At 70.7% G+C, this 55,624-nt stretch carries 51 protein-coding genes and 1 pseudogene; 23 read left to right on the forward strand and 29 right to left on the reverse strand.

Annotated features, from left to right (window positions below; genetic code table 11):
• Positions 1-141: 141 nt before the first annotated feature.
• From pqqB to pqqA, 5 genes are all read right to left on the reverse strand, one after another.
• Positions 142-1,011, reverse strand: coding sequence for a pyrroloquinoline quinone biosynthesis protein PqqB (gene pqqB / locus ACFSVL_RS24270; RefSeq protein ID WP_378307833.1), 870 nt, complete (start codon positions 1,009-1,011; stop codon positions 142-144).
• Complete coding sequence (pqqE, locus tag ACFSVL_RS24275) at positions 1,008-2,081, reverse strand: pyrroloquinoline quinone biosynthesis protein PqqE (protein ID WP_378307834.1); 1,074 nt, start codon at positions 2,079-2,081, stop codon at positions 1,008-1,010. The genes pqqB and pqqE overlap by 4 nt, the downstream gene beginning before the upstream one ends.
• Positions 2,072-2,344, reverse strand: a complete 273-nt coding sequence (gene pqqD / locus ACFSVL_RS24280; RefSeq protein ID WP_378307835.1) for a pyrroloquinoline quinone biosynthesis peptide chaperone PqqD — start codon at positions 2,342-2,344, stop codon at positions 2,072-2,074. The genes pqqE and pqqD overlap by 10 nt, the downstream gene beginning before the upstream one ends.
• Before the next feature lie 4 nt (positions 2,345-2,348).
• Complete coding sequence (gene pqqC, locus ACFSVL_RS24285) at positions 2,349-3,029, reverse strand: pyrroloquinoline-quinone synthase PqqC (protein ID WP_378307836.1); 681 nt, start codon at positions 3,027-3,029, stop codon at positions 2,349-2,351.
• Between the two features lie 101 nt (positions 3,030-3,130).
• Entirely contained in the window at positions 3,131-3,226 is a 96-nt protein-coding gene (gene pqqA, locus ACFSVL_RS24290) for a pyrroloquinoline quinone precursor peptide PqqA (protein WP_378307837.1), read from the reverse strand.
• A gap of 315 nt (positions 3,227-3,541) precedes the next feature.
• Between pqqA and ACFSVL_RS24295 the strand changes: the two genes are divergently transcribed.
• From ACFSVL_RS24295 to ACFSVL_RS24315, 5 genes are all read left to right on the forward strand, one after another.
• On the forward strand, positions 3,542-6,292 hold the full coding sequence (locus tag ACFSVL_RS24295; protein WP_378307838.1) for a glycoside hydrolase family 2 protein: 2,751 nt from the start codon (positions 3,542-3,544) through the stop codon (positions 6,290-6,292).
• A 519-nt stretch (positions 6,293-6,811) separates the two neighbouring features.
• Complete coding sequence (locus ACFSVL_RS24300) at positions 6,812-7,666, forward strand: IclR family transcriptional regulator (RefSeq protein WP_378307839.1); 855 nt, start codon at positions 6,812-6,814, stop codon at positions 7,664-7,666.
• 94 nt (positions 7,667-7,760) lie between these two features.
• On the forward strand, positions 7,761-9,377 hold the full coding sequence (locus tag ACFSVL_RS24305; protein WP_378307840.1) for a thiamine pyrophosphate-dependent enzyme: 1,617 nt from the start codon (positions 7,761-7,763) through the stop codon (positions 9,375-9,377).
• Positions 9,374-10,834, forward strand: coding sequence for an aldehyde dehydrogenase family protein (locus tag ACFSVL_RS24310; protein WP_378307841.1), 1,461 nt, complete (start codon positions 9,374-9,376; stop codon positions 10,832-10,834). The genes ACFSVL_RS24305 and ACFSVL_RS24310 overlap by 4 nt, the downstream gene beginning before the upstream one ends.
• Before the next feature lie 57 nt (positions 10,835-10,891).
• Positions 10,892-12,145, forward strand: a complete 1,254-nt coding sequence (locus ACFSVL_RS24315) for an MFS transporter (RefSeq protein ID WP_378307842.1) — start codon at positions 10,892-10,894, stop codon at positions 12,143-12,145.
• 15 nt (positions 12,146-12,160) lie between these two features.
• On the opposite strand, the gene ACFSVL_RS24320 is transcribed toward ACFSVL_RS24315, so the two are convergent.
• The 4 genes from ACFSVL_RS24320 to mgtA form a co-directional block, all read right to left on the reverse strand.
• Positions 12,161-13,435, reverse strand: coding sequence for an ABC transporter ATP-binding protein (locus ACFSVL_RS24320; protein WP_378307843.1), 1,275 nt, complete (start codon positions 13,433-13,435; stop codon positions 12,161-12,163).
• 11 nt (positions 13,436-13,446) lie between these two features.
• Positions 13,447-15,180 carry an ABC transporter permease gene (locus tag ACFSVL_RS24325; RefSeq protein ID WP_378307844.1) on the reverse strand — a complete coding sequence of 578 codons (1,734 nt, stop codon included), beginning with the start codon at positions 15,178-15,180 and terminating at the stop codon, positions 13,447-13,449.
• 3 nt (positions 15,181-15,183) lie between these two features.
• Entirely contained in the window at positions 15,184-15,903 is a 720-nt protein-coding gene (locus tag ACFSVL_RS24330; protein ID WP_378307845.1) for an MgtC/SapB family protein, read from the reverse strand.
• A gap of 68 nt (positions 15,904-15,971) precedes the next feature.
• A complete protein-coding gene (mgtA, locus tag ACFSVL_RS24335; protein ID WP_378307846.1) occupies positions 15,972-18,539 on the reverse strand; it encodes a magnesium-translocating P-type ATPase in 2,568 nt (855 codons plus the stop codon).
• A 248-nt stretch (positions 18,540-18,787) separates the two neighbouring features.
• Between mgtA and ACFSVL_RS24340 the strand changes: the two genes are divergently transcribed.
• From ACFSVL_RS24340 to ACFSVL_RS24355, 4 genes are all read left to right on the forward strand, one after another.
• On the forward strand, positions 18,788-19,147 hold the full coding sequence (locus ACFSVL_RS24340; protein ID WP_378307847.1) for an ArsR/SmtB family transcription factor: 360 nt from the start codon (positions 18,788-18,790) through the stop codon (positions 19,145-19,147).
• Between the two features lie 80 nt (positions 19,148-19,227).
• Positions 19,228-19,950, forward strand: coding sequence for a mycothiol-dependent nitroreductase Rv2466c family protein (locus ACFSVL_RS24345; protein ID WP_378307848.1), 723 nt, complete (start codon positions 19,228-19,230; stop codon positions 19,948-19,950).
• A 17-nt stretch (positions 19,951-19,967) separates the two neighbouring features.
• Positions 19,968-20,153: a hypothetical protein gene (locus tag ACFSVL_RS24350; protein WP_378307849.1), complete on the forward strand. Its 186-nt coding sequence runs from the start codon at positions 19,968-19,970 to the stop codon at positions 20,151-20,153.
• Between the two features lie 245 nt (positions 20,154-20,398).
• Positions 20,399-21,214 carry an alpha/beta hydrolase gene (locus ACFSVL_RS24355; protein ID WP_378307850.1) on the forward strand — a complete coding sequence of 272 codons (816 nt, stop codon included), beginning with the start codon at positions 20,399-20,401 and terminating at the stop codon, positions 21,212-21,214.
• A 3-nt stretch (positions 21,215-21,217) separates the two neighbouring features.
• Here ACFSVL_RS24355 and ACFSVL_RS24360 read toward each other — a convergent pair whose 3' ends face one another.
• Positions 21,218-22,603: a helix-turn-helix domain-containing protein gene (locus tag ACFSVL_RS24360; protein ID WP_378307851.1), complete on the reverse strand. Its 1,386-nt coding sequence runs from the start codon at positions 22,601-22,603 to the stop codon at positions 21,218-21,220.
• A gap of 184 nt (positions 22,604-22,787) precedes the next feature.
• On the opposite strand from ACFSVL_RS24360, the gene ACFSVL_RS24365 reads away from it, so the two are divergent.
• Entirely contained in the window at positions 22,788-23,186 is a 399-nt protein-coding gene (locus tag ACFSVL_RS24365; protein ID WP_378307852.1) for a hypothetical protein, read from the forward strand.
• 102 nt (positions 23,187-23,288) lie between these two features.
• Here the strand turns inward: ACFSVL_RS24365 and ACFSVL_RS24370 are convergent, their stop codons facing one another.
• The gene (locus tag ACFSVL_RS24370; RefSeq protein WP_378307853.1) at positions 23,289-24,146 is read right to left on the reverse strand and encodes a sigma-70 family RNA polymerase sigma factor; all 858 of its coding nucleotides are present in this window, start codon (positions 24,144-24,146) and stop codon (positions 23,289-23,291) included.
• Positions 24,147-24,218: 72 nt separating this feature from the next.
• Between ACFSVL_RS24370 and ACFSVL_RS24375 the strand changes: the two genes are divergently transcribed.
• Positions 24,219-24,905: an FMN-dependent NADH-azoreductase gene (locus ACFSVL_RS24375; RefSeq protein ID WP_378307854.1), complete on the forward strand. Its 687-nt coding sequence runs from the start codon at positions 24,219-24,221 to the stop codon at positions 24,903-24,905.
• Here the strand turns inward: ACFSVL_RS24375 and ACFSVL_RS24380 are convergent.
• Positions 24,895-27,531, reverse strand: a complete 2,637-nt coding sequence (locus ACFSVL_RS24380; RefSeq protein ID WP_378307855.1) for a glycoside hydrolase family 3 protein — start codon at positions 27,529-27,531, stop codon at positions 24,895-24,897. The two genes, ACFSVL_RS24375 and ACFSVL_RS24380, sit on opposite strands and share 11 nt — an antisense overlap.
• Before the next feature lie 189 nt (positions 27,532-27,720).
• Here ACFSVL_RS24380 and ACFSVL_RS24385 point away from each other — a divergent pair, with 189 nt between their 5' ends.
• The 3 genes from ACFSVL_RS24385 (at position 27,721) to ACFSVL_RS24395 (ending at position 29,576) form a co-directional block, all read left to right on the forward strand.
• Positions 27,721-28,464: a dienelactone hydrolase family protein gene (locus ACFSVL_RS24385; protein WP_378307856.1), complete on the forward strand. Its 744-nt coding sequence runs from the start codon at positions 27,721-27,723 to the stop codon at positions 28,462-28,464.
• Positions 28,465-28,563: 99 nt separating this feature from the next.
• Complete coding sequence (locus tag ACFSVL_RS24390) at positions 28,564-28,920, forward strand: hypothetical protein (RefSeq protein ID WP_378307857.1); 357 nt, start codon at positions 28,564-28,566, stop codon at positions 28,918-28,920.
• Between the two features lie 11 nt (positions 28,921-28,931).
• Complete coding sequence (locus ACFSVL_RS24395; protein WP_378307858.1) at positions 28,932-29,576, forward strand: phosphate signaling complex PhoU family protein; 645 nt, start codon at positions 28,932-28,934, stop codon at positions 29,574-29,576.
• Here the strand turns inward: ACFSVL_RS24395 and ACFSVL_RS24400 are convergent.
• The 3 genes from ACFSVL_RS24400 to ACFSVL_RS24410 all read right to left on the reverse strand — a co-directional run bounded on the left by ACFSVL_RS24400 (position 29,488) and on the right by ACFSVL_RS24410 (position 31,802).
• On the reverse strand, positions 29,488-30,708 hold the full coding sequence (locus tag ACFSVL_RS24400; protein WP_378307859.1) for a phosphatase PAP2 family protein: 1,221 nt from the start codon (positions 30,706-30,708) through the stop codon (positions 29,488-29,490). The genes ACFSVL_RS24395 and ACFSVL_RS24400 overlap by 89 nt on opposite strands.
• Positions 30,709-30,992: 284 nt before the next feature.
• On the reverse strand, positions 30,993-31,379 hold the full coding sequence (locus ACFSVL_RS24405) for a hypothetical protein (RefSeq protein WP_378307860.1): 387 nt from the start codon (positions 31,377-31,379) through the stop codon (positions 30,993-30,995).
• Positions 31,380-31,430: 51 nt separating this feature from the next.
• Positions 31,431-31,802 carry a winged helix-turn-helix transcriptional regulator gene (locus tag ACFSVL_RS24410; RefSeq protein ID WP_378307861.1) on the reverse strand — a complete coding sequence of 124 codons (372 nt, stop codon included), beginning with the start codon at positions 31,800-31,802 and terminating at the stop codon, positions 31,431-31,433.
• Positions 31,803-31,898: 96 nt separating this feature from the next.
• Here ACFSVL_RS24410 and ACFSVL_RS24415 point away from each other — a divergent pair, with 96 nt between their 5' ends.
• On the forward strand, positions 31,899-32,717 hold the full coding sequence (locus ACFSVL_RS24415; RefSeq protein ID WP_378307862.1) for an alpha/beta fold hydrolase: 819 nt from the start codon (positions 31,899-31,901) through the stop codon (positions 32,715-32,717).
• Complete coding sequence (locus ACFSVL_RS24420) at positions 32,708-33,832, forward strand: hypothetical protein (protein ID WP_378307863.1); 1,125 nt, start codon at positions 32,708-32,710, stop codon at positions 33,830-33,832. Before ACFSVL_RS24415 ends, ACFSVL_RS24420 begins: the two co-directional genes overlap by 10 nt.
• Here ACFSVL_RS24420 and ACFSVL_RS24425 read toward each other — a convergent pair.
• On the reverse strand, positions 33,757-34,755 hold the full coding sequence (locus ACFSVL_RS24425; protein WP_378307864.1) for a DMT family transporter: 999 nt from the start codon (positions 34,753-34,755) through the stop codon (positions 33,757-33,759). The genes ACFSVL_RS24420 and ACFSVL_RS24425 overlap by 76 nt on opposite strands.
• Positions 34,756-34,847: 92 nt before the next feature.
• Between ACFSVL_RS24425 and ACFSVL_RS24430 the strand changes: the two genes are divergently transcribed.
• Both ACFSVL_RS24430 and ACFSVL_RS24435 read left to right on the forward strand, forming a co-directional pair.
• Positions 34,848-35,738 carry a LysR substrate-binding domain-containing protein gene (locus ACFSVL_RS24430; RefSeq protein ID WP_378308019.1) on the forward strand — a complete coding sequence of 297 codons (891 nt, stop codon included), beginning with the start codon at positions 34,848-34,850 and terminating at the stop codon, positions 35,736-35,738.
• Between the two features lie 110 nt (positions 35,739-35,848).
• A complete protein-coding gene (locus ACFSVL_RS24435) occupies positions 35,849-37,168 on the forward strand; it encodes an FAD-binding oxidoreductase (protein WP_378307865.1) in 1,320 nt (439 codons plus the stop codon).
• 32 nt (positions 37,169-37,200) lie between these two features.
• Here the strand turns inward: ACFSVL_RS24435 and ACFSVL_RS24440 are convergent, their stop codons facing one another.
• Complete coding sequence (locus ACFSVL_RS24440; protein WP_378307866.1) at positions 37,201-37,443, reverse strand: hypothetical protein; 243 nt, start codon at positions 37,441-37,443, stop codon at positions 37,201-37,203.
• Positions 37,444-37,637: 194 nt separating this feature from the next.
• Between ACFSVL_RS24440 and ACFSVL_RS24445 the strand changes: the two genes are divergently transcribed.
• The 4 genes from ACFSVL_RS24445 to ACFSVL_RS24460 all read left to right on the forward strand — a co-directional run bounded on the left by ACFSVL_RS24445 (position 37,638) and on the right by ACFSVL_RS24460 (position 40,842).
• A complete protein-coding gene (locus tag ACFSVL_RS24445) occupies positions 37,638-38,624 on the forward strand; it encodes a zinc-binding dehydrogenase (protein WP_378307867.1) in 987 nt (328 codons plus the stop codon).
• A 73-nt stretch (positions 38,625-38,697) separates the two neighbouring features.
• Positions 38,698-39,105, forward strand: coding sequence for a RidA family protein (locus tag ACFSVL_RS24450; protein ID WP_378307868.1), 408 nt, complete (start codon positions 38,698-38,700; stop codon positions 39,103-39,105).
• A 40-nt stretch (positions 39,106-39,145) separates the two neighbouring features.
• Positions 39,146-39,991, forward strand: coding sequence for an MBL fold metallo-hydrolase (locus ACFSVL_RS24455; protein ID WP_378307869.1), 846 nt, complete (start codon positions 39,146-39,148; stop codon positions 39,989-39,991).
• A gap of 323 nt (positions 39,992-40,314) precedes the next feature.
• Positions 40,315-40,842: a pyridoxamine 5'-phosphate oxidase family protein gene (locus ACFSVL_RS24460; RefSeq protein ID WP_378307870.1), complete on the forward strand. Its 528-nt coding sequence runs from the start codon at positions 40,315-40,317 to the stop codon at positions 40,840-40,842.
• A 280-nt stretch (positions 40,843-41,122) separates the two neighbouring features.
• On the opposite strand, the gene ACFSVL_RS24465 is transcribed toward ACFSVL_RS24460, so the two are convergent.
• Positions 41,123-41,413, reverse strand: coding sequence for an antibiotic biosynthesis monooxygenase (locus tag ACFSVL_RS24465; RefSeq protein WP_378307871.1), 291 nt, complete (start codon positions 41,411-41,413; stop codon positions 41,123-41,125).
• Positions 41,414-41,451: 38 nt separating this feature from the next.
• Positions 41,452-41,961, reverse strand: a complete 510-nt coding sequence (locus tag ACFSVL_RS24470) for a MarR family winged helix-turn-helix transcriptional regulator (protein WP_378307872.1) — start codon at positions 41,959-41,961, stop codon at positions 41,452-41,454.
• A 55-nt stretch (positions 41,962-42,016) separates the two neighbouring features.
• Here ACFSVL_RS24470 and ACFSVL_RS24475 point away from each other — a divergent pair, with 55 nt between their 5' ends.
• Complete coding sequence (locus ACFSVL_RS24475; RefSeq protein WP_378307873.1) at positions 42,017-43,954, forward strand: MFS transporter; 1,938 nt, start codon at positions 42,017-42,019, stop codon at positions 43,952-43,954.
• Here the strand turns inward: ACFSVL_RS24475 and ACFSVL_RS24480 are convergent.
• The 10 genes and pseudogenes from ACFSVL_RS24480 to ACFSVL_RS24525 form a co-directional block, all read right to left on the reverse strand.
• Positions 43,951-44,775 carry an HpcH/HpaI aldolase/citrate lyase family protein gene (locus ACFSVL_RS24480; protein WP_378307874.1) on the reverse strand — a complete coding sequence of 275 codons (825 nt, stop codon included), beginning with the start codon at positions 44,773-44,775 and terminating at the stop codon, positions 43,951-43,953. The genes ACFSVL_RS24475 and ACFSVL_RS24480 overlap by 4 nt on opposite strands.
• A complete protein-coding gene (locus tag ACFSVL_RS24485) occupies positions 44,772-45,980 on the reverse strand; it encodes a CaiB/BaiF CoA transferase family protein (protein ID WP_378307875.1) in 1,209 nt (402 codons plus the stop codon). The genes ACFSVL_RS24480 and ACFSVL_RS24485 overlap by 4 nt, the downstream gene beginning before the upstream one ends.
• Complete coding sequence (locus tag ACFSVL_RS24490) at positions 45,977-47,953, reverse strand: SUMF1/EgtB/PvdO family nonheme iron enzyme (RefSeq protein ID WP_378307876.1); 1,977 nt, start codon at positions 47,951-47,953, stop codon at positions 45,977-45,979. Before ACFSVL_RS24490 ends, ACFSVL_RS24485 begins: the two co-directional genes overlap by 4 nt.
• A pseudogene (locus ACFSVL_RS24495) lies at positions 47,950-48,841 on the reverse strand (ribokinase). Before ACFSVL_RS24495 ends, ACFSVL_RS24490 begins: the two are co-directional and overlap by 4 nt.
• Positions 48,838-50,157, reverse strand: coding sequence for an ADP-ribosylglycohydrolase family protein (locus ACFSVL_RS24500; RefSeq protein ID WP_378307877.1), 1,320 nt, complete (start codon positions 50,155-50,157; stop codon positions 48,838-48,840). The pseudogene ACFSVL_RS24495 and the gene ACFSVL_RS24500 overlap by 4 nt, the downstream one beginning before the upstream one ends.
• On the reverse strand, positions 50,154-51,314 hold the full coding sequence (locus ACFSVL_RS24505) for an ADP-ribosylglycohydrolase family protein (protein WP_378307878.1): 1,161 nt from the start codon (positions 51,312-51,314) through the stop codon (positions 50,154-50,156). The genes ACFSVL_RS24500 and ACFSVL_RS24505 overlap by 4 nt, the downstream gene beginning before the upstream one ends.
• Positions 51,315-51,408: 94 nt before the next feature.
• The gene (locus ACFSVL_RS24510; protein WP_378307879.1) at positions 51,409-52,686 is read right to left on the reverse strand and encodes an ABC transporter substrate-binding protein; all 1,278 of its coding nucleotides are present in this window, start codon (positions 52,684-52,686) and stop codon (positions 51,409-51,411) included.
• Positions 52,687-52,724: 38 nt separating this feature from the next.
• Positions 52,725-53,552 (reverse strand): carbohydrate ABC transporter permease, encoded by an 828-nt coding sequence (locus ACFSVL_RS24515; RefSeq protein ID WP_378307880.1) that lies wholly within the window; start codon positions 53,550-53,552, stop codon positions 52,725-52,727.
• A gap of 3 nt (positions 53,553-53,555) precedes the next feature.
• Entirely contained in the window at positions 53,556-54,509 is a 954-nt protein-coding gene (locus tag ACFSVL_RS24520; protein ID WP_378307881.1) for a carbohydrate ABC transporter permease, read from the reverse strand.
• A complete protein-coding gene (locus tag ACFSVL_RS24525; protein WP_378307882.1) occupies positions 54,506-55,531 on the reverse strand; it encodes a LacI family DNA-binding transcriptional regulator in 1,026 nt (341 codons plus the stop codon). The genes ACFSVL_RS24520 and ACFSVL_RS24525 overlap by 4 nt, the downstream gene beginning before the upstream one ends.
• Positions 55,532-55,624: the final 93 nt, after the last annotated feature.

Raw genomic sequence — 55,624 nt, forward strand, 5'->3', positions numbered from 1 at the left:
GGGACCGGTGTCGGTGAGGGAGCGGCGAGGGTGGTCGTGTCGTGCCTGTGGGACCGGTGTCGGTGAAGGGGCGGCGAGGGTGGTCCCGCCGCGCCTGCGGAACCAGCGTCGGCGAGGTAGGTACGCGACTGAGCACGTCGTTCAGAGCGTGAACTCGGTGCCGTCCGGCGGCAGTTCCGCGCCCGCGTCCAGCACCAGGGCGTGCTCGTTGCTGGTCGGCGCGACGACCGGGTTGGTGTTGTTCAGGTGGGTGTACGCCCACCGCGTGCCACCCGGCCGGTGAGTGATCGTCGCCAGGGTGGTCGTGATCGGCAGGTGGCCCATCGCGTGCTGGGCGGCTGGGTTGGCGTTCTCGGTGGCGTGGGTGAACTCCGTGCCGCTGTGGAAGGTGCCGTCGAGGAGGACGAGGGTCGCGCCTTCGGTGAACGCGTCGAAGCCGGGCGGCCACGTGCGCAGGCACGGCGCGTACACGAGGATGCCGCCGGTGGACGGGTCGTGGATGCGGTACGCCACGACCCAGGGGCCGGGATGGGCGGAGCCTCGGGCGTATTTCGGTTGTTTGTCGCTGATGGGAAGGGAGGTGATGCGTAAACCGTCGAGGGTGGTTTCCGTGGTGGGGAGCCAGGTCCAGTCGTGGTAGCCGCCGATGATCGGGCGGGCCGGGAAGTGGTCGGTCAGCGCGTGCAGGGCGGCGGCGGGTGCGTGGACGGTCAGGTCGGCCGCCTCGCGGAGCATGAGCAGGCCGAGGGTGTGGTCGAGTTCCGCGTCGGTCAGGAGGATGCTGCGCAGGGGCGTCTCGCGTGGGCCGGGGCCTGCCCGTAACGCTGGGGTCGCCAGGATTTGGGCGCGGATGTCGGGCGAGGCGTTGAGCAGGTGCCAGGTGCGGCCGTCGGCGCTGAAGGCGACGCTGTCCTGCGTGCGCGGCGGAGCGGTCGACGTGCACTGGGCGCAGGCGCAATTCCACTGCGGAAAACCGCCGCCGGCCGCGGTGCCCAGGAGGATGACCTTCATCGGGCTGGACCGCGCATGACCAAGTCCGGAGTGGACGGTGCGGCGAGGATCAGGTCGACCGTGCCGCGGTGCGGGGAGCGGGAGCACACCGGGTCGGCGTTGGCCGCGTCGCCGGTCAGCTGGAACGCCTGGCAGCGGCAGCCGCCGAAGTCGGTGGTGCGGCGGTCGCAGGTGCGGCACGGTTCGCTCATCCAGTCTTCGCCGCGGTAGGCGTTGAAGGACTCCGAGCGGTACCAGATGTCGGCCAGTGCGGTGTCGCGGACGTTGTCGAGGGTGAGCGTGGTGATCGCGGTCGCGGCGGGGCAGGGCAGCACGGTGCCGTCGGGAGCGATGGTGAGCTGGCGCGCGCCCCAGCCGTGCATGCACGGTTTGGGGAACGGCTCGTAGTAGTCGGCGACGACGTAGATGATCTCCATCGTGCCGCGGAGGCGTTCGACGGCCGCGCGCACCACGGGTTCCGCGGCGGCGAGCTGCGCGCGGGTGGGCATCAGGGCGTCGCGGTTGCGCAGGGCCCAGCCGTAGTACTGGGTGTTGGCCAGCTCAAGGCGGTCCGCGCCCATCGACTCGGCGAGGTCGATGATCGCGGCCAGTTCGTCGTGGTTTTGCCGGTGCAGCACCACATTCACGGTCAGCGGCAGGCCGGCGGCCTTCACCAGTTCGGCGGCGGCCAGCTTTCGGTCGAAGGCTTTCGCGCCGGCGAGCAGGTTCGCGCGGTCCGGGGTGGCGGCCTGTGCGGAGAGCTGGACGTGGGCGAGGCCTCGGGCTGCGAGGTCGGTCAAGCGCTGCTCGGTCAGGCCTAGGCCGGAGGTGACGAGGTTGACGTAGCAGCCGAGGTCGCTCGCATGCGTGACCAGTTCCGGAAGATCCGGGCGCGCCAGCGGTTCCCCGCCGGAGAGGTGGACCTGCAGCACGCCAAGGTCGCGGGCCTGCGACAGCGCGTCCGTCCACTCCACAGTGGACAGTTCCGCGGACCTGGTCACGAGTTCCAAGGGATTCGAGCAGTACGCGCAGTGCAGGGGACACCGGTGCGTCAGCTCGGCGAGCAGCCCCAGGGGTGCGGTCACGTCCATTCGATCACCCGCCGTTGCCCGAACCGGGCCAGCACGGCCAGGACGTCGTCCTCCCGCACGCCCCGGTACCGGTGGCTCAAGCTCGTGATGATGCCGGAGACCGGCGTAGCGCCGTCGCACAGTTCCAGGACCGCGGTGGCGGTGGGGTTCGGCACCAGCACGCCTTCCGGGAACAACAGCACGTGCACTCCGCGTACGTGATCGAACGTCAGTCGCACGCCGACGCGCAGCTTCGGCACCGACGCGGCGGTGATGGTGTCCATCAGCTCACTCCCCGGCGGCGGCGCGTTCGATGGCGTCGAGCATCGACCACAGGACGTCGCACTTGAACGACAACGCGGCCACCGCTTTCTCTTGCTGCGCACGGGTGACGCAGTACCGCACGACAATGTCCAAAGTGTCCTTGCCCTCGCCGGAGACCTTGTCGATGCGGTTCGTGAAATACGCCAGGTCGTCGCGGGAGATCCACGAGTAGTTCGCCAGCACGTCGGCCACGCGCTGCTGCATCAGGTGCCCGGCGAACATCTCGGTCAGCCCGGAGGCGACGCCTTCGACCCAGGGTTTGGTGCGCGCGAACGTGACGTAGGCGTCGACGGCAAACCGGACGCCCGGGGCGACATGCCGTTCGTCGAGGACCTCGGCGCGATCGAGGCCGACAGCCGCGCACAGCCGCAGCCAGCGTTCGGCTCCGCCTTCTCCTTCGGCGGCTCCGTCGTGGTAGACGATCCGGTCGAGCCAGGCCCGCCGGATTTCCGGAATCGGGCAGTTGCTGATGATCGCCGCGTCTTTGCGCGGCAGCACGCATTGGTAGTACCAGCGATTGGCCGCCCACAGTTTCAGCTCGCGCTGGGTCAGTTCGCCGGCGTGCATCCGCCGGTGGAACGGGTGGCTGCCCCAGTAGCGGCGGTCGAGGCCGCGCAGGGCTCCGGTGAACTCCGCCGGACTCATCGGGTGCACTGTGGACATTCGCGTACTCCGGGATTCTCGCTGAGCGGAACGGTTTTCCGGGACGGACGGGACCGCGGCGGACCGGCCCCGTCCCGGCGGGGTCAGTCCTCCATGCGGGCCGCGTAGGCGGTGACCTCCATCGGCGTTTCGTACTCGACGAAGTCGGGCGCGGTCCACATCTCGACGGGTTCGTGCATGAGGAAACTCGCTTTCCTTCGGGTGGTGCACCGGTGCGCGGGGCGGGAGCCCCGCCTCGAACGCCGTCACCCTAAAAGCGCAAGGCAGCCGGTCGCCAGGGGCGCGGACCGATTTCCCGCCGAATTCGTAAAGGTTCCTTCCGATGGCGCAGCGGCGACTACTCTGGGGTGTCCGGCGCCGCTTGTCCGCCCGACAGGAATCCGGCGGGCGCGGGGGAAACCTCCTGATGCCGCTTGACATCGAGGCCGCGGACGGCCGAATAATGGAGTTCGCGCAGGGTTGACAACGATGTCAGACAAGGCTTGGGGAGCGACGTGGCCGAGGTGAATCGCAGGCGTTTCCTGTCCGGCGGGATTGCTGTCGCGGGCGGTGGGGTGCTCGGTGCGTGGGGACTGTCCGGCACCGCGGGGGCGGAAACCCGTCCGGTCCGCGCGGGCGGCGGCGAGATTTCCCGCGGCTGGACCTTCGTCGCGGCGGACGGCGCCGAGATGTCCGGGAAGACGCTGGCCAGTGCGGAGGAGGTCGCCGGCCTGAAGCCGGCGGTCGTTCCGGGGACGCCGCTCACCAGCATGATCGCCAACGGCGAGTACCCCGATCCGCTGTACGGCCACATCGTGACCGACACCGTTCCGGACACGCTCAAGGACACCGGTTACTGGTACCGCGTCGCGTTCCGCGTGCCGAAGCTGGTTCCGGGCCAGCGGTTCTGGCTGCAGTTCGACGGGATCAACTACCTCGGGACGGTCTGGCTCAACGGCGTCGAGGTGGGGACTGTCGAAGGCGCGTTCAAGCGGGCGGTCTTCGAGGTCACGGACATCGTCGCGAAGGCGGACGGGGTGGCGTGGCTCGCGGTGCTGGTCGGGAAGCTCGATTACACCGATCCGCCCGCGTTGCCGAGTTACGCCAGCGGGGTGACGCGGGGCGGGCGCAACGGCGGTCCGACCGGGATCACGTTGAAGAACGGGCCGACGTTCTTTTGCACCGCTGGGTGGGACTGGCTGCCGACGATTCCGGATCGGGACCTCGGCATCTGGCAGCCGGTCACCTGGCGTACCACTGGGCCGGTCCGGGTGGCCGATGTGCACGTCACTTCGACGCTGTCGCCGGACTTGCGGACGGCGGATGTCGTGGTCGAGCTTGCCCTGGACAGTGCGGCGGGGAAGTCCGTGGTGGTGAAGGGGTCGCTCGACGGGCGGGAGTTCCGGCGGGCGGTCTCTGTGCCTGCCGGTGCTTCGTCGGTGAAGCTGACCTCGAAGGAGATCGGCTGTTTGCGGTTGGAGCGGCCGAAGTTGTGGTGGCCCAACGGTTATGGGGAGCCCTATCGGTACGGGTTGACTGTCGGGGTCGAGTCCGGTGGGCAGGTGCACGACGAGCGGACGGTGGAGTTCGGGGTTCGGCGGATCGAGTACACGCGGCCGATCCAGTCGCCTTCCGGGGAGATGAGCGACTGCCTGGCGATCACGGTGAACAATCAGCCGATCCTGGTGATGGGCGGCAACTGGGGGCTGGACGAGGCGCTCAAGCGGATTCCCCGGGAGCGGTTGCGTGCGCAGGTGCGGTTGCATCGGGACGCCAACCTGAACTTGATCCGGAATTGGAATGGGCAGAGCAGTACCGAGGACTTCTTCGCTGCTTGCGACGAGTACGGGATTCTGGTTTGGCAGGACTTCTTCTGTTCTACGGAGGGTCCGGCGGCGGAGAACGTGGATCGGGATCTTGCCAATATCCGGGATTGCATTGTGCGGTTTCGCAATCATCCGTCGATCTTGCTGTGGTGCGGCGGGAATGAGGGACCGCCGCCGCAGCCGCTGGTGGACGGGCTGGACGCGCTGGTGGCGGAGCTGGATCCGCAGCGGGTGGTGCTGACGAGTTCCGCGGGGGATACCGGGGCTGATCCGGTGGACGGGTATCGGTCCGGCGGGCCGTACCATTGGGTGCCGCCTGCCCGGCATTTCGAGCTGAGCGACGGGACGCAGTGGCCGCCGTTTCACAATGAGGTCGGGTCTTATTCAATTCCGACGCTGGAGTTCATCCGGAAGATGCTGCCGGAGGCTTCGTGGGAGCGGCCGGATGATTTCTGGGCTGATCGGGATGTCAATGGTAACGGCGGGAACGGGGGCGGGGCGGGGTATCTGCGGTTGACTGCTGAGCGGTATGGGGAGATTCGGAACCTGCCGGACTTCGCGCGTAAGTCGCAGTTGATGAATTATGAGTGCATTAGGGCTATTTATGAGGCTCCGGTGGCGTTTATGGGGAGTGTGCGGCCTTATCCGCGCACTGGGGTGATTATGTGGATGACCAATCCTGCGCAGCCTAGCTTTGTGTGGCAGATGTATAGTCATGATCTTGAGGCGCATTCGTCGTTTTATGCGGTTCAGCATGCTTGTCGGCGGGTCAATGTGATTCTCGACGGGCGGAGTTTGGATGTCGTGGTGGCTAATCATACTGCGGCGGCGGTGCGTGGGTGGGTTGATGTTGGGGTTTATGGGTTGGATGGGGCGGAGATTGCCCGGGAGTCGCTGCCGGTGGGTGGGGTGGCGGGGGCTGATCGTTCGGTGGTGGGGAGTGTTGCTTCGCTGGTGAAGGGGGCTTCGGGGGAGGTTGTTTTTGTGCGGTTGGTGTTTCGGGGTTCCGGTGGGGTGGTTCGGAACTTTTACTGGGTGGAGAATCCTGCTCGGGCGGCGGGGTTTTCTGGGTTGGATGAGATGGCTCCGGCTGCGGTTTCGGTGGAGGCGCGGGTTGAGGGGCAGGAGGTGGTGGTTGAGGTTCGGAATGTGGGGCGGGTGGTGGCGTTGATGGTGCATTTGCAGGTTTATGACACTCGGACTGGGGAGCGGGTTTTGCCTGCTGCGTTTAGTGATAATTACTTGAGTTTGGTGGGTGGGGAATCTTCTGTTGTTCGGGTTCCGGTGGAGCGGGATGTGGTTCGGCGGGGGGTTGGGGTTCGGGTTGATGGGTGGAAGATTGATCAAGGGGCTTCTCGGGTGCGGGGGCGTGGGGTGGCGGTGACGTTTAATCAAGGGGCGTTGGATGTTTCGCCCCGGGTTAATACGTTCGGGCGGTGAGGCCTGGTTGCGTGGGGCACCCCGAAGCCTGATTGTGCTGACGCTCGGCGGGTGCTTGTCAAGGCGGGAAAGATGCCTTGACAAGCACCCGCCGAGCGCAGGGAGGCTTCGTATCGGGGTGCGGGGGTGGGGCTGGGTGCCTCGCTGGGTGAGTGCATCGGTGGCGGTTGGGGGTGGGGCTTGCGCCCCAATGTGGCATTGGGTGCGTCAGATGCACCCAATGTGGCGTTGGTTGCGTGGGATGCACCCAACGCCGCATTGGGGCGCTTCGGGTGGCGGTGGCTGAGGTCTGTGAAGGGCACCTTGAGGGAATCTGGGTCCGTGAAGGGGCCCCTCACGGACCGGCCGGGGGCGGTGGTGGGTCGTGAGGGGAACCCTGGGGGAATCAGGGTCTGTGAAGGTGGCCCTCACGGATCGCCGGGGCGGGCGTGCGGGCAGCGGCGGGCGGCGGGAGGGCGGCGAGGGGAGCGCGGAGCGGGCGGTCGAGGCGGGTGCCGCGGGCGAGGCCGGGTGTCCCGTGTGGACAGTGGGGGCCGCGGCGGGTTGCCGTGTTCGCGGGACTGGCGGATGATGGGCGGCCAGTCCCCGTCCCGTTCCACCGCAGCCCCGGAGGCATCGATCGCCGGCAACGCCGCCGAACCCGGGCGCACGGTTCTCAGCCGCGCGTTCGCGGTGCTGGATTCGTTCTTGTCCGGCCGACCCGAGCAGACTCATGGCGAGATTACCCGGGCGACCGGGCTCGCGCCCGCCACTGTGCATCGGCTGCTGGCCGAGCTGACCGGCTGGGGTGCGCTCGAGCGCACGGGGCGCGGGCGCTACCGGATCGGGCTGCGGTTGTGGCAGCTCGGGGCGCAGGCGCCGGGCGGGCGGGAGTTGCGGGACGTCGCGCTTCCCTTCCTCCAGGATCTCCTCCAGGTGACGCATGAGGTCGTCCACCTGGTGGTGCTCGACGGGGACCGCGCGTTGTACCTGGAGAAGCTGGAAGCGCATCCGGATGTCGTGGTGACCTCGCGGGTCGGGCTGCGGCTTCCGTTGCACGCGGCGGGGCCCGGCAAGGTGCTGCTCGCGCATGCGCCCGCGGAGTGCCTGGACGGCATTCTCGCCAGAGGGCTGGAGCGGCGGGCCAGCGGGACGATCACCGACCCGGCGCGGTTGCGGCAGGTGCTGGCGGAGGTCCGGTTGCAGGGGTTCTGCATCTCCCGCAACGAGATGACCGAGGGCGCGTCGTCCGTGGCGGCTCCGGTGCGCGGGCCGGGCGATCGGGTCGTGGCGGCGATTTCCGTGGTGGTGCCCAGTTGCACGCCGAATTTGTCGCCGCTGGTGCCGGTGGTGCGGATGGCCGCGCTCGGGGTCACGCGCGCGTTGCAGGGCTGAAGAACTCTTCCGCTGAGTGGAAGAGGGGCTGGGCGGCCGGGGGCTGGACCGGGACACTCCGGACCCACCCGCTCGCACTGCCCGAGGAGAATCCGTGAGCCCTGCCCCGACCGTCCGCGACGCCGCGTTCGACGTGCTCCGCCGGTTCGGCGCCACGACGGTGTTCGCCAATCCAGGGTCGACCGAGATCGCGCTGCTCACCGACCTGCCGGACGATCTCGAGTTCGTGCTGGCGCTGCACGAGGGGTCGGTGGTCGGCATGGCGACCGGGTGGGCGCTCGCGAACGACCGGCCCGCGGTCGCGATCCTGCACACGACCGCCGGGCTGGGGAACGCGGTCGGGGCGCTGGCGACGGCGCGGGTGAACCGGGCGCCGCTGGTGGTGCTCGTCGGGCAGCAGGACCGCCGTCATCTCGCGCTGGAGCCGTTCCTGACCGGCAACCGGCTCGACGACCTTGCCCGGCCCGCGCCGGTGTGGATCGCGGAACCGCCGCGCCCGCAGGACGTTCCGGGCGCGCTGGCCCGGGCCTGGCACGAGGCGCGCGAGCATCGCGGGCCGGCGCTGGTGATCGTGCCGATGGACGACTGGGCGGAGCCCGCGGGCGTGGACGAGCCCTTGCCCGCGCCTGCCAAGCTGGTCCGGGCGACTGCCGCGGAGCCCGCGGTGCTGGCCGAGCTGGCGGAATTCCTTGGTACCGCGAGCAATCCGGTGCTCGTGGCGGGTGCGGGGGCGGACGACGCCGAATCGTGGCGGGGGCTGACCGCGCTCGCCGGGAAGCTCGCGTGCCCGGTGTGGCAGGAGGCGTTCGGGGCCCGTGCGGGATTCCCGCAGGATCACCCGCAGTTCGCCGGACATCTGCCTGCGGGGCGCGAAGAACTGCGGAAAGCGTTGTCTGGCCACGACGCGGTGCTCTCGGTCGGCGCGCCGGTCTTCCGGCAGTACCCCCGGGAACCGGGCCAGTTCACCGAGCCGGGCACGCGGATCGCGGTGGTCACCGACGATCCGAACGAGGCGCACCGCAGTCCAGTCGATCTCGCGGTGCTCGCGCGGCCGTCGGCGGTGTGCGGTCCGCTGGCCGAGCTGATTCCGGCGCGGGAGGCGGGCTCGGAGCGGATCGGCCGGACGGTCGAACTGCCGGGGGCGCCGGAGCCTGGCGCGCCGCTCGCGCCGGAGTACGTGTTCGGGCTGCTCGCGCGTCAGTTGCCGAAGGACGCGGTGGTGGTCGAGGAATCGCCGTCGAGCCGTCCGTTGCTGCACGCCCTTGTTCCGGCACGGGAGCCGCTCGGGTTCCTCAGCGCGGCCATGGGCGGTCTGGGATTCGGCGTGCCCGCGGCGATCGGGCTGCGGATGGGCGGGCTGAAGCGGCCGGTGGTGGCGGTGATCGGGGACGGCTCGTCGCTGTACTCGATCCAGGCGTTGTGGAGCGCCGCGCACTACGGCGTCGGCGTGCTCGTGATCGTGCTGGCCAACGGCGGTTACGCGATCATGGACAAGCTCGCCGCCCGGCACGGCGAACGGACGGCCGCGGGCGGGAAAGCGCCGTGGCCCGGCTTTGACGAGGTCAGCGTGAGCGGGCTCGCGAAATCGCTTGGCTGCCCGGCGCGGCGGGCGGAAACCTACGAAGAACTGGAGTCGGTGTTGAACGAGGTGCTGCCGACGTTGGCCGCGCGCACGGAGCCGTTGGTGCTGGAAGTGGCGGTGACGGCATGACCTTGCTCGGCACCGCATGGCAGGGCCGGATCTTCTCCGGCGGCTGGATCGCCGGCTCCGGCGGGGAATACGACGCGGTCGAGCCCGCCACCGGGAACGCGCTGGTCAAGGTCGGCGCGGCGGCTCCGGCGGATGTGGCCAAGGCCGCGGCCGCGGCGCGGGAAGCGCAGCGGGAGTGGGCCGCGCGGCCCTACGACCAGCGGGCGCGGGTGTTGCGCCGGGCAGCGCGGCTTTTCGAGGACCACGGCGACGAGATCGACGAATGGCTCGTGCGGGAATCCGGTGCCACACGGGCGTTCGCGCAGTTCCAGACCCGCGCGGTCGCGGCGGAGGAATGCCACGAAGCCGCCGCGCTCGCCGCGCATCCGTACGGGGAACTGTTGCGTTCCAGCCAGCCTCGGCTGTCGATGGCGCGCCGGGTTCCGGCGGGCGTGGTCGGCGTGATTTCGCCGTTCAACGCGCCGGTGATCCTGTCCATCCGCGCGATCGCGCCCGCCTTGGCGCTCGGCAACGCGGTGCTGGCGAAGCCGGACCCGCGCACCGCGGTGTGCGGCGGGGTCGTGCTGGCCCGGATCTTCGAGGAAGCCGGGCTGCCGGACGGTCTGTTCCACCTCCTTCCCGGCGGCGCGGACGTCGGGGCGGCGCTGGTGGAAGACCCGCTGGTGCGCGTCATCGCGTTCACCGGTTCGACGAACGCGGGCCGCCGGATCGCCGCGGCGGCGGGGGAGCGGCTCAAGCGCGTGCACCTCGAACTCGGCGGCAATTCGGCGCTGGTCGTGCTCGCGGACGCGGACGTCGAGCAGGCCGCGTCGGTCGGCGCGTTCGGGTCGTTCAACCACTCCGGGCAGATCTGCATGGCGACCGGACGGCACCTGGTCGCCGCCGAAATCGCCGACGACTACGCGGCCGCGCTGGCCGAGCACGCGGCCAAGCTGACTGTCGGCAACCCGGCGGACGGCGACGTCGCGCTCGGCCCGCTGATCGACGCGGGACAGCGCGACCGCGTCCATTCGGTGGTCACCGGCAGCGCCGAGGCCGGTGCGAAGATCGCGACCGGCGGCACTTACGAGGACCTGTTCTACCGCCCGACCGTGCTCACCGACGTCCCGCTCACCGCGCCCGCCTACGCCCAGGAGGTGTTCGGCCCGGTCGCGCCGGTCGTGCCGTTCTCCACAATGGACGAAGCAGTGCGCCTGGCCGGCGGTACCGAATACGGGCTTTCGCTGGGCATCCTGACCCGGGACGCCGCGCGGGGGCTCGCGCTCGCCGAGCGGATCCCGTCCGGTCTGGTGCACGTCAACGACCAGACGGTGAACGACGAAGCCCTCGCGCCGTTCGGCGGGGTGGGGGATTCGGGAACCGGCTCCCGGCACGGCGGCGCGCAGGCCAACCTGGAGGCGTTCACCGAAACGCAGTGGGTCACCGTGCGCGGCGACCTCCCGCAGTACCCGTTCTAGGCAGTACCCGCAGTACCCCGCAGTACCCAGGTCCCCTCCGACGACGCAGGTGATGACATGACGGTCTCGACCGATCCCCGGGCCCGGCACGCCCGCTGGGTGGCCCCGCTGTGCTGGACGGCGGTGGCCATCGAAGGGTTCGACCTGGTGGTGCTGGGCGTCGTGCTGCCCGCGCTGCTCAAGGACGCCTCGTGGGGGCTCGACCCCAACACGGCGTCGCTGATCTCCGCGGTCGGGCTGCTCGGCGTGGCCGTCGGCGCGTTCTCGACCGGCCCGCTCAGCGACCTGTTCGGCCGCCGCAAGATGATGCTGCTGACCGTGATCAGCTTCTCGATCTGCACGCTGCTCTGCGCGTTCGCGACCGGGCCGTGGCTGTTCGGCATCCTGCGGTTCCTGGCCGGCCTCGGCCTCGGTGGCGTGCTGCCGACCGCGCTGGCGCTGATCACCGAGTACGCGCGGGTGGGCCGGGGCGGCAGCGCGACCACCGTGCTGATGACCGGCTACCACGTCGGCGCGGTGCTCACCGCGCTGCTGGGAATCCTGGTGCTGCAACGGTTCGGCTGGCAGTGGATGTTCGTGATCGGGGCCGTGCCCGCGCTGGTCCTCGTGCCGCTGATGGCGAAGTTCCTGCCCGAGTCGAAGGTGCTGGAGCGGGTGAAGGAAGCCCGGCCGAACCGCAATCCGCTCGGCGTCCTGTTCCGGCACGGCTACGCCCGCGCGACGATCGCGTTCTGGGTGACGTCGTTCATGGGGCTGCTGCTGGTGTACGGCCTGAACACCTGGCTGCCGCAGATCATGCGCGCGGCGGGCTACGAACTCGGCGCGGCGCTGGCGCTGCTGCTGGTGCTGAACGTCGGCGCGGTCATCGGCCTGCTGATCGGCGGCCGGGTGGCGGACCGGATCGGCCACCGCCGGTCGACCATCGTGTGGTTCGCCGCGTCGGCGGTGTTCCTGGCGCTGCTGAGCATCAAGCTGCCCGGCGCGAGCGTGTACGTCGGAGTGCTGCTGGCGGGAGTCTTCACCTTCAGTTCGCAGGTGCTGGTCTACGTGTACGTCGCCCGCGTGTACCCCGCCGACGCGCGCGGCACCGGGCTCGGCGCGGCGAGCGGGATCGGCCGGTTCGGCGCGATCTCCGGCCCGCTGGTGACCGGGCTGCTGCTGTCGGCGGGGCTGGCGTATCCGTGGGGCTTCTACCTGTTCGCGGCGGTGGCGGTGATCGGGGCGCTGGCGATCGCGGTGGTGAACCGGGAACCGGCAGCGGATGCTCCGGCGGCGGCCCCCAAGGACGTCGTGAGTGGGGATGCCGGTTAGAACCGGCATCCCCGCTCACGAGGCGAGGGTGATCCGGTCGCTGTCGGTGTCGTAGTCGAAGAGTTCCGCGTAGCGGCCCCAGTCGATCGCCGTGTCCAGCTGCTGCCGGGCGTCGGCGGCGGAGAAGCCGCGGCGGAGGAGGTCGAGGAAGAACTCCGCGCGCAGCGTGCCGTCCGAGCTGGCGGCGAGCGCGTTGACGATCGTGCGCACCAGCGGTGCCCGGTCGCGGACCTGGCCGGCGAAGATCTTCTTGCTGGTCTGGATGTCCGCGGTGGTGAAGGACGTGCCGACCGGGGTCAGGTGCAGGTCGCCGCCCGCCACGAAGAGGAGGTCGAGCAGGGCGGCGGCGTCCACGAGCGGCAGCAGGTCGTCGACCTCGAAGGTGAGTTCGGCGGCGAGGTCCGGCAGATCGGCGTGCCCGCCGCGGGCGTGCACCAGTTCCACGAGACCGGCGAGCCCGCCGACCGACGCCTGCGGCAGCGGCCGTGCGGTGGGCGTGGCCTGCGCGGGTTCGACGGCCGCCGGGTCGCGTCCGGTCAGCAGGTCGTAGAGCCGCTCGACCAGCGCGGCGAACGCGGGGGACTTGCGGTCGCGCGGGCGGGCGAGGTCGATTTCGACCTCCGCGCGCAGGTTCCCGGGGTTGGCGCCGAGGACGAGCACGCGGTCGGCGAGCAGGACCGCTTCCTCGATGTTGTGCGTCACGATGCAGACCGCCTTGGTGGGGAAGTCGTCGCGCTGCCACAGGCTCATCAGTTCGGTGCGCAGGTTTTCCGCGGTCAGCACGTCGAGCGCGGAGAAAGGCTCGTCCATCAGCAGCACGTCCGGTTCTAGCACGAGCGCGCGGGCGAAGCCGACGCGCTGGCGCATGCCGCCGGAAAGCTCCTTGGGATAGGCGGATTCGAAGCCGTCGAGGCCGATCAGGTCGATCGCCCGCAACGCGCTCTCCCGGCGGGCTTTCGGCGGGATCCCGCGCGCGGCGAGGCCGAGTTCGACGTTGTCCTGCACGGTCAGCCACGGCATCAGCGCGAAGGTCTGGAACACCATCGCGGTGCCCGGATTGGCTCCGTCGAGTTCTTCGCCGCGGTAGCGCACGGTGCCGCGGGTCGGGCCGATCAGGCCGGCGATCGTGCGCAGCAGCGTCGACTTCCCGGAGCCGGAACGGCCCAGCAGCGCGACGATCTCGCCCGCGCGCAGGTCGAGCGTGATGTCGTCGAGGACGCGCAGTTCGTCGCCCGCCGAACCGGGGAAGCTTTTGCTGACGTGCTCGACGGAAACGAGGACTTCGGACATGAGGATGCCTTTCAGGACAGGGAGAATCGGCGTTCGGCGAGGCGGTACAGCCGCCGCCAGAAGAGCCGGTTGAGGCCGACGACGTACAGGCTCATCACCGCGACGCCGAGCAGGATCCGCCCGGAGTCGCCGGAGCCGGTCGCGTCGGCGATGTACGCGCCGAGGCCGGTCGCGGTGAGCGTGACCCCGTTGTACGAAACGATTTCCGCGACGATGGAGGCGTTCCACGCGCCGCCCGCCGCGGTGATCCCGCCGGTGACGTAGCTCGGGAAGATCGACGGCAGCACGAGCCGCCGCCACCACAGCGCGCGCGGCAGCCGCAGGTTCGCGGCGGCCTCGCGCAGGTCGTGCGGGATGGCCGAGGCGCCCGCGATGACGTTGAAGAGGATGTACCACTGCGCGCCGAGGCTCATCAGCAGGATGCCGCCCCAGTCCAGGGAAATCCCGGTCGCCACGAGCACCGCGGTGATGAGCGGGAAGAGGAAGTTCGCCGGGAACGACGCGAGCACCTGCACGACCGGCTGCGCGAGCCGCGACACGCGCGGGTTCATCCCGATCCACACCCCGACCGGCACCCACACCAGCGTGCCGACGACCACCAGCGTCACCACCCGCGCGAACGTGATCAGCCCAAGCCAGAGCACGTGGCCGATCTCGCCGTATCCGGTGGTTTCGCCGATGAACAGCACCGCGCGCACGGCACCGTAGCCGATCAGCCCGAGCACCACGACGCTGAACACGATGTCCGCGGCGCGCCGCCGGGCGGGGGAGAACCGCAACGGGTACTCGGCCAGCCCGAAGACCGCCAGCGCGCGGTCGAGCGGGAAGATCAGCTTGCCGAGGACCCGGCCGAGCAGCGCCGGGATCCGGGAGCGGCGCAGCAGGTCGAGCACCAGGCTGCGGGGTGCTTCGGCGGCTTCGGAGTTCTCGATCCGGAACCGCTCCGACCACGCCGTGAGCGGCCGCCAGAACAGCACGTTCACTCCGACGACCAGTACGACCATCGCCCCGACCGCCAGCAGCACCTTGCCGAGGTCGCCCGCTTCGGAGGCGGCCGCGACGTAGGAGCCGATGCCGGGCAGCGCGAACTGCTGGTTGTTCACGCTCAGCGCCTCGGACGCGGTGAGGAAGAACCAGCCGCCGCCGAAGCTCATCATCCCGTTCCAGACCAGCGGGATCATCCCGCTCGGCACGTCGACGCGCCAGAACCGCTGCCAGCGCGACAGCCGCATCAGCCGCGACGCTTCGTCCAGGTCGCGCGGCTGCGACACCAGCGAGTGGTGGAACGCGAACGTCATGTTCCAGGCTTGCGAGGTGAAGATCGCGAAGATCGACGCGCATTCGAGGCCGAGCTGCGAGCCGGGGAACAGCGCGATGAACCCGGTGATCGTCACCGAGACGAACCCGAGCACCGGCACCGACTGGAGGATGTCGAGCGCGGGCAACAGGATCTTCTCGGTCCGCCGCAAGCGCGCGGCGGCCGTCGCGTAGACGAAGGTGAAGCCGACCGACAACACGAGTGCGACGAACATCCGCAGCAGCGAACGTCCGGCGTAGTAAGGGAGTTCGGCCGGGTCAGTGGACACTGTGGACGGAGCGGTCGCCGGAGTCCACGCGGTGGCGGCGCCGTGCGCGAGCCGCACGATCAGCCACAGCGCGGCGGCAGCGCCGAGGAATACCGCTACATCGGCGGCGGTGCGGCGGGGCCGGACGAGCGCGCCGCGGGTGGGGAAGGTACGCAGCATGGTCTAGTTCTCGCTGTCTCGCTCGGAGTAGGTGAGTTCGGCTTGCCAGCGCACGCTGGTTACCGAAGGCTCCATGGACAGCCGGCTCACCGCCGACTCCATCTGCTTGTCGTCGCGCTGATCGGCGCACAGTTCGGCGAGCACCTGCACCTGTCCTTCGGTTTCGGCATTGGTGCTGGTGACCGACTGCAGGGCGAAATCGGTGCGCGCCAGCGCCTGCACGAGCAACGCGCGGACGTGCGCTTCGGAATCGTCCTTGGTCACCGCCAGGAAGGTGTACGACGTCGGGGTTTCGCGACCGGTCGCCGGGCGGCGGTCGACCACCCGGCCGAGCGGGCGCAGCGCGATGTTCACCGCCATCACCACGGCGGTGCCGGCGGCGGCCTCCAGGTACAGCCCAGTTCCGGCCAAGGCCCCGACCGCGGCGGAACACCACAGCGTCGCGGCGGTGTTGAGTCCGCGCACGGTCAGTCCTTCGCGCAGAATCACGCCCGCGCCGAGAAAACCGATTCCGGACACGATTTGCGCGGCGACCCGGGTGGGGTCGGCGCTCGCTCCGTGGAACCCGTGCGCGGACAGCAGCACGAACAACGTCGCACCGGCCGCGACCAGCGCGTTTGTCCGCAATCCGGCCATCCGGGCGCGGTATTGGCGTTCGAATCCGATCACGGTGCCGAGGCCGACGCCGGTGCCAAGGCGCAGCAACATCTCCACAGTCGTCATCTGTGCTCCCACTGTGTTTAGTGCGAAAAGTCTTTAGAAAGGGTTGGAAAGGCTTTGAAAAAGGACGGTTACCACCACGTACGGCGGCGCGCGTAGCCGCGCTTCGCTACTTGCGCGGCCAGCCCGTAGCCGACCAGCACGAGCACCAGCCACACCAGGTAGCCGGCGGGCAGCTCCTGCATCCGCAACGGTCCGGCGAGCGGCGACAGCGGCAGCAGCAGGCCGACCGTTGCGGCAGCTGCCGCGGCCAGGACGACCGGGCGGCTGGCGCGCAGGGGAGTGCCGCGTCCACGCAGGACGAGCACTACCAGCAGCTGCGACAGCAAGCCCTCGACGAACCAGCCGGTCTGGAACAGCAACGGATCGGCGCCCGCGCCGAAGACGTTCCACAGCACCGCGAACGTCGCGAGGTCGAACAGCGACGACAGCGGTCCGAACACGAGCATGAAGCCGGTCAGGCCGCGCGCGTCCCATCGGCGCGGTTTGCTGAGGTACTCGTCGTCGACCCGGTCCCAGGCCAGCGCCAGCTGCGCCAGGTCGTAGAGCAGGTTCGACACCACGAGCTGGATCGGCAGGATGGGCAGGAACGGCAGGAACGCACTGGCCGCGAGCACCGACAGCACGTTGCCGAAGTTCGACGCGGCGGTGATGTTGACGTACTTCAGCGTGTTGCCGAGCGTCCGCCGTCCTTCGGCCACACCACGGGAGAGCACGTCGAGGTCGCGTTCCAGCAGCACCAGATCCGCCGCGTCCTTGGCCGCGTCGGTGGCGGTGTCCGGGGCGATCCCGACGTCGGCGGTGCGCAGAGCGGTGACGTCGTTGACGCCGTCGCCGACAAAGCCGACCGCGCGGCCGTTCTCCCGCAACGCCGTGACGACGCGCGCCTTGTGCGCTGGCGTGAGCTTCGCGAAAACGGTGGTGTCCTTGACGATTTCGCGCAGTTCAGCGTCGTCCGCCGCTTCGACCTGCTGGCCGAGCACGACTTCGCCGACCGGGATGCCCGCCGACTCCGCGACGCGGGCGGCGACGTGCCGGTTGTCCCCGGTCAGCACTTTCAGCGCGACGCCTTGCTCGCCAAGGGTTTTCACCGCGTTAACGACGCCGTCGCGGACCGGGTCGACGAATCCCACGAAACCGACGAGGATCATCTCGTTCTCGTCGGTTTCGTCAAATCCGTCGAGCCGGGCGTTGACTTCGCGGGCGGCTACCGCGAGCACCCGCATGCCGTGCTCGGCGTACGCGCGCACCAGCTCCTCCGCGCCGATCCGGGCGGCGTCGTCGAATTCGGCGACGACGCCGTCGCGGCGCGCGTGGCTGCAGCGCGGCAGGATCTCGTCCGGGTCGCCCTTGCTGATCAGCAAATGCTCGCTGCCGCGCCGGACCACGACGCTCGCCCGGCGGCGCGCGTGGTCGAAGCCGATCTCGGCGACGCCGGTGAACAGCGCGTCCGTGACCAGGTCGTCTTCTCCGTCGAAGAGGGTCTCGATCGCTTCGTCGAGCCGGTCGTGCCGGTCGGTCTGAAAGCGCACCGCGAGGCCCGCGTACTCGGCCGCCTCGCCGTCCGGGCTGCCGGAGTAGTCGACGCTGTGCGCGTAGGCGATCCGGTCCTCGGTGAGCGTGCCGGTCTTGTCGACGCACAGCACGTCCATCGCGGCGAGATCCTGAATGGCGTTGAGCCGCTTGACAATCACCTGCCGCCGCGACAGCGCCGCCGCGCCGCGCGCCAGGTTCGTCGTGACGATGACCGGCAGCATCTCCGGCGTGAGGCCGACCGCGACCGCGACGGCGAACATCCCGGCCTGCGCCCAGTCCCCGGTGACCGTGCCGTTGACGACGAGCACGATCGGCACCATCACGAGCATGAACCGCACGAGCGTCCAGCCGACCCGGCGCACGCCCGCGTCGAAGCTGGATTCCGCGCGCGGTTCCGCGGATTGCTTGGCCAGCGCGCCGAAGTAGGTCTCGCTGCCGGTCGCGGCGACCACCGCGGTGGCGGTTCCGCCGACCACCGACGTCCCCGCGAACCCGAGCGCGGGCGTCTCGACCAGCTCGTGCTCCTCGTGCTGCCCGAGCTGGGGCGCCCGCTTCGCGACCGGCATCGCCTCGCCGGACAGCGCCGACTGGTCGACCACGAAGTCTTTGGCCGCCACGATGCGGACGTCAGCGGGGATCACGTCGCCGGGCCCGAGCAGCACGACGTCGCCGGGAACGAGGTCGGAGGTCGGCACTTCACGCTCGGTGCCGGGAAAATCCGCCGCCGCACGACGGCGGACCGTGACGGTGGTGGTGATCTGGTCGCGAACCGCGCTGATCGCGCGCTCGGACCGCGCGTGCTGCCAGTAGCGAAGGCCGATGCTGAGCACGACCATCACGCCGACAGTCACCGCTCCGCGAATGTCGCCGACGCCCGCGAACACCACGCCGAGCGTGGTCAGCAGCGCGACGAACGGGCTGCGCGCGGCGTCCCAAACGCGGGCGGTGGCGGGGAGCGTGCCGTCGATGCGGTTGTCGCCGAAACGGCGCAGGCGGTCGTCCGCTTCGTCCTCGGTGAGGCCTTTGGGCGAGCTGTCGAGATTGCGGAAAACAGTGAGCACCGGCGCGTCGCCGTGGGCGCGCAGGGCGGGAAAGCGGGTCATGGTCGTCCCCTCGAGGTCAGCTGGGCGTCAGCGGACCGCGCGGGGGTTCCACGGCCTAGCTGGCCAGCCGGGTTCCCGCACGGTCGTGCCGACTACTTCCTTCGCCGGTCACCCGGCTCACCTCCTCCGCAAGACTCATCGACCGGCGTGCGCGCCGGCCGGGGACCAGTAGAGCGCAGATCACGGAAACAGTCAAACACTTGTGCAACTGATGGGGGCTAAGTCACCCTGGAACCCCACCCGAGAGGATGTCTCCCGTGCCGACCCCTTTCCCGGCCCCGCCGGAACCGCTCCCCGCCGACCTGCTGCAGGACGCCGCCGCGACGTTCGGCCTGCTGTCCGCGACCGTGCGGCTGCACCTGCTGTGGCTGCTGTCGCACGGGGAACGGGACGTCGGCACGCTCGCCGAGGAGACCGGCCAGACCGTGCCGACCGCGAGCCACCACCTGGGCAAGCTGAAACTCGCCGGCCTGGTCCGCGCCCGCCGCGAGGGGAAACGGCAGGTCTACGTGCTGGAGGACCCGCACGTGCGGGACATCGTCCAGCTGGCCGTGCGGCACCGGCAGGAGCTGGCGGGCGGGGGCGGGCGGCGGAGCAAGGGCGCTTGAGGCCGGGTCTCGTGAGTGGCGATCCCGGTTAGAACCGGGATCGCCACTCACGACGCCCCCCGGGACGTAGGCTGGCGGCCATGGCGGAGCTGAACTTCTATTTCGATCCGGTGTGCCCGTTCGCGTGGATGACCAGCAAGTGGGTCCGGCAGGTGGCCCGCCAGCGCGAGTACACGGTGGACTGGCGGTTCATCTCCCTGCGGCTGCTGAACGCGCACCTGGACTACGCGACGCACTTCCCGCCGGAGTACGACGCTTCGCACACGTCCGGCCTCCGCCTGCTGCGCTTGGCGGCTGCGGTGCGCGCTGAGCACGGTCGCGAGGCGGTCGGTCCGCTGTACGAGGCGCTGGGGGAGCAGAACTTCGAGAGCGGTCTGGTCGAGGACACTGCTCCCGCGCGGGCCGCGCACGGCACTCGTGAGGCGGCTGCGTCGGCGTTGTCGCGGGCCGGTTTGCCGACGGACCTCGCCGGTGCGGTGGACGATCCGAGCTGGGACGCGGAGATCCAGCGGGAGACGGACGAAGCGCTTTCGCTGACCGGAAAAGACGTGGGGACGCCGATCCTGCACTTCCAGCCGCCTGCCGGGGTGGCGTTCTTCGGGCCGGTGATCAGCCGGCTGCCGTCGGATGCGGAGGCGGTGGAGCTGTGGGACCACGTGGTGGGATTGGCCGCGTTCCCGGGTTTCGCCGAGCTGAAGCGGAGTTTGCGGGAGATGCCGCAGCTGCCGTCGTTCGGGGTTGCGGCGGGGGAGGCCGGGCGGGAACAGGATTGGCACGGCGGGAGCCGGAGGCTGAAGAAGTAAGCCGGTACGTTCAAGCCATGGACCAGCCGCCCGAGACCACCAAGTGGACGATCCGCGGCGAACGTATTGTCGACGACACCCGGCGGCTGCGGCTGAGCGTCGCCTCGGTGCTGATGATGTGGCGGCATCGCTGGATTTTCGACCGGCGAGCGTGGGAACTGCCCGGCGGATACCTCGATCCGCGAGGTGCCCGCGATCACTGAGCCGCTGCCGTCGCTTCAGCCGAACGCCGACGGCGCGGACAACTCCTGTCGCGGGGGAGCGGAGTACGTCGGCGGCGACGGGGGCGTCAACGAGGCGGAGTGCTCGCCTTTCCTCCGCCAGCCCGCTGAACAAGCGGCCGCTTGCCCGCTGAACTGTGGCTTGCGTTACTCCACCAGCGGTTTCGCCCCTCCCCGAGGTCGTGCACCTGACACACTGGAGAGTGACGACAACTCCGGGAGTGTCCATGTCGCGCGACAGCTATCGGACAGTTCGTACACCGGACGGCCTCCACCTGGCCGGCACCCTCACCGAGCCGGGCGGCAGACCTCGCCGGGCGGTGCTGCTCATGCAGGGGGCCAGCGTCACGCGGGAGGAAGGCGGCTTCTTCACCCGGCTCGCCGCGGGGCTGGCCGAGGCGGGCATCGCCTCGCTGAGAGTCGATCTTCCCGGGCACGGCGAGAGCGAAGGCCGCCAGGAGGATCTCTCGCTTTCCGCGCTGCTCAACGTGATTCGCGGCAGCATCGAGCACCTGGCCACCGCCGTGCCGGGCGTCGGGACCTCGCTCGCGGCGGCCAGTTTCTCCGGCGGCGTCGCGGCTTACTACGCGGCCAAGCAGCCGGACGACGTCGAGCGGCTGGTCTTGTTCAATCCGCTCCTCGACTACCGCGGGCGGTTCATCGACGAGAAGTCCGCATGGTCGGACGACGGTTACCTCGACGCCAGCGGCGCGGCGAATCTCAACGAACAGGGCTATCTCGGGCACGGGCCGGGTTTCCGGCTCGGCCGGGCCTTGCTCAACGAGGCGTTCTGGTTCGAGACCCGCCAGAATCTGCCGCGCATCACCGCGCCGACGCTCATCGTGCACGGCACCGAGGACACCTTCGTGCCGATCGAGTCTTCGCGGGCCGCGGATCGGGAGCTGACCTGCGAACACCGGCTCGTTCAGCTCGACGGGGCGCAGCACGGGTTCGCGGTGCATGACGACCCGAAGTACGCGGATCCGCAGACGCAAGAATGGCAGCGTCAGGTGATCCACGAGGTACGGGAATGGCTCCGGTAGCGCTCAGGCGTGCAGTGCCTCGCGCAATTCCCGTACGTCGGGACGGTTGTGCCACGGTTTGAGCACTCCGACGACCCGCCGGAGTTCTTCTTTCGTGCGGCGGGAGTTCGTTTCCGCCGCACGGTGGGCGGAGACGAGGCCGGTTCTCGCGGCCTGGTCCGGTTCGCCGGAGAGCGCTAGCGAGTTCGCCATGAGGGACAGGAAGAATCCGTAGTCGCGACGGGAGAACTGGGTTTCCTTCAACGTTTTCTCGTACAGTTCCACCGACCGGCGCGGTTCGCCCGCTTCGGCGTAGCAGATGGCGGTCTGCATGTTCAGGAGAGTCGCGTTGAAATGCGCGCCCAGCGGCGATTCGGCGGGACCGGCGTCGCCGAGCAGTTTCCACGCGACGTCGAGCTTGCGGTTCACCTGGTCCGCCGACGCGCCGAGCATCGCCTCGGCGCGGGCTTCCTGTTGCGCGGCTTCGGCTTGCAGCCGCTGGGGGAGCGACCAGGGGCCGGTGCGCACCGCCTTGGTGAGGACTAGCATGCGCTGCGGATCGCGTTCGTCGTAGGCGACCTGGGCCTTCTTGAGCAGAATGTAGCCCTGCATCGTGCTGTCGCCCGCCGCCTGCGCCCATTCCATCGCGCGGTCGTGCCAGTACAGCGAATCCTGGCTTTCCCGGCGGTCCCGGTAGAGCCAGCCGGCGAATTCCGCGCCCTCCGACCCGATCCGCAGCAGGTCCCGCTGGTCGTCGGCGGCGGCCTCGCGGGCGATCCGGGTGATGATGTCCAAGACGCCGAGCGTCATCGGAAGCGTTTTGGCCGGCCCGCGTTCGCCGTCCTCGTATTTGTACTGGTCGAGCTGCCGCCGGAAATAATGCGTGACGGATTTGTCCATGTATCGCCGGGGATTCTCCAGCGCCCGGGCGACGTGTTCGGCCGAACCTATTCCCAGCGCGGGCAGGGCCGCGACCGGAAGACCGTTCCTGAGCAGCGAGCGACGGCTGAGCGGGCTCATGGCGTCCCATTCTGTGATCGGAACCGCTGGCGTGGCCGCCTCGCCGGCCGCGGACACGATCCGGCCGAGCACGCTGGCCGCGACGGTGGCCCCGTCCAGCGGCAGCGCCACCGGCCGTCCGTCCACGACGACCGGCAGCAGGATGCTGGACGCGTCCGGCGGTCTCCGAAGGTCCGCCGCGGTGCCTTCCCGGAGCAGTTCCTCGAGCCGGGCGGGGCTGATGCGCAGAAGCCGGGCCAGCCGGTCGCGCCGGTGCGGGCGCGGCTCGGACCGTCCGGATTCCCAGGCACGGACGCTCTTCGCGTCGGCCGGCAGCAGTGCGGCGAGCTTTTCCTGAGTCAGGTTCGCCGCCTTGCGTGCCCGGACGAGTCCCACTCGGCGTTCGGCCATGCCAGGCACCCCTTCGCCACAACCCGGGGTCGTCAGGTTACCGCAGGTCACTGTGTCGAAGGCAAGGCGATTCGCTCGGTTGCCGCCCGCTTTTCTCCCGGTTTGCTGGCTGGTCCAGGCCACTGCCCGGCTCCATGGTGGTGGGGCAAAGCGAAGACACTTCCGAAGCCGAGGGGTGCGTCGCGTGACAGCAGCAGAGGCGCTCGACGAAGCGGCCCGCACCAGCCGTCCGGCGGTGATCGTCGTGTGTTGCCTGCTCTTCCTGCTGATCCTGGCCTCGATCTGGCTCTGGCGGGCGCGGCGGCCGATCCCGCCGCCGCGCGGACGGCCGACCGTGCGCGATCTCCAGGCACGGCTGGACTACGAAGTCCAAGCCGAGATCGAAGAAGCGCGGCTGGCCGAATTCCGCCGGACGGCCGAGGAGGCCGCCGCCGGACGCGCGGAGGACGACACCGAGGTCATCCCGAAAATCAAGGACGTCAAGGACGAGAAGAACGAGGAGGACGAGGAAGACGACGGGGACACCGTCGTCTTCCCCAAATTCCGGAAACGGGAGAAACCCCGCGAGACTCGGTGCGGTTAGGAGCGTCCCGCCCATCGCTCACCGCACCGTTATGCCTGCCCCAGCCTGGCGCGGCACGCCACCTCCCCTGGGCTGGGGCAGGCCTCAAAATCGTATAACGACCTATACGGCCGGGCCGGGCAGCGTCGCGATCTCCATGCCCGCCAGCCGCTCGGGACTCACCACCACTTCATACGCCTGGAGCAGACCGCCCCGGACCTCGATCTTGAGCACCCCGACCAGCCGCCCGGCCGGAGCGAGCACCAGCCCGACATCCCCGTCGAGGAGCGCCAGTTCGGCCAGCCGGGCGTTGCCCGCGAACAGCTTCGTGCCCTGGGCGACCTCGTCCGCCCCGCGCAGCACCGCGGCGGCACCCGGCGGCAGCATCGCGGGATCGGTGTGCCGGACGACGTCCGGAGCCAGCACGGTCAGCAGCGTCGCCATGTCCCCGCCTCGCGCGGCGGACAGGAACGCTGTCACGACTTCCCGGTGTTCAGCCAGTTCCGTGGCCGGCACGGCCGGTTCCCCGCGCACCCGAAGCCGCGCCCGGCTGGCGAGTTTCTTCGCGGTCGCTGGCGTGCGGTCGAGGATCGGGCCGACCGCGTCGAACGGGACCGCGAACAGGTCGTGCAGCACGAACGCCACCCGCTCCGGCGGGGCGAGCCGGTCCAGGACCACCAGCAGCGCCCGGCCGACCTCCCCGGCCAGCACGACCTCGTCCTCGGGCGCGTTGCCTCCGGCCGCGTCGGGGACTTCCGGGACCGGGGTTTCCCGGCGGGCCCGCAGCGCGTCCAGGCACAGCCGCGACACCACCGTCGTCAGCCAGCCGCCGAGATTGTCGACGCCGGACGTGCGGCCCAGCCGCAGCCACGCTTCCTGCACGACGTCCTCGGCCTCGGCCGCGGCGCCCAGCATGCGGTAGGCCAGCGCGTGCAACCGCGGGCGCTCGTCTTCGAAGCGCCGCGCCAGTGCGTCGTCCATCGGTCACCTTTTCCCGTCTCGATCCGTCATGTGGGTGCCGGCCCGAGGACCAAGGACGAGGAGAGGAACCGGATGACCGTCATGCTAGCGCCCTTGCTGCACGTGGATTCGAGCGCCGACCGCGAGGCGTCGGTGAGCAGGCAGCTGGGCACGCTGTTCGCCGACGAGTGGCGCAGAGGCGGCGGGACCGTGCGCCACCGCGACGTTTCCGCCGAGCCGGTGCCGCCGCTGCGTGAGGCGTACGCGCGGCTCGGCCGCCGGGTCGAACGCAAGGGAGTGCTGTCGCTGGAAGACATCGCGACGCTGATCGCGGACGACGACGAGCAGCGCGAGTGGGACCTGACGCTGCCGCTGGTCAACGAGGTGCGCGAAGCCCGGGCCGTGCTGCTCGGGGTGCCGATGTACAACTTCGGCATCCCCGCGACGCTCAAGGCGTGGATCGACCGGATCAGCTTCCCGGGCGTGTTCGCCGACCCGGACACCGGCCGGAAACTGCTGGCGGACAAGGACTTCGTGATCGTCAACGCCCGCGGCGGCGGATACGGCCCGGGCACCCCGCGCGAGAGGTTCGAGTTCCAGGAGTCGTATCTGCGCGCTTACCTGGGCGACAAGGGCGTCGAGCGGCTGACGTTCGTGTCCCAGGAGTTCACCCGCGTCGGCGACGTTCCGGCGCTGGACGGGTTCGAAGACCTGGCCGCCGCGTCGCGCACGGCGGCCAGGTCCCGGGTCGTGGAGATTGCCCGACGGCTCAGCCGGTGAGGTCGGAGCACTTCCGCGCGTCCGGATCCTTCGCCCCGCCGGGCGACCACCGCACGTTCGCGAACGAGGCGGAGAACGCGCCGTCGGTGTAGACCAGGAACGGCGTGTCGACGCTCTCGAAGTCCAGCCCGCTCGCGAAGCAGGACAACGGGATCTTCACCGTCGACTTCTGCCCGGCGGGCAGGTCGCCGAACAGCTTCGTGGCATTGACCTCGGACGAGCACGGGTAGACGCAGTGCAAGCTGACCACGGTCCGGTTCACCGGCGGGGAATGCACGATCACGTCGAACTCGAGCGCGCCGTCGGCGTTGAGGTAGCCGCGCAGGTCGTCGGTGCCGCCGGGATGCTGCGAGTACAGCTGCGCCGCGCCGGTGCCGGTCCACGTCGCTTTCAGTCCGTCGCCCTGGACGTTGACGTCGGCCGGCACCACGGTGATCTCCGGGTGCGAAGCGGTGCCGTCCGCGCCGATCTCGGTGCCGCCCCAGTTCGCCGCCGAACCGATAAAACCCTTGTACGGCGCGACATCCGTGCGGTCGTAGATCGGCAGGTCCTCGGTCGCGGTGCCGCCGCCGTCGTGCGATCCGCAGCGCGCCGGGCCTTCGGTCTCGTCGAGCTTGCCGACGGTGGTCCGCTGGTTCGAAGTGAGGCCGTAGCCGAGCGCGAACAGCGGGTCGTAGCCGGGGCTCCACGGGTTGAGCGGCGTCTGGCAAGCGCTCTTCGGCCACGAGTAGGGCAGTTTCCCGTGGTACCCGCCGCGGTCCTTGCCGCGCACCAGCATGTCCGCGACGCCGCCGCCCTCGGTGCCGGGCAGCCAAGCGGCGACGAACGCGTCGGAACGGTTGAGTTCCTTGTTGACGTACAGCGGACGGCCGCTGACGTACACGGTCACCACCGGAGTGCCCTTGCCGCTGACTTTGTCCAGCACCGCAAGGTCTTCCGGATACTGCTTTGCCGCTTCGAGGCTCTTCCGCTGGAGATCGCCGACGCCTTCCGCGTACGGAGTCTCGCCGATGACAGCGATGACGGCGTCGTAACCCTTCGGATCGACGGTGCCGGTGGGGTCGAAGGTGACGTTGGCGAGATCTTCCTTGAGCCCAGCGAGAATCGAGGTGGCACCGGGGAAGTCCGCGTTGGTGTTTCCGGTGCCCTGCCAGGTCAGCGTCCAGCCGCCGGTCTGGTTCTGGATGCTGTCCGCGCTCTTGCCGACCACGAGCACCTTCGCGTTGCTCGCCAAGGGAAGCACGTTGCCGTTGTTCTTCAGCAGCGTCTGCGACTTGCGCACCGCTTCGCGAGCGAGCGCCTTGTCCGTGAGCGCGTCCGCCGAACCGGCATACCAGCGCTGCGAAGGCTTGCGCTCCTCGAACAGCCCGGCGCGCATCTTCACCCGCAGGATCCGGGTGACCGCGTCGTCGATGCGGGACATCGGGATCTCGCCGCCGCGCACCTGGGCGACGGTGTTGGCGATGAAGGCTTTCCAGTCGTTCGGGACCATCACGACGTCGATGCCGGCGTTGATCGCGCGCGGGCAGCTGGCGTTGGTGCAGCCGGACACCTGGCCGATGCCGTTCCAGTCGGACACGACGAGGCCGTCGAAGCCCATCTTGCCCTTGAGGATCTGGTTGAGGACCTTGTCGCTGCCGTGGATCTTGCCCTCGTTGATGCCGAGGTCGGGGTTGGTCCAGCTGTTGAACGACGCCATGACCGTCTGCGCGCCCGCGGCGAGCGCGCCGTAGTAGCCCTGGCCGTGGAGGTTGATCATGTCCGCTTCGGACGATGCGTTGACGCCCTGGTCCTGGCCGCCGGTCGTGCCGCCGTCGCCGATGAAGTGTTTCGCGGTGCCGATTACGCCGCCCGGCCCGATGCGCAGCCGCGCGCTGTCCTGCAGGCCGTTCATGGCCTCGTATCCGTAGGCGCGCGTGATGCGCGGATCCTCGGAGAAGCCTTCGTACGTGCGGCCCCAGCGGTCGTCCTGCACGACGGCGAGGGTCGGCGCGAACGCCCAGTCCTGCCCGGTCGCCCGGATCTGCCGCGCAGTGGAGTTCTCGACGTCGCGCACCAGGCACGGGTCGTGTGCCGCGCCGAGCGCGATGTTCTGCGGGAAGACCGTGGAGCCGTACACATTGTTGTTTCCGTGCACGGCATCTATGCCCCAAATTACCGGGATCTTTGCCCGGGTCGCCTTGGCCGCGTCCCAATAGGAATCCGCGAGCTTCAGCCAGTCCTGCTGGCTGGCGTGCTTGTTCCCGCCGGGCCACGAGCCGCCGCCGTTGAGCACCGACCCGATCGCGTACCGGGTCACCTCGGCCGGCGTGATCGCGGCGATCTCCGGCTGGGTCATCTGCCCGACCTTGTCCTCCAGCGACATCCCGGAGACGATCCGCTTGATCCGCCATTCGTCGACCGGGTTCTCCGGCATCGCACTGCGCACCTTCGGCCAGTCCGGCAGCGTGGGCAGCGAGTTTTCGATGCGGGCACAGCCGTTCCGGTCGAGCGCGGGACGGCCGATTTCCGGCTGGCGCGGGGGAGCGGCGTGGGCGGCTTGCGCGGGAACGAGCCCGCCCAAAAGGACGAGCGCGGCGAGGGCGACCCGGTTCCGGGCGCGCGGGGAGCGAGGAGGTCTGGCCATCGACAGTCCGTTCTGCGGAGGGCGGCCCGGATCGGGCCCCGTGATCCTGACCGGGCAAACCGGACTCCGTCAATCCGCCGACCGCAGTGGTTCAGTCCATTCACGGGACAGGAAACGGGACAGCCGCGGAATCGCCGGACGGGGATAGATTGATTGCGTACGTACGGCAAGCAATGGAGGACAAAGCGGATGCGCAAGGAAAAGCCGGACGTTCCGGCCGCCGACGGGACCGCGGACGCGTACCTGGCCGTGCCGGACGGCGGGCCGCACCCCGGGGTGCTGCTCTTCCCGGACGCGTTCGGGCTGCGGCCGCGGATCGAGGAGATGGCGGACCGCATCGCCGAGGCGGGATACGCCGTGCTGGCCCCGAATCTGCTCTATCGCGGCGGCCGGACGCCGCTGGTGGACTTCGCCGCGCTGGCGGACCCGGAGCGGCGCGGCGAGGTCTTCGGCAAGCTGTTGCCGCTGATCGAGGCCCTGGACACCGACGCGATCACCCGCGACGCGGAGAAGTACCTCGACTGGTTCGCGGCGCAGGACGGCGTCGCGCCGGGCCCGGTCGTGATCACCGGCTACTGCATGGGCGGCACGAACGCGCTGCGCGTGATCGAGGCGTTCCCGGACCGGGTCAAGGCGATCGCGTCGTTCCACGGCGGACGCCTCGCCACCGACCAGCCGGACAGCCCGCACCTGCGGGTCGGCTCGATCGCCGGCGAGGTGTACTTCGGGCACGCCGACCAGGACCCGTCGGCCACCGCCGAGCAGATCAAGACGCTGGAGCAGGCCCTCGACGAGGCCGGGGTGACCTACCGGTCGGAGGTCTACGAAGGCGCGTCGCACGGGTACACGATGACGGACACGGCGGCGTACCACGAGGAAGGCGAGAAGCGGCACTGGGAGAACCTGTTCGGGCTTCTCGAGCGGGTGCGCTGACCAGGGTCTGAGCACGGTCTGACCAGGGCCCGGCCCGCGGGACGCGCTCGCGGCCGGGCCCTGCGCGCGGAATCGGCGGCGGCCGTTTACGCTGGCCGCATGGCCGAAGGTGCGCTGTGCCGCGAACCGGTGGAGCTGACCGGGCGCGAGCGCTCGGTCCTGCGGAGCGTCGCGGTCCGCGGGACGGAGCCCGAGCTGTTCTGCGAGCTGGAGGCCGGGCACGGCCACGAGCACGCGACGCCCGTCGGCGGACGCGGCGAGGAGCCGCTGATGTGGCTGCGCTGGTGGCCCGGCCGCCGGGTGCTGGAAACCCGCGCGGCGTGCGGCGCGGAGTCCGACGACGGCGTCTTCTGCCGCGTTCCCGGCGGGCACGAGGGCAGCCACAGCTACGAGCTGGCCGAGCCCGAGGAAGCCGGGCCGTTGGCCGATGCGGGCCTCTTCGCCGGCCGCCGGTAAAGTCGCTCGACATGCGCGAAGGCTTCCAGGACGACCTGAAACAGCTCGACGGGCGTCTGGCGGCGATGGCCGAGGCGGCGGCGGAGGCGATGCGCCGGGCCACCCGGGCGCTGCTGGCCATGGACCTGCCGCTGGCCGAGCAGGTGCTCAGCGGCGACGCCGACCTCGACGACCAGCGGGCCGCCTGCGAGGACGAGGCGTATTCGCTGCTCGCCCTGCAGTCCCCGGTGGCGGGCGACCTGCGTGCGGTGCTGGCCGCGGTGTACTGCGCGGAGAAGCTGGAGCGGATGGGCGACCTGGCGGCGCACGTCGCGGGCACCGCCCGGCGCGGCCACCCGGAACCGACCGTGCCCGCCGACCTGGAGCCGGTGTTCGCCGAACTCGGCGAGGTCACCTCGGCGATGGCCGACCGGGTCGCCGACCTCGTGCACGGCGAGGCCCGCGGCGGTTACGCCGAACTGAGCCGCGCCGACGAGCGCGTGGACGCGCTGCACGCCCAGGTCATGGCCACGGTCACCTCGCCGGAGTGGACGCACGACCAGCGGATCGCGGTCGCGCTGACCCTGCTCACCCGTTTCTACGAACGTTTCGCCGACCAGGCGGTGTCGGTCGCGAAGCGCCTTGAGTTCGCCGCGACGGGCGATCTCCCGGGCTGACCTCCGGCGGCGGACCGGCCGGAGCCTGGTTCGACGGACGCGGCGGCGGCGAACCCGCGGTGCGTGCCTGCGGCGGACCCGCCGGACGGGGCTGCTGCGCGCGGGCCGGGCGCGCGGGCGGCTGATTGGCCGCGCGGGCCGGGGGTTGCGCGGGCGGCCGGGGCTGGTTCCGCGGCGGGGCGTCCGCCGGGCGGGGCTGGGGTGCGGCGGCGCGCATGGGCTGCGATTTTTGCGGCGCGGCTTCGGTGCGCATGGGCTGCGAGTTCTGGGGCCGGGCTTCGGCGGAACGCGGCTGAGGCGCGGCGGCGATGCGCGTGGGTTGCGGGTTCTGCGGGGCGTCGGCCGTGCGGATCGGCTGCGAGTTCTGCTGGCGCGGCGGGGCTCCCGCGTCCCGGGGCTGGGTGCGGATCGGCTGCGAATTCTGCCGCCGGGGCGGACCGCCCGCGTCGCGGGTTTCCGGCTGCGCGTTGCGCGGACGAGGCTTCCCTTCCGCCGGAGGAATCACCTTCGTCGCTTCCGAACCTTCCGGTGCCACCCCCAGCAACCCGAACGGCACCTTCCCGGCGAACCTCCGCACGACCCCGGCCGCCAGGCCGAGCGCGTACTTCTGCAGCACCAGCGCCACGCCGGCGCCGAGCGCGAGCCCGATCAGCACGTCGTGCGGATAGTGCGCCCCGACGAACACCCGCGAGAAGCCCATCGACGCGGCGAACAGCGCGAGCCACGGCGCGCCCTTGCGCCAGGCGAAAGCCGCACCGAGCGCGACGGCCGCCGCGATCGTGGAGTGGTTGCTGGGAAACGACCAGTCGCCCGCCGGCGGGCAGGTGCCGACGATCGCCGACGGCGGAAGCCCCCGGCACGGCCGCTGTTCGTGGACGAAGGCCTTGATGATCTCGCTGAGCACGTAGGCCGCTATGGTTCCGGCGGGGACCAGCAGCGCGGCGGCCATCCGCTCGGGCGAGCCGGTCGCGCGTGCCCGCCACCAGAGCCAGGCGAAGACCGGGACCACGAGGACCAGGCCGTAGGACGTGTACGCCAGCACGAGCGCCTGCACCCAGCCGGGCATCGCCAGGCCGAAGTGGGTGATCGCGTCGTACGTCCCGCTGCCCGAAGCTCCGTCCGTGCTCGGCATACAGCCCCTCTCCGGTCCGCCGGTTCGCCTGGCGGCCATCTCGCGTTCACCCGAAGGTTACGAGCGTACCGAGAAGCGGAGAGCAGTCCGCGATCCCCTGGGGACTTTCCGGAGTCAACGCCAGGGACTTAAGCCGGGCGGCCTCAGCCTGCTGCCTGTTTCTTCAAGTCCGTGAGGGGAACCCTGGGGGAATCAGATTCCCTCAGGGTTCCCCTCACGGACGACACGCCTCAGCCGCGCCCATAGCGCCGCCTTGAGTCCCGGGCATCGCTCTCCGGAGCGGGTCAGGAATCGGTGCGGTGCTTGCAGGTCACCGGCTTGCCGGGGCCGGGGGCGGTGGCCTTGGCGAGTTCCTTCGTCTTGTCCAGCAGGATCCGGCAGCCGAGCGTCGCGGCGGTGGACGGCGTCGCGGTGACCGACGCGTCCTGTCCGGCGCTGACCACGACGTCCTGCTTCCACGGCAGCCCGAGCGGGCCGGTGAGCTGGTGCTGCGCGACCTTGTCCTCGTACCGGTTGCCGGATTCGCCGTAGGAGACGCCGGTGGCGGTGGTCTGCTGGTCGGCGGTGACCTCGTAGGTGATCGCCCACGACTTGCCGGTCGGGTTGGAACACGCGGCGAGCCCGGCGAGCGCGACCGCCGCGAAAGTAGCGGAGAGTGTCTTCTTGATCACGCTGGGACTGTACCGGAGCCCCGGTTCCGCAGCCTGGCGGAGACCGGCGGCCTACCGGCCGGACTCCTGGTTCGCCTGATCCACTTCGGCCATGTGCTCCTCCGCCCATGTCCGCAACACCGCGAGCGCGGATTCCAGCGACGTGCCCAGCCCGGTGAGCCGGTAATGCACCTTGGGCGGCACCGTCGCTTCGACCCGGCGCGAGACGAGACCGTCGCGGACGAGGCTCTGCAGGGTCACCGAGAGCATCTTCTGCGACACCCCCGGGATGCGGCGGCGCAGGTCGGCGAACCGCACCTCGTCCGGCGCGGCCTCGGCGAGGATCTTGACCGTCATCGACGTCCACTTCGTGCCGATCCGGTCGAGCAGCCGCCGCGTCGGGCAGGCCGGGTCGAACAGATCGCCGCGGGCGGAGGAGGTCACCTCGGGCTCACCACCTGTCGGGAAAGTGCCGTCTTGGCGGCATCGCTGGAGTTACCTACCGTGTGCTGGTAACCAATGGTAACCACAGGAGGCGGGATGCGGGTCGAAGCGAACGGGGTCCGGCTGAACGTCGCGGAAGCGGGCAGCGGTCCGGCTCTGGTGCTGCTGCACGGGTTTCCGCACACCTGGCAGCTGTGGCACGAGGTCGTCCCGGCGCTCGCCGAGCGGTACCGGGTGCTCGCGCCGGACCTTCGCGGGCTGGGCGGGAGCAGCCGTCCGGAGAGCGGGTTCGACGCGGGGATGGTCGCCGCCGATGTCGCGGCCCTGCTCGACGCGCTGGGGGAGCCGTCCGCCGACGTGGTGGCGATCGACCTGGCCGTGGCGGGTGCGCTGCTGCTGGCGTTGCGGCAGTCCGAGCGAGTGCGCCGCCTCGTGCTGATGGAGGGGCTGCCCTGGGGTTTCCGGGCGGGCAGCCCACCGTGGTGGTTCGGTTTCCACGCGGTGCCGGGGCTCGCCGAGACTGTCCTTAGTGGACACGAGGCGGAGTACGTCGGCTGGTTCCTCGACCAGGGCACGCTCGGCCGCGGTGTTCCGGCGGAGATCCACGCGGCCTTTGCCGAGGCGTACACCGGCACCGAGGCGCTTCGCTGCGCCTTCGAGTACTACCGGGCGTTGCCGGAAAGCGCCCGGCAGCTGACCGAAGCGGCCGAGAAAAGGCTCACCATGCCGACCATGGCAATCGGCGCGAACCCGCTGGGCGACGCGCTGGAGCAGCAGCTCCGCCCGATCGCCGACGACCTGACCGGGCACGTGCTGCCGGACTGCGGGCACCTGGTCCCGCTGGACCGTCCGCGCGAGTTTCTCGATCTCCTGCTGCCGTTCCTGTCCCGGGAGATACTGACCGGGTGTCGTTGACGTCCGAACTGGCCGACCCGGGAGGGAAACTCGCGCGCTGGTGCGCGCGGGTCTTCACCGGCACGGCCGCGGCCGCCCGCCGGATCGAGGAGGCGACGAACGGCGTGCGCCCGATCCGGCCGGCGCTCGCCCGCCCGCCGCGCCCGCACTGGGCCGAGATCGGCGGCGCGTTCGGCCAGCGGATCGCCGACCTCGTCCAGCCCGCGCCGCCGTACTACGCGCTGCTCGGGATCGTCCGCGCGCAGTGGGGCAACGGGCCGTGGGCGCACGCGCAAGCCGCCGAGTACCCGACCCACGACGAACTCCCGGCGGAATACCGGGCGCGGGCGCTCGGCATCCGCCCGGCGGCGGCGACCTGGCTCGACCTCGGCGACGGAATGCCGGGCGGCGACGCGCTCCCCGGCGCGCCGGAGCTGTGGGGCGAACTGCTGGAACGCGCCCGCCGCTACCAAGCGCAGCACGCCCCGCCCGGCGTGCTCGGCGGGCCGGGCGCGGAAGCCGGGCTGGCGCGGACGAACTGGGTGCTGTCGGCGTGCGAGGACATCTACCGCTCCGGCCGGATCGACCCGCGGCTCGCCCGGGTCGTCGACGGCGGCGGCACGATCGCCGACCTGCGCGCGCTGCCCACCGACGCGCAGGTCACCGAACTGGCCGCCCTCGCGAAACGCTTACACGACAACGGTGCGCTGTGGGAGCTGCGCCGCCTCGCCGGTGCGCCGCCCGAAGGACACCCGCTCGGGATCGCCGGTCCGACCATCGTGCCCGGCTGGGCGGACGGAGACCTCCTGCTCGGCCGGCTCGACCCGGAAGAGGGGATCGACGCCGGGACTCTGCTGGACGTGAAGACCGTGCTGACCGTCGGCGATCCGGACCGGGCCGGGCGCTGGCTGTGGCAGATTCTGCTGTACGCCTGGCTGGATGTCGCCGACCTGTACCGGATCCGCGAGGTCGGGCTGCTGCTCGGGCGGCACGGCAAGCTGGTCCGCTGGCCGGTCGACGAGCTGGCCGCGGACCTGCTCGGCGGGGACGGCCTGGTCGATCACCGCCGCGACGAGTTCAGGGACATGGCGCGCGGCTTGCTCGACGCGGTCGGGCTGAGCTTGGCCGACGGCTGAACCGCGCGCTTCTTCGCCGCGCCGCGACCGGCGAAACACACCGCGGCGAGCACGATCACGCAGCCGACGAGCTGCAGCGCGCCCGGCCGTTCGCTCAGCAGCAGGAACCCGAAGGCGACCGCGCCGACCGGCTGCAGCAGCATCATCGTCGCACCGGTCGAGGCCGCCAGCCGGGGCAGCGCACCGGCGATCAGCAGCCATCCGACGATCTGGCCGACGATGGCCAGCGCGGCGAACCAGCCGAGCGACGGAAGGCTGGGCGTCAGGTCGAGGCGGCCGAAGGGCAGCCCGAGCACGACCGACACGAAGCCCGCCGACACGGTGGCCAGCGACAGCGAGCGAACCTGCGTCGCGGGGCTGCTGCTGAGCCGGAGCAGCAGCAGGTATCCCGAGTAGCCCGCCCCGGCGGCGAGCGCGAAAACCATGCCCAGCACCGGGTCCGAGCCGGTCATCGACGAGCCGAACACGCCGCCTGCCAACACGATCCCGACGAGCAGCGCCGGCGCGACGAACTTGAATCGCGGGTCCGGCCGTTCCTTCAGGAAGACGAACGCCAGCAGCGGCACGATCACCACCTGCACCGACAGCAGCATGGTCGCGACGCCGGCCCCGACGCGCGGGATCGCCTCGCCCCACAGGACGAAGTCGAGCCCGAGGCCGAGCCCGGCCAGCAGCGGCAGCAGGATCTTCGAGCCCACGCGGGTCCGCCTCGCCTCGCTGACCGCCAGCACCGCGAGCAGCGGCAGCGCGAGGGCGCAGCGCCAGAACGCGCTGGTCGCCCCGCTGGCCCCGGAAACCTTGATGAGCACCGAGGTCAGCGCGACGCACAGGCAGCCGGCGGCGGCCAGCAGCCGGGGGTCGGCGCGGCCGGTGAGCGCGGCGATCGGGCCGGCGATCGGCAACGGGGCGGATTCGGTGGTCATGCCTTCTATGGTGGGGGCGCTAACTATCAAGGACAAGTGAATGTTCCTGCGGAAAATCCGGTAGCATCACTACCGTGTTCAGTGTGGATCGGATGCGCGCCCTGCACGCGGTCGCGCAGCACGGATCGGTCGCCCGCGCGGCGGCCGCGCTGCACGTCACGCCGTCCGGGGTGTCGCAGCAGCTGGCGAAACTCGAGCGGGAAGCGGGGTTGGCGCTGCTGGAGCCGCGCGGCCGGACCGTCCGGCTCACGCGCGCCGGGCAGGTGCTGGTCGGCCACGCCGAACGCGTGCTGACACAGCTGTCCGAAGCGCGCACCGATCTCGAACGGCTGCGCGAGGACGTGTTCGGGCCGTTGCGGATCGGGGCGATCGCGACGTGCGTGCACGCCCTGCTGCCGCCCGCGCTGGCCACGCTCACCGAACAGCACCCGCGGCTGGACGTGACGCTCGGCGAGGGCGAGGCCGAGCAGACCCTGCCGAAGGTGGTCGCCGGCGACCTCGACCTGGCGGTGTACGAAAGCTGGGCGGCCCGGCCGACGGTGGTGCCGCCGGGGATCACGCAGGTCACCCTGTTCTCCGACGTCGCCGATCTGGCGCTGCCCGCCGGGCACCGGCTCGCGCACCGGCGCACGGTCGATCTCGGCGAGGTGGACGACGTGTCGTGGATCAGCTGGACCGGCCGGTCCGGCTGCTACGAATGGCTCGTGCACGTGCTGCGTTCGCAGGATCTGGAGCCGCGGATCAGTTGCACCATCGGGAGTTACGTGACGCAGCTGGCGCTCGTCGCGGGCAACGTCGGGGCCGCGCTCGTGCCCCGGCTGGCCCGCGGCCCGGTGCCGGACGGGGTCCGGATGCTGGCCACCCGGCCGGTGCTGAACCGCACGATCATCGCCGCGTGCCGGTCCGGCGAGGAGGCGCACGGCGGGGTCCGGGCGGCGCTGGAGGCGCTCGGCGAGGCGTCGGCGGCGTATGTGCAGCACTGAGGTCCGATGCGCGAGGCGGACCGGGAACGCTCATTGAGTGCGCTTTCGCACCTGCCTTTTCCGTCCGGTCCGGCCCTAGAGTCGAACCCGACGAGCAAGGGGAGCCGCAGATGACTGCCGAGGATGCAGCCCGTGCCTTGCGGGCTCGATTGCCTGCCGAGCAGGTGCACACGTCCGGTCCTGAGTACGAATCCACGGCGACGGTGTGGAACGCCGCCGCCGTCGCGCGTCCGGCCGTGGTGGTGGAATGCCGGAGCACGGCGGACGTCCAAGCCGCGGTCCGGGCCGCGCGTGAGCTGGGGCTGCCGTTGTCCGTGCGCAGCGGCGGCCACGACTGGGCCGGGCGGGCGGTGGCGGACGACGGGATCACGCTCGATCTCCGGCCGTTGAACCGCGTCGTGGTCGATGCCGGGCGGCGAGCCGCTGTAGTCGGCGGTGGTGCGCTGGTCAACGACGTGCTTGCCGCCGCTGAGCCGCACGGTCTGACCGCCGCGGCAGGCACGATCGGCTCGGTCGGGTTCGCGGGGCTCTCGCTCGGCGGCGGATACGGCCCGTTCGCCGGGAAATACGGGCTCGCCGCGGACAATCTGCTCGGTGCCGAGATCGTCCTCGCGGACGGCGAAGTGGTGCTGGCCAACGCTTCCCGGCTGCCGGACCTGTGGTGGGCGCTGCGGGGCGGCGGCGGCAACTTCGGCGTGGTGACGTCGCTGGGGGTGCGGTTGCACGCGGCGCCGCCGATCACGACCGGCCCGGTCTGGTATCCGATCGCCGACGCCGCCCGGGTTTTCGCCGCGGTAGCGGAAATCCAGGCGACCGCGCCGGACGAACTCACCGTGCAGACCGGAATGCTCGCCATGCCGGACGGTGCGCTGTGCGTGCTGGTCTGGCCGACGTGGTGCGGCCCGGCCGACCCCGACGGCTTCCTCGCCCGGCTCGGAACGCCGCTCGCCTCGCAGATCGCGCCGGTGCCGTCGTATGCGGCGGAGATCGCCGGCCGGGACGCGATGTTCCCGGTCGGCCGGTCGGTGACCATCCGCACGCGGTCGCTCGCGGCGTTCACCCCGGCCGTCGTCGAGGTGCTGGCGGCGCAGGCCAAAACCCGGACCTCGCCGATGTCCGGGCTGTCGATCCACCACTTCCACGGCCGGGCCGCCCGGGTCGCCGCGGCGGACACGCCGTTCCCGCTGCGGGAGGACCACCTGATGGTCGAGATCCTCGGGCTGGGGGAGGGCACCGACGACCGGGCGTGGGCGGACGCGACGTCGGCGGCGCTGGCCCCGCACGCGCTGCCCGGCGGATACGCGAATCTGCTGGGAACGGATGTCCCGGAACAGGCGGCGGACGCTTTCGGGCAAAACACTTCCCGGCTCCGCGATATCAAGCACCGGTACGATCCGGACGGGGTTTTCCGCGCTATTCCGCTGGCGTGAATCGGCGCCGCCCGCCCGGACCGTCCCCGGGATCAGCCGGTGATGTGCAGTTCGCAGGAAACGTGGCCGGTGCCCGCCTCGATGTTCTTGCTGCAGTAGAAGTTGTGGATTCTGCCCTGCTGCGCCAGCTTGTTGCCGTGCGCCTGGCAGCCGGTCGCGGTCGGGAACAGCAGGCCGTCGCCGGAAGCGGCGGCGGGACCGGCCGCCGAAACGGCGATGGCGACCGACGCCGCCCCGGTGAGTGCTGCGGCGGCGATCCGGCGGGGAAGAGTCATACGGAATGCTCCCTGTGACTGGGGCGGGAAACGTCCGCCCAGGTTTCGGTCAGGCATTTCCGACAGTTTCAGCGCCGCGCATAGATTGCCCGGGAATGCGCGGCGGAATGCCCGAAACGAACTGTGCTGAAACGGCATGGTGAACGCTGGGTCCGGGCGGGCGACCGCTGGGTGCGGCTGTTAGGTTTGTAGACGTGACAACAAACCTGATGCGGGCAGTGGTCCACGAAGGCACGGCGGGACTCGGCGGAGTGCGGCTCGCCGAGGTCCCGGTGCCGCGACCCGGACCGGGCGAAGTGCTGGTCCGGTTGAAGGCGGCCGGGCTGAACCACCGGGACCTGTTCATCGTGGACAGTCGCGACCCGGCCGCACCGGCGACCGTGCTGGGCTCGGACGGCGCCGGAGTCGTCGTGTCGGGCTCTGCCGAAGTCGGCACTGAGGTCGTCATCAACCCGTCCCTCGACTGGGCCGAGCCGGACGCGGTGCCGGAAGTCCCCGCCATCCTCGGCGTGCCGACGAACGGCACGCTGGCCGAGTACGTCGTCGTCCCGGCCGCCAATGTCGTGCCGAAACCCGAGCACCTGAACTGGACCGAAGCCGCCGCGCTGCCGCTGGCCGCGCTCACCGCGTACCGGGCGCTGTTCACCCGCGGCGGGCTGGTCGCCGGGGAACACGTGCTGCTGCCCGGCATCGGGAGCGGAGTCGCGACGTTCGCCCTCGCGATGGCGAAGGCGGTGGGCGCGACCGTCAGCGTCACCTCGCGCAGCGCCGAAAAGCTTGCCCGCGCCCGGGAATTGGGCGCGGACCGCGCGATCGGCAGCAGCGGCGACTGGGCCGCCGACCTCGGCGCGCCGGTGGACCTGGTCGTGGACAGCATCGGCTCGGCGACCTTCGACGCCTGTCTTTCCGTGCTGCGTTCGGGCGGCCGGATGGTGACGCTCGGCGCGACCACCGGCCCGGACGTCGAGTTGTCGCTGCGCAATCTGTTCTTCCGGCAGATCAGCCTGCTGGGCACTTCGATGGGCAGCGCGCGGGAGTTCTCGCGGATGGTCGAACTGGTCGCGGAGCACCGTGTTCAGCCCGTCGTGCACCACGTCTACGACCTCTCGGACGGCCCGCGCGCGCTGGCCGAACTCGCGTCCGGGGACCAGTTCGGCAAGCTGGTGGTGACCGTCGGCTGACCCCGCCGGCGAGTTTTTGTCGGTGCCTCGTGATCAACTGGTCGCACCACGAACCGAGGGAGGGGAACACCCGATGAGCAACCGCTGGAATCCCGGGACGGTCGCGGCGCCGGTCGGCCGCTACAGCCACCTCGCGCAGATTCCCGCCGGGCACGAACTGGTCCTGGTGGCCGGGCAGATCGGCACGCGGCCGGACGGCACGCTGGCCGGACCGGACGCGGAAGCCCAGACGCGCGAGGTGCTGGCGAACATCGAACGCGTGCTCGCGGCGGCGGGCGCCGGGCCGGAGCATCTGGTGAAGGTGTTCAGCATGGTCGCCGGCACCGAGCATCTCCCTGGTTTCCGCGCGGCCACCGGCGACGTGTTCAGCCGGTGGTTCCCGGAGAGCGATTGGCCGACGCAGTCCCTGATTGTCGTGTCGGCACTCGCGAAACCGGAGCTGGCCGTGGAAATCGAGGCGATGGCCGCGGTGCCCCGATGACTACCCTTCCGTTCCCTGGACGACAGGAGATCCCGCCCCGATGACCATCACCCTCGGACCGCTGCGCATCGACCCGGTGGCCGAACTGGACCACTGGCGCTTCGCCCCGGCCGATCTGTTCCCCGCGGTCACTCAGGAACACCTGGGCGAGCACCGCGGCGACCTGGATTTGTCGATCACCACGTACCTGGTGCGCACCCCCGGCCAGACCGTGCTCCTCGACGCCGGGAACGGCAACGCCAAGGAACGCCCGGTCCTGCTGGCCCACCACCAGTTCGACGCCCCGTACCTGGACCGCTTGGCTGCGGCGGGCGTCGTGCCGGAGGACGTCGACGTCGTCGTGGCGACCCACCTGCACCCCGACCACTGCGGCGGCTTCACCCAGCTGGTCGACGGTTCCTGGGATCCCACGTTCCCGCGCGCCCGGTACCTGATCCCGAGCGAGGAATACGACTGGCTGCAAAAGGTGCACGCGTCGGCACCGGACGGCGGCGTGGCGGGAGACCTGGCCCGGACGTTCGAGGACAGCGTGCTCCCGGTCGTCGAAGCGGGCCTGGTCGAACTGATCGACCTCCCGTACGAGGTAGCGGACGGCATCACCCTGCGTGCCCTGCCCGGCCACACCGCAGCACACCTGATCGCCGAACTCAGCGGAGGCGGCCAGCACGCGCTGGTCAGCGGGGACGTGCTGCACCACCCGTTCCAGTTCGCGAACCTGACCCTGCCCCAGGGCGGCGACGCGGACCCAGCCGCCGCCGCGGAATCCCGGCGAACCCTGTGCGAACTGGCCGTCGAACGGGAGGCGCTGCTGCTTCCGGCACATTTCCCGGTCGGCCGGATCAGCCGGGACGGCGACGGTTTCCGCTACACCCCCGACTCTGCCTGACCGTTATGCCAGGGACTTGAGGCGGCGCGGCGGGTGCGGTTGAGGCTCGCCTGCGCAGGTCGCGGGACTGCGGCGGCTCGGCGGCTTGCCGGGGAGGGCTAGCGCCCCAATGTGGCATTGGGTGCATGTGACGCACCCAATGTGGCATTGGGTGCGTCACAGGAACAGTCAGGCGGGCATCAATCGGGCAATTCGGTGGCCCTAGTGTCCTTTGTGGATGGTCCAGCGGGCGTGGGGCCACGCAGTTCAAATCCCTGGCATTGCTCCCTGAACTTTTTGGGGGAGGCATGTCGATCCGAAGGAGCCCCATTCGACGCAGAGGTATGACTGACTACGAACCCACCTCAACCCGCAACCTCGACCGCTACGGAAACGGCCCGCTGCCGTGGAGCCGCGCCCGCGATGTTCTGACCGCCGACACCCCGGCCGCCGACCTGACGTTCTTCGTGGCGACCGTCCGCCCCGACGGACGTCCGCACTCGGCAGGAGTGGGCGCGGTCTGGGTCGACGACGTCCTGTACTTCGTCGGCGGACCGGGCACCCGCCGCTCGCGGAACCTCGCGGCGAACCCGGCGTGCAGCATTTCGGTGCGGCTGCGCGGTATCGACCTAGTGCTGGAGGGCGACGCCCACCGAGTCACCGACCTCGACGTCGTGGCACGGCTCGCCGAGGTCTACCGCTCCGGCGGCTGGCCGGCGACCGCGGAGGGGGACGCGTTGACGGCGCCGTTCAGCGCTCCGAGCGCGGGTCCGCCGCCGTGGCACCTGTACCGCCTCACCTTGCGGCGGGCGGTGGGGGTCGCGACGGAGGAGCCGCACGGCGCGACTTGCTGGGAGTTCGCGGGGGATTGAGGGTGGCTGGCTGGTTCCGCCGTGGAACCGGATGCCAGTCGGGAGCGGGCTGGACGCTGAGTGCGGTCCGTTGGAACGCGGTCGGCTGATCCTGCCATCGGGACGCTGCCTGCCGGACTGCGCTGAGCAGAGTGTTCTAGTGATTCGCAGTCATGCTGCGGCATCGGCGCAGACCAGGCGGACGGCGTGGGTCTGTCCGGGGGCGGGCTCAGCGGGTCTGCACGAATTGTGCGGCGACCATGTGCACACGGCGGTCGCCGCGCGCACCGAGCCGAAGCAGCTACGACTGGGCATCCATCGCGACTTCGTAGGTTTCCAAGTGCAGCTGGGTGAGTCCCGTCGCCGAGATGCCCTCGTCCCGGATCCCCGACGGCCCGGCGACCGCTTCCATCTGCTCGCGGGTGTCCCACAGCGAGATGATCACGACCTTGCCGGTTTCGGCATCAGTGAGCAGGTAATAGCCCTGGAACCCCGGCTGTTCGCGGGCGCTCGGAAGCTGCTGCTTGGCAAGACGGACGGTGCCGTCGAACCCCTCGGCACCAGCCTGAGCGGTGATCACGCGAGCGAACATGCTTGTCCTTTCGACTTGCGGCGGGTCTGCGCGCGGGGTCAAGCGCGGGCGTCCGGTCCTTCCCAATCCAGCAGCAGTTCCCGCAGATCGTCGTTCATCCGGTCCTGTTCCGCGTGCGACAGAACGCCCAGCAGCCGGGCCTCCGTCTGCGTCTTCATCCCGAACACCTCCTGTGCCCGGGCCAAGCCCTCGTCGGTGAGGCTGACCAGGATCTGGCGGCGGTCGTCCGGGGCGATGTCGCGGCGGACCCAGCCTTTGCGCTCTAATCCCGCGACGCGTTTGGTGACTCCGCCGGACGTCAGGCGCATGCTCTCCAGCAGCTGCCCGGCCGAGAGGCGGTACGGCGGGCCCGCTCGTTTGAGCGCGCCCAGCAACTCGACCTCCCACAGGCCGACCCCGAAGGCGTCGAACTCGCGGCGCAGTTCGGTTTCCAGCAGGCGGGCGGCGCGGAGCAGCCGGAAGCTCAGCGCTTTGCTGACGCGGTCTTCCGCGCGCACGCCGGTGATCTGCGCCATTACTCCGTCGACGTGGTCCCGCTCCGCTGGCATGGGCGAGTATTGTAACACCAGTCATTATCTTACCGGTCTCGAATCAGGACGTTTCGTGCACGCTTCTCCTCCGCCCGAGCCCGATCCCCAGCGCTGGCGGGCCCTCTGGGTGTGCCTCATCGCGGGGTTCATGACGCTGCTGGACGTCAGCATCGTCAATGTCGCGCTGCCTTCGATGGAGCACGGGATCGGCGCGACGCCCGCGGACGTTTCGTGGGTCGTGTCCGGCTACGCGCTCACGTTCGGTCTCGCGCTGGTGCCCTCGGGGCGGCTCGGCGACGACTACGGGCGGCGCCGGATGTTCCTGCTCGGGCTGGCGTTGTTCGTGGCGACCAGCGTGCTGTGCGGCGCGGCCCCGAACGCGACCTGGCTGGTCGTCGCGCGGCTGGGGCAGGGCGTCGCGGGCGGGCTGCTGAACCCGCAGATCATCGGGCTGATGCAGCAGCTGTTCTCCGGGCGCGAGCGCGGCAAGGCGTTCGGCGCGTTCGGGGCGACGGTCGGGTTGTCCACTGCGGTCGGGCCGGTGCTGGGCGGGCTGCTGATCCAGGGCATCGGCGTGGATCAGGGCTGGCGCTGGGTGTTCTACGTCAACCTGCCGATCGGGATTCTCGCGATCCTGTTCGGGCTGCGGCTGCTGCCGAAGGACGCGCGCAGCGGCCGGAAGCGGACGCCGGACCTGCTCGGTTCTGTGCTGCTCGGCGTGGCCGTCGTGCTGGTGATGCTGCCGCTGATCGAGGAAGAGGAACAGGCCGCCGCGCCGCGCTGGTGGCTGATGGGCGTCGCGGCCGGGCTGCTGGTGTTGTTCGTGCTGTGGGAGCGCTGGCTCGGCAACCGCGGCAAGCAGCCGCTGGTGAACCTGAAGCTGCTGACCGTCCGCAGCTATTCGATGGGTTCCGCGCTCGGGATGGTCTATTTCGCCGGGTTCACCGGGATTTTCCTGGTGCTGACGCTGTTCTTCCAGCAGGGGCTCGGCTACACGGCGCTGCAGGCGGGCGCGGCGATGCTCGCGTTCGCGATCGGGTCGGCGATTTCGCCGACGATCGGCGGGCGGCTGGTGCACCGGTTCGGCCGGCCGATGGTCGTGCTCGGCACGCTGCTGGTGGCGATCGGGCTCGCTGCGACGGCCTGGCTGGTTCGCGACTATTCCGGCGCGAACACCGCGTTCGTGCTGGCCGGGCCGTTGTTCGTCGGCGGTTTCGGCAGCGGGCTGGTGATTTCGCCGAACTCGACGCTCGCGCTGGAAGAGGTTCCGCCCGCCGAGGGCGGCACCGCGGCCGGCGTCCTGCAGACCGGCCAGCGGATCGGTTCGGCGGTCGGCACCGCGCTCGGCGGGTCGCTGTTCTTCGGCGAACTCGGGCGTTCGCACGGGGATTACCACTCCGCGACCGCGCTCGGGCTGATCGGCTCGACGGCGCTGGTCGTCCTCGCCCTGCTGTTCGGGGTCGTGGACGTGCTGCTCTCCCGGATCCGGAAGCGGCCCGCCCCTCCGGAGGCGGCGGTCTCCGGGGAAGTGCGCGGTCTCGCTCCGGCTGAAACCGCGTCGGTGAGCTTGACGTCGTTGGAGACCCACGAAGTACGCCGCACGACCACTGGCGCGGGCAACACCTTCGCCCTCGACGCTCCGGCAGGCACGTATCTGCTGCTGGTCCAGGCGGGCGGCCGGGAACCGGTGGCCCGGCACGTGCAGGTGGGCGCCGAGCCGGTGCGCGAGGACGTCGAGCTGGCGCGGTCGGTCCGGCTCACCGGGACGGTGCACGCGATCCGCGGGCCGTTCCCGGGAGCGCAGGTCGCGGTGCTGGACGCCGACGGCCAGGTCCAGCGGGTGACGGTCACCGACGAGGCGGGCCGCTACGCCGTCGACGACCTGTTCCCCGGCGAGTACACCGTCGTCGTGACCGGGTATCAGCCGGTCGCTGGGCCGGTGCGGCTGACCGACGAGGGTCCGGTCCGGTTCGATCCGCTGCTGCGGCTGGTTTCCTCGGAAAAGGTCTAGTCGGCGACGAGCGCCAGCACCGCCAGGGCTTGGTCCCGCATCGCGACGTCCAGGAAGGTCCCGTCGGCGAGTGCGATCGCGCCCACACCCGCCGCGGTGGCACCGTCCATTCGGGACAGTACTTCCCTGGCGCGGGCGACCTCGTCCGGCGTCGGCAGGAAGGCCGCGCGGATCGTCGGCAGCTGCACCGGATGGATCGCCGTCCGGCCGCGGAACCCGAGTGCGCGCCCGGCCCGGCAGCTGTCCGCCAGTCCGTCGAGGTCGCGGACGTTCGCGTACACCGACATCGCCGGCGGCGGCAGCCGGGCGGCGCGGGCGGCGTTCACGATCCGGCTGCGCGCCCAGGTGAGCCCGGCTTCGTCGGCGAGCCGCAGGTCGGACCGCAAGTCCGCCTCGCCGAGCCCGAGGGACGCCGTCTGCGGCGAAGCGAGCGCGATCTCCAGCGCCCGTTCCACCCCGAGTGCCGACTCGATCAGCGGGTGCAGTTCCCGTCCGGGCAAGGCATCGGCGTGCGACCGGATGTCGTGCGATCCCTCGACCTTCGGCAGCCGCGCGCCCACCCACGGAGGGAGCGCGGCGACGGCGGCCAGGTCCGCGGCGTGCCACGGGGTGTCCGGGTGGTTGATCCGAACCTGTACCGGACGCGACTCGGGCACGTCGGCCAGCAGCCGGATCGCGTTGTCGCGCGCGGCATCCTTCTGCGCGGGTGCGACGGCGTCTTCCAGGTCGACCAGCACGACGTCGGCGTCCGACACCAGTGCCTTGGCCACGCGATCGGGCCGGTCCGCCGGGACGTAGAGCAGGGTCAGCGCGGGTGTCATACCGCTCCCTCCGCGCGCAGCTCGGCGATCCGTGCCGGGGTGAAGCCCAGCGCGCCGAGCACGTCGTCGGTGTCCGCGCCGTGCGGCCGTCCGGTGAAGCCGATGACGCCGTCGTTGTCCGACAAGCGGAACAGCGGCCCCTGCATCAAGGTCGTGCCGAGTTCCGGGTCCTCGATCTCGTGGATCGTGCCTAGTGCGCGGAACTGCGGGTCGGCCACGATGTCGGCCGCGTCGTAGATCGGCGCGACCGCGGCCTGCGCCTCCTCGAAAGCGGCGACGACCTCGTCGCGCGTGTGCCGGGCGATCCAGCCGCCGACGGCCTCGTCCAGTTCGTCCGCGTGCGCCGCCCGGTCCGCGCCGGTCGCGAACCACGGCTCGTCGGCCAGTTCCGGCCGTCCGACCAGTCGCACCACGCGTTCGGCGATGGACTGCGCGGACGTCGACACCGCCACCCACTGCCCGTCGCGCGTGCGGTAGGTGTTGCGCGGCGCGTTGTTCGTGGACCGGTTGCCGGTGCGCGGCTGGACCGTGCCGAGCTGGTCCCATCGCGTGATCTGCGGCCCGAGCATGGCGAGAATCGGTTCGATGATCGCGACGTCCACGACTTGGCCGCGTCCGGTGGCGGTGCGTCCGGTGAGCGCGACCATGATCGCGTACGCGGTGGCCAGCGACGCCACTCCGTCGGCGAGCCCGAACGGCGGCAGCGTCGGCGGTCCGTCCGGTTCGCCGGTCGCGGCTGCGAAGCCGCTCATCGCCTCGGCGAGCGTGCCGAAGCCGGGCCGCGCGGAGTACGGTCCGCTCTGGCCGAATCCGGTCACGCGCGCGAGGACCAGCCCCGGGTTCTTCTCGGACAGTTCTTCGTAGCTCAGGCCCCAGCGTTCGAGCGTGCCCGGCCGGAAGTTCTCGATCACCACGTCCGCGGACTCGGCGAGCGCCAGGAACACCTCGCGTCCGCCGGCGCTGCTCAGGTTCGCGGTGACGGTGCGCTTGTTGCGCCCCAACGTCTTCCACCACAGGTTGACGTCGCCCTTGGCCACGCCGTGCGTCCGCGACGGGTCCGGCCGCGACGGGTGCTCGACCTTGATCACCTCGGCGCCCATGTCGCCGAGGTGCATCGCGGCCATCGGCCCGGCGAACAACGTCGACGCGTCCACGACCCGCAGCCCGGCCAGCGCCCCGGCGGACGCTTCCCTCGACACGGTCATCGCGTCACGTCCCACGCGCAGCGGAACCCGACGGTCGCGCCGCGCGCCAGCCCGAGCCCGGGCAGCAGCAGCTTCACGCTGTAATCCGGTGCCTGCCGGCCGCCCTCGACGTACCATTCGGAACCTTCGGCGCGATAGTCGCTGCCGCCCTTGAGCATCACGAACCGGGTCCTCCCGTCGGAGTGTTCGCTTTCGGTCCAGTTCCACACCGCGGGCGTGCCGCGCCGCAGGCCGCCGGTCTCGCCGGCGAGCTGCCATTCGTTCTCGGTCGGTAACCGGCCGCCGCGCCACGCGCAGTACGCGCGGGCGTCGTCGAGGTCCACAAAGGTCACCGGTTCGTCGTCGGCCCGGCCATCGGCCCAGTGCGCGAGGAACCGATGCGGTTCGACCGGCTGATACCCCGTGGCGGCAAGGAATTCCGCGAACTGGCCGTTCGTCACCTCGGTGGCCGCGACCGCGACCGGCGACGCCAGCGAACCGTCCCGCTGCAGCGTCCGGGCGTCGTGCAGCCGTGGCGGCAACGGCTTCCACTCGTCCACATAGGGCGCGCCCTGGTACATCCCGGTCTCGCGACCCCGATACCGGACCGTCAGCACATACGGCCCAGCAGGCAGCTCGACAACGTCCGTGAGGGGAACCCTGAGGGACTCTGATTCCCTCAGGGTTCCCTTCACGGACTTCGACCCAGGCTGCTGGCGGGTCGCGAGGCGGTGCGGGAAGCGGGCGTCGGGATCGTGGGGGAGAGTCGCCACCCTCGACAGCCACGACGGCTCCGGCGCACCGTCCGCGACCTGCAGCAACGCCGAGATCCCGTGTGCGGGCACGCGCCCGTCGGCGAAGAGGTCGAGCACCGGCCCGTCGACGACCGGACCGGCGTAGTCCTCGGACCCGCGGTTGACGACTGTCCACAGTGTCCAGTCGCCGAGTTCCCAGCGCGAGGCGTAAACCCCGGCCGCCTCCGCTTCCGGCGTGAGCGGGGCCAACGGCGTCCACTCGCCCGAGCGCAGCAGGTCACCGGCCGCGCGCTGCACCGTCACCATCCGCCGCACCGTTGCCGCGTCGCGCTGCGACCAGCCGACCCATACGCCGAACACGACTTCCCACACCATCACGCCGACGCCGTTCAGCCACGCCGACTGCAGTTCCTCGGTGTGGTCGCGGTGCCACCGGCGGACGTGGTGCTGCATGTGCCGCCGCTCGTACCAGTGCGAACGCAGCACTCCCGGCACCGGCGAGTCGGCGAAGAACTGCGCCCACGACGCCGAATGGTCCTCGATCCGCTCCACCGGCAGCTTAGATTCGCCCTCCAGCACGACCCCCGGCCGCGCCCGTTCGAGCTGCTCGACCAACGCCGGGTCGGCCTTCTTCAGCGTGTCCAGGAAGACGCCGTCCGCGCCGAAATCAGCCAGCACCGCGGACAATTCCGTCGCGTCGTCATCGCCCCGGCGGGTGCCGACGTCCCACGGGTTGTAGTCCACGAACACCCGCACGCCCGCCGAATGGAACGTGTCGACGAGAGCACCGAGACCGGGCACGTCGCGGTAGAAGTCCCACTGGTTGCGGTCGTCGAGGCCGATCACCGGGTACGCGTGCCACAGCACGACGGCGTCGAGGCCGCCGAACCGCTGGTGCGCGTCGGCGAGGAACCGCTCCGGCGTGAACCGGTGCTCCTCGAACGAATACAGCAGCTCGTCCCACAGCCAGACCTGCGCGACGGTGTGGCATCCGGCGGCCCACTCGGCTTCCGGCCGCTCGTAGGCGCGACCGTGGTAGCTGTGCCGCTGGTGCGCGTCGGCGCGCCATTGCGCCAGCCGGGCCCGCCACTCCGCGCGGTCGGCGGGGTTCGCCGGGCCGACGAAGATCTTGGCCTCGTCCAGCGCGGCGAGCTGCTCGGGGGAGAGCGGCGCGCCGAGCGGGACCTCGGTCGGCTGGTCGATCGGACGCGGGACGAGCGGGTCGAACACGTAGGTCATCGGGGGCTTCCTCCGGTCGCGAGTGCGGCGACCTCTGCGGCGGTGGGCACGGCGGATTGCGCGCCGGGCCGGGTGACGGCGAGCGCGGCAGCGGCTCCGGCGAGTTCGGCGGCTTCGCGGAGCGGACGGTCCTCGGCGAGTGCTGCCGCGAGGACGCCGCAGAACGTGTCTCCGGCTCCGGTGGTGTCCACTGCGGACACTCGGAAACCGGGCAGGTGCACGGTTTCCTGCTCGGCGACGACGCACCCGGCCGCGCCGAGCGTGATCACCACGGCGGGTGCGCGCCGCTGCAGGATCCGGGCCAGCTCCTCCGGCGTGCCCGACGTCCCGGCCAGGTCGGCGGCTTCGTGCTCGTTGACGACGAGCACGTCGAGGTCGAGGTCGGGCAGCGGACGGGACGGCGCGGCGTTGAGCACCATCCGCGCCGGACCGGCGGGCGTCCGCGGCGGCCTGCACGGTCGACAGCGGAACCTCCAGCTGCGCCAGCACGACGTCCGCCTCGGCGATCCGTTCCAGTTGCGCTTCGGCGAGCTGGAGCCGCGAGTTGGCCCCGGGCGCGACCACAATGGAGTTCTCGCCGTCCGGAGACACCATGATGAACGCGGTCCCGGTCGCACTGTCCACACGCGACACCAGATCGGTATGCACCCCGGCCTTAGTCAACGATGCCAACAGAAATTCCGCACCGTCGTCCGAGCCAAACGCGCCGAGAAAGGTCGTCTCCGCGCCGCCCGCGAGCGCTGCGGCGACGGCCTGGTTAGCTCCCTTGCCACCCGGACTGCGCCGAAGGTCGCCGCCCAACACGGTCTCGCCCCCACCGGGCTGCCGAGGAACGTCGACCACCAGATCGACGTTCGCCGAACCGACGACGGCGACCCGCCCGCTCATCGCGCCACCCCGGCGGTCCGGGCGGCGAGGTCGGTGATCCGTTGCTCACCGCCGGGCAAGGACGTCGCGATCCGGTTGTCGAGCGGCTTCGTCCACTGCTCGCCGATCCCGTCCACCCCCGCGAGCGCACCAACGACCCCGCCGACCGTCGCAGCCGCGGAGTCCGTGTCCCAGCCAGCCGTGACGGCGAGCGAAACGCTCTGCCCGAAGTCGCCGTCGCCGCGAGTCAGCGCGTACGCGATCACCGCCGCGTTGTTGAGCACGTGCACCCAATGCAGGTCGCCGTACCGGGCATGCAGCCGGTCCAGCCCGTCGTCGTAAGCAGCGGCTTCCCGCCCGAACTGCACCGCCGAAGCAAGCCGACTCGAAGGCGGCAGAACGGTTTCCGCCGCGTCGAGGACACCGTGGACGGAGTCGCACACCATCGCCGCCGACGCGAGCGCCGCCGCCCACATCGCGCCGTAGATGCCGTTGCGGGTGTGGCTGAGCCGCGCGTCGACCCACGCCAGCCGCGCCGCCTCGCGGACGTCACCGGGGGAGACCCAGCCGAAAACGTCGGTCCGGATCAGCGCGCCGATCCACTCGCGGAACGGGTTGAGGTGCGTCGCGGTCTCCGGCACCGGCCGCGCGTCCAGGAGGTTCCGGTACGCGGCACGCTCCGCCGTGAACACCCGGCCGGCCGGCAGCTGCTCCAGCCAGAGCTGCGCGACGTCGTCGGTGGTGAACTCGCGGCCGTGCCGTTCCAGCAGGGTGAGCGCGAGGATCGGGTAGTTGAGGTCGTCGTCCTCCGGCATCCCGGAGATGTTCTCCTCCAGGGAAGTCGGGGCCGACCGCCGGTTCCACGGCCAGCGCGCGGCGACCTCGTCCGGCAGCCCGACGGCGGTGAACCACCGGTCCAGCGGCCAGCGTCCGGTCGCGCGCAGGATCTCCTCGATGCCCTCGCGCGGGATCTTCTCCACCGGCTTCCCGAGCAGGCATCCCGCCGCCCGGCCGGTCCACGCGCCGAGCGTGCGGTCGCCGTCCGGCCGGGGGAGGACCGGCGCGGACGGAAGCAGCGCGGCGATCGCGTCCCAGTCGTCGGGTTCCCCGGGGGCCGGGGCGGCGGGGAGCGCGGCCAGTTCGTCCAGCAGCGTCCGGGCCAGCGCCCGCAACGCTGGGGGCGCCGGCCGCGGTCCTGCCCCGCTCACCGCGGGCACCGGGTCGCCGCCAGCGGCGATCCAGCGCTCCCGCACCGAGGTGACGTCCTTGCCCTCCACAGCGGACTGGACGAACTCGTGCGCGAGCAGGTCTTCGGGCTGTGCCCAAGTGAGCCTCATGCGGCGTCCAGCGCGTCGAGAGCGGCCAGCCGGGCCTGCGTGCGCGCCCGGTCGGCCTTGACGATGTCGGCGGCGGCGGTCGCGAGCAGCCGCCCGGTCTCGCGCAGGTCCATCTTGCTGGCCTCGCCGATCGGATCGATCCACTCGTCCGGCACGCTCGCCGCCCCGCCGAGCCCGGCGCAGAGCGCGCCCGCCATCGACGCGATCGAGTCCGCGTCCCGGCCGTAGTTCACCGAAGCCAGCACCGCGCCCCGGTAATCGCCCTGATGGCCCAGCACGAAGCCCAGCGCGGCGGGCAACTCCTCGATCGCCTTGGTTCGCGACGGCCGCCGCGCGTCCATCGACATCTGCCGGTACTCCGGCCCGACGGAATCGAACGGCGCGACCACCTCGCGGATCTTCCGCGCCAGCGCACGCTCCTCGTCATCGGTCTTCGGCGCGGCGTTCCACCCCTGGAAGGCATCGACAACTGCCTGCAGCGCCGCCAACGTCCCGTCGTGCGCGACATCGAGCCCGGCCCGCACGACGTCGGCCACCCCAGCCCCCGGCGCGACCGAAGCGGCGACCATCGCGGCCAGCACCCCGGCCGCCTCCCGGCCGTAGCTCGACTGATGCGGCGCGGTCAGGTCGATCGCCTCCGCATACGCCGCCCGCGGATCGCCCGGGTTGACCACGCCGACCGGCGCGATGTACATAGCCGCGCCGCAGTTCACGATGTTGCCGACGCCGGCTTCACGCGGGTCCACGTGCCCGTAGTGCAGCTTCGCGACGATCCACTTCTCGGCGAGGAACACCCGCTGCAGCAGCAGCGCCGTCGACTCCAGCTCCGGCACCCAGCGCGGTTCGCCGATCATCAGCGGCACCAGGTCCTCCGCCATCGAGTACGCGTCGAGGTGCGCGCGGCGCTTCGCATACACCTCCACGATCGCTCTGGTCATCAACGTGTCGTCGGTGATGTGCCCGTCGCCCTTGTGATACGGCGCGATCGGGCGCGCGTCCCGCCAGTTCGGGTACCAGGGCGGAACGATGCCGGTCACCCGGCCGCCGTGCCGCTCCTCGATCTGCTCGGGCGTCCACCCCTCGGTCGCGCCGCCGAGCGCGTCCCCCACTGCCGCGCCGGTGATCACTGCCACCGCGCGGTCCTCCAGCCAGGTCACCGGCTTGCGTCCCTTCGTTCCCCGGCGCGGGCTACAACGCCCGCGCCTGTTGTGCGCGCCGGGGCCGCCTGCGTGCACGGCCCCGGCGCGGCGGTCACTTGCCGACGCTCTTCCAGCCGTCCTTCAGCTGCTGCGCCAGCGTGTTCGCGTCGATCTGGTTCGCCAGGAACCGCTGGTAGGCGGGCGTCGCGACAGTGTCCTTCCACTGCGCGTACTTCCCGGCGAACAGATACGGCGCCGAGGCCAGGTACTTGCCCGAGGCCAGGATGGTGCTCCAGCCGTTCTTGCCGCCGAGCTTCTTGTCCAGTGCTTCCCGGGCGGAGTTGCTCGCCGGGATCAGCGTGTCGGCCTCGTTGAGCGCGGCGAGGTTTTCGGTGCTGGTGAAGTAGTCCAGGAACTTCGCGGCCTGCTCGACGTGCTTCGAATCCTTGTTCACCGACAGCGTCTGCGGGTTCGCCGCCTGCACCGGTCCGGCCGGGCCGGCGATCGGCGGCAGCGCGACCCAGTCGAGGTCCTTCGGCGCGTCCTTCGCGATGTTCGCCGCCTGGTACGAGCCCTGCACGGTCATCGCGACCTGGCCCGCGTAGAACGGGGCCAGCGCCTTGCCGCCGGACTGGGTGAGCGTCACCGGCAGGATCGAGTGGTCGGTCGCGTTCATGTCGTGCACCAGCTGCGGCAGCGCCATTTCGCCCTGCCCGACGCTGATCTGCGCCTGGTCGCCGGTGCCCTCGAAGTACTTGCCGCCGAACGCCGGGGCCATCGCCACGAACGTCGCGGTCGGGCTCGACAGGCCCCAGCCGAGGCCGTACTTGCCGTCCTTCGTGGCGGTCTTGGCGAGCTGGCGCAGCTGGTCCCAGGTCATCGTCTCGCCGGTCGGGACCTGCGCGCCGGACTGCTGCAGCAGCTTCTTGTTCGCGAAGACCACATAGGACTGCAGCTCCGTCGGGTACGCGACGACCTTGCCCTCCACGGTCACCGAGTCGAGCACGCCCTTCGGGATGTCCGCGCGCTTCTGCTCGGACAGGTAGGGGGAGAGGTCGGCGAGGTAGCCGTCGGTCGCGAACGGCCCGATCCCGGCCGCCTCGTAGTGCACGATGTCCGGCGCGGTGCCCGCGTTGAACTGGGTGATCAGCTTGTCGTAGGCGCTGTCCCAGCCGGCCTGGACGACCTTCACCTGAGTGTCCGGATGCGCCTGGTTCCACGCCCCGACGATCTTGTTCGTGGCGGCGATCGCGGCGGGCTGGTCCGACAGGGACTGGAAGGTGAGGGTGACCGGTCCGCCGTCCCCGCTGTCCGCGCCGCCGCCGCACGCGGCGGCGAGCAGGCTGGTGAGGGCGAGGCTGGCGGCGACTGCCGCGCGTCGTGTCTTCATCGACCGACCTTTCGAAGGTGTTTCCGATGGGGTGGGGCTCATCCCTTCACCGCCCCGGCCATGAGGCCGCCGGTGAGCCGCTTCCGCAGCAGGGTGAAGAAGGCGATGCTCGGGATCGCCGCGAGCACCGCGCCCGCGGCCAGCGGGCCGAGGGCGACCTTGCCCTCGCCGCCGATGAACATGGTGAGCGTGATCGGCAGCGTGTAGTTCTCCGGCGTCTGCAGCAGCACCAGCGCGAAGAAGAACTCGTTCCACGACGACACGAAGCTGAACATCGCGGTCGCCACCACGCCGGGGGCCAGCAGCGGGAACACGATGGTGCGCAGCACGGTGAACCGGTTCGCCCCGTCCATCGCGCCGGCTTCCTCCAGTTCCACCGGGATCGCCGCGACGTAGCCCTGCAGCATCCACAGTGCGAACGGGAGGATGTAGGTGGTGTGCACGAGCGTCAGCCCGACCAGGCTGTCGGCGAGGCCGAGCGTCCGCAGCACGAGGAACAGCGGCAGGATCACCAGCACCACCGGGAACACCTGGCTGACCAGGATCCAGGTGACGCCCGCGACGCGCAGCTTGCCCTTGAGCCGGGCCAGCACGTAGGCCGCGGGCACCGAGATCAGGATCGCGAGCACGGTGCTGGCCAGCGCGACCAGCAGGCTGTTGAGCGCCGAGTGCAGCAGGCCTTGCCGGGAGAGCGCTTCGCCGTAGTTGTCCCAGTGCCATTCGGTCGGGATCAGGTTGACCGACAGCGAGTTCAGCTCCGCCGACGACTTCACCGACGCGGAAATCAGCCACAGCAACGGGAAACCGAGGAACAGCAGGTAGAGCACAAGGGCCACGTACTGCGCGGGGCGCGCGGACAGGCGCATGGGTCACCGCCCCTTTTCCGGGCGGTCGCCGCGGAACTGCGACCGCAGGTAGAGCGCGAGCAGCGCGACCACCACGACGACGAGCACCAGGCCCATCGCGGCGGCGTAGCCGATCTCGCGGTTCTTGAACGCTTCGAGGTAGACGAACAGCACCGGAACCATGGTCTTGCCGCCCGGGCCGCCCGCGGTCAATACGTAAACGAGCGAGAAGGAATTGAAATTCCAAATAAAATTGAGCGAGGTAATGGAGCTGACGATCGGCCGCATGCTGGGCCAGGTCACCGCGGTGAACCGCCGCCACGCCCCGGCTCCGTCCACCGCGGCCGCCTCGTGAAGTTCGGCCGGGATCTGTTGCAGGCCAGCCAGAAGCGTAACAGTCGTCTGCGGCATGCCGACCCACACGCCGACCACGATCACCGCGGGCAGGGCGGTGTTGAAATCGCCGAGCCAGTTGATTCCGTCCGGCAATCCGATGCTGCCGAGGAACGCGTTGAGCGGCCCGCCGTTGGCCGAGTAGATCATTTGCCACATAATCGCGACGACCACCGGCGGCATCGCCCACGGAATGAGCGCGAGCACCCGGGTGAGACCCTGCAGCCGGAGCCCGGAGTTGAGCAGCAGCGCCAGCCCCATCGCGGCGGCCAGCTGCAGGATGGTCACCCCGACCGTCCAAATCAGACCGATCCGCAGCGAGTCCCAGAACAGCGTGTTCCCGCCGAGCCGGACGAAGTTGTCGATCCCGGCGAAACCGAAGTCCGGATGCCGCACCAGCCGGGTGTCGGTGAACGCCAGCACGATGCCGATCACCAGCGGGGCCACCGAAAGCACGAGGATCGGGATCAGCGACGGCATCACCAGTGCGATCGCCTCGCGCCGGCGCGTGCGGGCCTGCGTGGTCTTCTTCGGGCGCGGCGGGGGAGCGGGGGCGGCCACCCGCGGCTGGGTCGCAGTGGTCATTCCGCGTTCTCCCCGGTCTGGTCCATGGTGGATTCCCGCACGAACAGCTCGGTCCCGACCGAGATCTGCTGCGCCGGGGCGTCCGCGTCGTCGGCGAGCCCGAGCATCAGCCGGGCGGCGGCGCGCCCGCGCTCGGCCGAGCCGAGGGACACGCTGGTCAAACGGGGCAGGAACACCTGCCCGAGTTCGGTGTCGTCCATCCCGGTCACCGCGATGTCGCGCGGGATGCTCAATCCCCGCTCCCTCGCCGCGCGGATGGCCCCGATGGCGAGCAGGTCGTTGGCCGCCACGATGGCGTCCGGCCGCTGCGGCCGGTCCAGCAGTTTCCGGGTGGCTTCGATGCCTGCCGCGACGGTGAAATCAGCGGCGACCTCGACGTCCGTCTTGGCGGCGAAGCCTTTCGCGGACACCGCTTCGTCGAACCCGCGCTGGCGCGAGGAGCCCGGCGTGGTGTCGAGCGGCCCATTGAGGAAGCCGATCCGGCGGCGGCCGAGGGAAACGACGTGCTGCACCGCCGCGCCGATCCCGGCGGCGGAATCGGTGGAGACCGAGCTGATCCCGCGGTCGCTCATCGCGCGGCCGATCACCACGACCGGAACCGGGGCCCGGCCGATCTGCTCGATCAGCTCGTCGTCGGTGCGCAGCGGGATCACGATCATGCCGTCCACGAACCCGCCGTGCAGGCTGTGCGTCAGCTCGGCGGTCGACGCCGCGGTGTCCCCGGTGGACATCACCACCACCCGGTACCCGTGCGGCGCGAGGACCTCGTGGATGCCGCGCATGATCTCGACGTAGACCGGGTTGCCGATGTCCGCCACCGCGAACGCGATCTGCGAGGTCTTCTTCAGCCGCAGCGATCGCCCGATCGCGTCCGCGCTGTACCCGAGTTCCGCCGCGGCCGCCCGCACCCGCTCGACCATCGCCTTGCTGGCACCGGTCCCGTGCAGCGCGCGCGAGGTCGAAGCCAGCGACACGCCGGCACGCTCGGCCACCTGGATCAGCGTGGCTCGGGTTGACGTCATCGTCCCTCCCCGTCGGAGAACAGTGCGGATACCATGACTGGAAACGTTTCCAAGCTGCGGACCGAAGGAATGGAAACGTTTCCAAGCGGTATT

It is taken from the genome of Amycolatopsis silviterrae (assembly GCF_042684085.1).
Taxonomy (GTDB): Bacteria; Actinomycetota; Actinomycetes; order Mycobacteriales; family Pseudonocardiaceae; genus Amycolatopsis; species Amycolatopsis silviterrae.

Bases quoted from the DNA above. Each gene is read 5' to 3' on its own strand.
- pqqB (WP_378307833.1), bottom strand. From the start codon at position 1,011: ATGAAGGTCATCCTCCTGGGCACCGCGGCCGGCGGCGGTTTTCCGCAG.
- pqqE (WP_378307834.1), bottom strand. From the start codon at position 2,081: ATGGACGTGACCGCACCCCTGGGGCTGCTCGCCGAGCTGACGCACCGG.
- pqqD (WP_378307835.1), bottom strand. From the start codon at position 2,344: ATGGACACCATCACCGCCGCGTCGGTGCCGAAGCTGCGCGTCGGCGTG.
- pqqC (WP_378307836.1), bottom strand. From the start codon at position 3,029: ATGAGTCCGGCGGAGTTCACCGGAGCCCTGCGCGGCCTCGACCGCCGC.
- pqqA (WP_378307837.1), bottom strand. From the start codon at position 3,226: ATGCACGAACCCGTCGAGATGTGGACCGCGCCCGACTTCGTCGAGTAC.
- ACFSVL_RS24310 (WP_378307841.1), top strand. From the start codon at position 9,374: ATGACCTTGCTCGGCACCGCATGGCAGGGCCGGATCTTCTCCGGCGGC.
- ACFSVL_RS24315 (WP_378307842.1), top strand. From the start codon at position 10,892: ATGACGGTCTCGACCGATCCCCGGGCCCGGCACGCCCGCTGGGTGGCC.
- ACFSVL_RS24320 (WP_378307843.1), bottom strand. From the start codon at position 13,435: ATGTCCGAAGTCCTCGTTTCCGTCGAGCACGTCAGCAAAAGCTTCCCC.
- ACFSVL_RS24325 (WP_378307844.1), bottom strand. From the start codon at position 15,180: ATGCTGCGTACCTTCCCCACCCGCGGCGCGCTCGTCCGGCCCCGCCGC.
- ACFSVL_RS24330 (WP_378307845.1), bottom strand. From the start codon at position 15,903: ATGACGACTGTGGAGATGTTGCTGCGCCTTGGCACCGGCGTCGGCCTC.
- mgtA (WP_378307846.1), bottom strand. From the start codon at position 18,539: ATGACCCGCTTTCCCGCCCTGCGCGCCCACGGCGACGCGCCGGTGCTC.
- ACFSVL_RS24340 (WP_378307847.1), top strand. From the start codon at position 18,788: ATGTCTCCCGTGCCGACCCCTTTCCCGGCCCCGCCGGAACCGCTCCCC.
- ACFSVL_RS24345 (WP_378307848.1), top strand. From the start codon at position 19,228: ATGGCGGAGCTGAACTTCTATTTCGATCCGGTGTGCCCGTTCGCGTGG.
- ACFSVL_RS24350 (WP_378307849.1), top strand. From the start codon at position 19,968: ATGGACCAGCCGCCCGAGACCACCAAGTGGACGATCCGCGGCGAACGT.
- ACFSVL_RS24355 (WP_378307850.1), top strand. From the start codon at position 20,399: ATGTCGCGCGACAGCTATCGGACAGTTCGTACACCGGACGGCCTCCAC.
- ACFSVL_RS24360 (WP_378307851.1), bottom strand. From the start codon at position 22,603: ATGGCCGAACGCCGAGTGGGACTCGTCCGGGCACGCAAGGCGGCGAAC.
- ACFSVL_RS24370 (WP_378307853.1), bottom strand. From the start codon at position 24,146: ATGGACGACGCACTGGCGCGGCGCTTCGAAGACGAGCGCCCGCGGTTG.
- ACFSVL_RS24375 (WP_378307854.1), top strand. From the start codon at position 24,219: ATGACCGTCATGCTAGCGCCCTTGCTGCACGTGGATTCGAGCGCCGAC.
- ACFSVL_RS24380 (WP_378307855.1), bottom strand. From the start codon at position 27,531: ATGGCCAGACCTCCTCGCTCCCCGCGCGCCCGGAACCGGGTCGCCCTC.
- ACFSVL_RS24385 (WP_378307856.1), top strand. From the start codon at position 27,721: ATGCGCAAGGAAAAGCCGGACGTTCCGGCCGCCGACGGGACCGCGGAC.
- ACFSVL_RS24390 (WP_378307857.1), top strand. From the start codon at position 28,564: ATGGCCGAAGGTGCGCTGTGCCGCGAACCGGTGGAGCTGACCGGGCGC.
- ACFSVL_RS24395 (WP_378307858.1), top strand. From the start codon at position 28,932: ATGCGCGAAGGCTTCCAGGACGACCTGAAACAGCTCGACGGGCGTCTG.
- ACFSVL_RS24400 (WP_378307859.1), bottom strand. From the start codon at position 30,708: ATGCCGAGCACGGACGGAGCTTCGGGCAGCGGGACGTACGACGCGATC.
- ACFSVL_RS24415 (WP_378307862.1), top strand. From the start codon at position 31,899: ATGCGGGTCGAAGCGAACGGGGTCCGGCTGAACGTCGCGGAAGCGGGC.
- ACFSVL_RS24425 (WP_378307864.1), bottom strand. From the start codon at position 34,755: ATGACCACCGAATCCGCCCCGTTGCCGATCGCCGGCCCGATCGCCGCG.
- ACFSVL_RS24430 (WP_378308019.1), top strand. From the start codon at position 34,848: ATGCGCGCCCTGCACGCGGTCGCGCAGCACGGATCGGTCGCCCGCGCG.
- ACFSVL_RS24435 (WP_378307865.1), top strand. From the start codon at position 35,849: ATGACTGCCGAGGATGCAGCCCGTGCCTTGCGGGCTCGATTGCCTGCC.
- ACFSVL_RS24440 (WP_378307866.1), bottom strand. From the start codon at position 37,443: ATGACTCTTCCCCGCCGGATCGCCGCCGCAGCACTCACCGGGGCGGCG.
- ACFSVL_RS24450 (WP_378307868.1), top strand. From the start codon at position 38,698: ATGAGCAACCGCTGGAATCCCGGGACGGTCGCGGCGCCGGTCGGCCGC.
- ACFSVL_RS24455 (WP_378307869.1), top strand. From the start codon at position 39,146: ATGACCATCACCCTCGGACCGCTGCGCATCGACCCGGTGGCCGAACTG.
- ACFSVL_RS24460 (WP_378307870.1), top strand. From the start codon at position 40,315: ATGACTGACTACGAACCCACCTCAACCCGCAACCTCGACCGCTACGGA.
- ACFSVL_RS24465 (WP_378307871.1), bottom strand. From the start codon at position 41,413: ATGTTCGCTCGCGTGATCACCGCTCAGGCTGGTGCCGAGGGGTTCGAC.
- ACFSVL_RS24470 (WP_378307872.1), bottom strand. From the start codon at position 41,961: ATGCCAGCGGAGCGGGACCACGTCGACGGAGTAATGGCGCAGATCACC.
- ACFSVL_RS24480 (WP_378307874.1), bottom strand. From the start codon at position 44,775: ATGACACCCGCGCTGACCCTGCTCTACGTCCCGGCGGACCGGCCCGAT.
- ACFSVL_RS24485 (WP_378307875.1), bottom strand. From the start codon at position 45,980: ATGACCGTGTCGAGGGAAGCGTCCGCCGGGGCGCTGGCCGGGCTGCGG.
- ACFSVL_RS24490 (WP_378307876.1), bottom strand. From the start codon at position 47,953: ATGACCTACGTGTTCGACCCGCTCGTCCCGCGTCCGATCGACCAGCCG.
- ACFSVL_RS24500 (WP_378307877.1), bottom strand. From the start codon at position 50,157: ATGAGGCTCACTTGGGCACAGCCCGAAGACCTGCTCGCGCACGAGTTC.
- ACFSVL_RS24510 (WP_378307879.1), bottom strand. From the start codon at position 52,686: ATGAAGACACGACGCGCGGCAGTCGCCGCCAGCCTCGCCCTCACCAGC.
- ACFSVL_RS24515 (WP_378307880.1), bottom strand. From the start codon at position 53,552: ATGCGCCTGTCCGCGCGCCCCGCGCAGTACGTGGCCCTTGTGCTCTAC.
- ACFSVL_RS24520 (WP_378307881.1), bottom strand. From the start codon at position 54,509: ATGACCACTGCGACCCAGCCGCGGGTGGCCGCCCCCGCTCCCCCGCCG.
- ACFSVL_RS24525 (WP_378307882.1), bottom strand. From the start codon at position 55,531: ATGACGTCAACCCGAGCCACGCTGATCCAGGTGGCCGAGCGTGCCGGC.